47 protein-coding genes and 1 tRNA gene (2 of these 48 cut by a window edge) are annotated in these 57,671 nt (G+C 38.2%); 9 read left to right on the forward strand and 39 right to left on the reverse strand.

What is annotated here, in order from left to right; genetic code table 11:
* On the reverse strand, positions 1-455 hold the 5' end (the start) of the coding sequence (locus J4N46_RS09425) for a fibronectin type III domain-containing protein (protein ID WP_208059086.1). Its footprint begins 1,990 nt before the window's first position; the window shows 455 of its 2,445 coding nt (coding positions 1-455); its start codon is at positions 453-455; its stop codon lies beyond the left edge, outside the window.
* Between the two features lie 126 nt (positions 456-581).
* Positions 582-2,930 (reverse strand): fibronectin type III domain-containing protein, encoded by a 2,349-nt coding sequence (locus J4N46_RS09430; RefSeq protein WP_208059087.1) that lies wholly within the window; start codon positions 2,928-2,930, stop codon positions 582-584.
* 384 nt (positions 2,931-3,314) lie between these two features.
* Between J4N46_RS09430 and dnaK the strand changes: the two genes are divergently transcribed.
* The 4 genes from dnaK (at position 3,315) to J4N46_RS09450 (ending at position 12,964) form a co-directional block, all read left to right on the forward strand.
* Entirely contained in the window at positions 3,315-5,204 is a 1,890-nt protein-coding gene (gene dnaK / locus J4N46_RS09435) for a molecular chaperone DnaK (RefSeq protein WP_009415804.1), read from the forward strand.
* A 341-nt stretch (positions 5,205-5,545) separates the two neighbouring features.
* The gene (locus tag J4N46_RS09440) at positions 5,546-8,728 is read left to right on the forward strand and encodes a hypothetical protein (RefSeq protein ID WP_208059088.1); all 3,183 of its coding nucleotides are present in this window, start codon (positions 5,546-5,548) and stop codon (positions 8,726-8,728) included.
* A 156-nt stretch (positions 8,729-8,884) separates the two neighbouring features.
* A complete protein-coding gene (locus J4N46_RS09445) occupies positions 8,885-10,330 on the forward strand; it encodes an RNA-binding domain-containing protein (RefSeq protein ID WP_208059089.1) in 1,446 nt (481 codons plus the stop codon).
* 216 nt (positions 10,331-10,546) lie between these two features.
* Positions 10,547-12,964, forward strand: a complete 2,418-nt coding sequence (locus tag J4N46_RS09450) for a glycoside hydrolase family 95 protein (protein WP_208059090.1) — start codon at positions 10,547-10,549, stop codon at positions 12,962-12,964.
* Between the two features lie 76 nt (positions 12,965-13,040).
* On the opposite strand, the gene rpsA is transcribed toward J4N46_RS09450, so the two are convergent.
* The 6 genes from rpsA to J4N46_RS09480 all read right to left on the reverse strand — a co-directional run bounded on the left by rpsA (position 13,041) and on the right by J4N46_RS09480 (position 18,064).
* Positions 13,041-14,798, reverse strand: a complete 1,758-nt coding sequence (gene rpsA / locus J4N46_RS09455) for a 30S ribosomal protein S1 (RefSeq protein ID WP_208059091.1) — start codon at positions 14,796-14,798, stop codon at positions 13,041-13,043.
* A gap of 247 nt (positions 14,799-15,045) precedes the next feature.
* Positions 15,046-16,122 (reverse strand): 3-dehydroquinate synthase, encoded by a 1,077-nt coding sequence (gene aroB / locus J4N46_RS09460; RefSeq protein ID WP_208059092.1) that lies wholly within the window; start codon positions 16,120-16,122, stop codon positions 15,046-15,048.
* A gap of 201 nt (positions 16,123-16,323) precedes the next feature.
* Positions 16,324-16,397, reverse strand: a tRNA-Arg gene (locus J4N46_RS09465).
* Positions 16,398-16,484: 87 nt separating this feature from the next.
* Complete coding sequence (locus J4N46_RS09470) at positions 16,485-17,537, reverse strand: branched-chain amino acid aminotransferase (protein ID WP_208059093.1); 1,053 nt, start codon at positions 17,535-17,537, stop codon at positions 16,485-16,487.
* Between the two features lie 24 nt (positions 17,538-17,561).
* Positions 17,562-17,858, reverse strand: a complete 297-nt coding sequence (locus J4N46_RS09475; RefSeq protein WP_208059094.1) for a type II toxin-antitoxin system RelE/ParE family toxin — start codon at positions 17,856-17,858, stop codon at positions 17,562-17,564.
* On the reverse strand, positions 17,834-18,064 hold the full coding sequence (locus tag J4N46_RS09480; protein ID WP_208059095.1) for a hypothetical protein: 231 nt from the start codon (positions 18,062-18,064) through the stop codon (positions 17,834-17,836). The genes J4N46_RS09475 and J4N46_RS09480 overlap by 25 nt, the downstream gene beginning before the upstream one ends.
* A 126-nt stretch (positions 18,065-18,190) precedes the next feature.
* On the opposite strand from J4N46_RS09480, the gene mnmD reads away from it, so the two are divergent.
* Positions 18,191-18,850 (forward strand): tRNA (5-methylaminomethyl-2-thiouridine)(34)-methyltransferase MnmD, encoded by a 660-nt coding sequence (gene mnmD, locus J4N46_RS09485; RefSeq protein WP_208059096.1) that lies wholly within the window; start codon positions 18,191-18,193, stop codon positions 18,848-18,850.
* On the opposite strand, the gene J4N46_RS09490 is transcribed toward mnmD, so the two are convergent.
* Both J4N46_RS09490 and tsaE read right to left on the reverse strand, forming a co-directional pair.
* Positions 18,813-19,850, reverse strand: coding sequence for an o-succinylbenzoate synthase (locus tag J4N46_RS09490; RefSeq protein ID WP_208059097.1), 1,038 nt, complete (start codon positions 19,848-19,850; stop codon positions 18,813-18,815). The two genes, mnmD and J4N46_RS09490, sit on opposite strands and share 38 nt — an antisense overlap.
* The gene (tsaE, locus tag J4N46_RS09495; protein ID WP_208059098.1) at positions 19,850-20,260 is read right to left on the reverse strand and encodes a tRNA (adenosine(37)-N6)-threonylcarbamoyltransferase complex ATPase subunit type 1 TsaE; all 411 of its coding nucleotides are present in this window, start codon (positions 20,258-20,260) and stop codon (positions 19,850-19,852) included. The genes J4N46_RS09490 and tsaE overlap by 1 nt, the downstream gene beginning before the upstream one ends.
* A 215-nt stretch (positions 20,261-20,475) precedes the next feature.
* Between tsaE and J4N46_RS09500 the strand changes: the two genes are divergently transcribed.
* The gene (locus tag J4N46_RS09500) at positions 20,476-22,338 is read left to right on the forward strand and encodes an ABC-F family ATP-binding cassette domain-containing protein (protein ID WP_208059099.1); all 1,863 of its coding nucleotides are present in this window, start codon (positions 20,476-20,478) and stop codon (positions 22,336-22,338) included.
* Positions 22,339-22,400: 62 nt separating this feature from the next.
* On the opposite strand, the gene J4N46_RS09505 is transcribed toward J4N46_RS09500, so the two are convergent.
* The 8 genes from J4N46_RS09505 to J4N46_RS09540 form a co-directional block, all read right to left on the reverse strand.
* Positions 22,401-23,519, reverse strand: coding sequence for a formimidoylglutamase (locus J4N46_RS09505; protein ID WP_208059100.1), 1,119 nt, complete (start codon positions 23,517-23,519; stop codon positions 22,401-22,403).
* Between the two features lie 79 nt (positions 23,520-23,598).
* The gene (gene clpB, locus J4N46_RS09510) at positions 23,599-26,184 is read right to left on the reverse strand and encodes an ATP-dependent chaperone ClpB (RefSeq protein WP_009415793.1); all 2,586 of its coding nucleotides are present in this window, start codon (positions 26,182-26,184) and stop codon (positions 23,599-23,601) included.
* 188 nt (positions 26,185-26,372) lie between these two features.
* On the reverse strand, positions 26,373-27,791 hold the full coding sequence (locus J4N46_RS09515) for a CCA tRNA nucleotidyltransferase (RefSeq protein WP_208059101.1): 1,419 nt from the start codon (positions 27,789-27,791) through the stop codon (positions 26,373-26,375).
* The gene (gene kdsA / locus J4N46_RS09520; RefSeq protein ID WP_009415791.1) at positions 27,791-28,579 is read right to left on the reverse strand and encodes a 3-deoxy-8-phosphooctulonate synthase; all 789 of its coding nucleotides are present in this window, start codon (positions 28,577-28,579) and stop codon (positions 27,791-27,793) included. Before kdsA ends, J4N46_RS09515 begins: the two co-directional genes overlap by 1 nt.
* A gap of 60 nt (positions 28,580-28,639) precedes the next feature.
* Entirely contained in the window at positions 28,640-29,218 is a 579-nt protein-coding gene (locus J4N46_RS09525; protein ID WP_009415790.1) for a MarC family protein, read from the reverse strand.
* A gap of 23 nt (positions 29,219-29,241) precedes the next feature.
* Entirely contained in the window at positions 29,242-29,721 is a 480-nt protein-coding gene (locus tag J4N46_RS09530; RefSeq protein WP_208059102.1) for a DUF2271 domain-containing protein, read from the reverse strand.
* Between the two features lie 7 nt (positions 29,722-29,728).
* Positions 29,729-31,090: an ankyrin repeat domain-containing protein gene (locus J4N46_RS09535; protein WP_208059103.1), complete on the reverse strand. Its 1,362-nt coding sequence runs from the start codon at positions 31,088-31,090 to the stop codon at positions 29,729-29,731.
* 238 nt (positions 31,091-31,328) lie between these two features.
* Entirely contained in the window at positions 31,329-31,784 is a 456-nt protein-coding gene (locus tag J4N46_RS09540) for a methyltransferase family protein (RefSeq protein ID WP_208059104.1), read from the reverse strand.
* 215 nt (positions 31,785-31,999) lie between these two features.
* On the opposite strand from J4N46_RS09540, the gene J4N46_RS09545 reads away from it, so the two are divergent.
* A complete protein-coding gene (locus J4N46_RS09545) occupies positions 32,000-32,920 on the forward strand; it encodes a malate dehydrogenase (RefSeq protein ID WP_208059105.1) in 921 nt (306 codons plus the stop codon).
* Positions 32,921-32,985: 65 nt separating this feature from the next.
* Here the strand turns inward: J4N46_RS09545 and J4N46_RS09550 are convergent, their stop codons facing one another.
* From J4N46_RS09550 to J4N46_RS09570, 5 genes are all read right to left on the reverse strand, one after another.
* Entirely contained in the window at positions 32,986-34,314 is a 1,329-nt protein-coding gene (locus J4N46_RS09550; RefSeq protein WP_208059158.1) for a (Fe-S)-binding protein, read from the reverse strand.
* Positions 34,315-34,329: 15 nt separating this feature from the next.
* On the reverse strand, positions 34,330-35,277 hold the full coding sequence (locus J4N46_RS09555; protein WP_208059106.1) for an MlaD family protein: 948 nt from the start codon (positions 35,275-35,277) through the stop codon (positions 34,330-34,332).
* A 17-nt stretch (positions 35,278-35,294) separates the two neighbouring features.
* The gene (locus J4N46_RS09560) at positions 35,295-36,419 is read right to left on the reverse strand and encodes an N-acetylmuramoyl-L-alanine amidase family protein (RefSeq protein WP_208059107.1); all 1,125 of its coding nucleotides are present in this window, start codon (positions 36,417-36,419) and stop codon (positions 35,295-35,297) included.
* Between the two features lie 73 nt (positions 36,420-36,492).
* Complete coding sequence (ligA, locus tag J4N46_RS09565) at positions 36,493-38,484, reverse strand: NAD-dependent DNA ligase LigA (protein ID WP_208059108.1); 1,992 nt, start codon at positions 38,482-38,484, stop codon at positions 36,493-36,495.
* An 11-nt stretch (positions 38,485-38,495) separates the two neighbouring features.
* On the reverse strand, positions 38,496-39,716 hold the full coding sequence (locus tag J4N46_RS09570; RefSeq protein WP_208059109.1) for an aminotransferase class V-fold PLP-dependent enzyme: 1,221 nt from the start codon (positions 39,714-39,716) through the stop codon (positions 38,496-38,498).
* A gap of 102 nt (positions 39,717-39,818) precedes the next feature.
* Between J4N46_RS09570 and lysA the strand changes: the two genes are divergently transcribed.
* Positions 39,819-41,024 (forward strand): diaminopimelate decarboxylase, encoded by a 1,206-nt coding sequence (gene lysA / locus J4N46_RS09575; protein WP_208059110.1) that lies wholly within the window; start codon positions 39,819-39,821, stop codon positions 41,022-41,024.
* Between the two features lie 99 nt (positions 41,025-41,123).
* Here lysA and J4N46_RS09580 read toward each other — a convergent pair whose 3' ends face one another.
* From J4N46_RS09580 to J4N46_RS09625, 10 genes are all read right to left on the reverse strand, one after another.
* The gene (locus J4N46_RS09580; protein WP_009415779.1) at positions 41,124-41,888 is read right to left on the reverse strand and encodes an ABC transporter ATP-binding protein; all 765 of its coding nucleotides are present in this window, start codon (positions 41,886-41,888) and stop codon (positions 41,124-41,126) included.
* A complete protein-coding gene (gene fabD / locus J4N46_RS09585) occupies positions 41,885-42,766 on the reverse strand; it encodes an ACP S-malonyltransferase (protein ID WP_208059111.1) in 882 nt (293 codons plus the stop codon). Before fabD ends, J4N46_RS09580 begins: the two co-directional genes overlap by 4 nt.
* 77 nt (positions 42,767-42,843) lie before the next feature.
* Complete coding sequence (locus J4N46_RS09590; RefSeq protein ID WP_208059112.1) at positions 42,844-44,103, reverse strand: hypothetical protein; 1,260 nt, start codon at positions 44,101-44,103, stop codon at positions 42,844-42,846.
* Positions 44,100-45,272 (reverse strand): bifunctional phosphopantothenoylcysteine decarboxylase/phosphopantothenate--cysteine ligase CoaBC, encoded by a 1,173-nt coding sequence (gene coaBC, locus J4N46_RS09595; protein WP_208059113.1) that lies wholly within the window; start codon positions 45,270-45,272, stop codon positions 44,100-44,102. The genes J4N46_RS09590 and coaBC overlap by 4 nt, the downstream gene beginning before the upstream one ends.
* A gap of 80 nt (positions 45,273-45,352) precedes the next feature.
* Positions 45,353-45,667, reverse strand: coding sequence for a DNA-directed RNA polymerase subunit omega (locus J4N46_RS09600; protein ID WP_009415775.1), 315 nt, complete (start codon positions 45,665-45,667; stop codon positions 45,353-45,355).
* A gap of 12 nt (positions 45,668-45,679) precedes the next feature.
* Positions 45,680-46,486 (reverse strand): outer membrane protein assembly factor BamD, encoded by an 807-nt coding sequence (locus tag J4N46_RS09605; protein ID WP_009415774.1) that lies wholly within the window; start codon positions 46,484-46,486, stop codon positions 45,680-45,682.
* A 36-nt stretch (positions 46,487-46,522) separates the two neighbouring features.
* Positions 46,523-47,269 (reverse strand): 3-oxoacyl-[acyl-carrier-protein] reductase, encoded by a 747-nt coding sequence (fabG, locus tag J4N46_RS09610; protein WP_009415773.1) that lies wholly within the window; start codon positions 47,267-47,269, stop codon positions 46,523-46,525.
* Positions 47,270-47,310: 41 nt separating this feature from the next.
* Positions 47,311-47,634 (reverse strand): translation initiation factor, encoded by a 324-nt coding sequence (locus J4N46_RS09615; protein ID WP_009415772.1) that lies wholly within the window; start codon positions 47,632-47,634, stop codon positions 47,311-47,313.
* The gene (locus J4N46_RS09620; RefSeq protein ID WP_208059114.1) at positions 47,635-49,137 is read right to left on the reverse strand and encodes a DUF4270 domain-containing protein; all 1,503 of its coding nucleotides are present in this window, start codon (positions 49,135-49,137) and stop codon (positions 47,635-47,637) included.
* An 11-nt stretch (positions 49,138-49,148) separates the two neighbouring features.
* Complete coding sequence (locus tag J4N46_RS09625; RefSeq protein WP_208059115.1) at positions 49,149-49,958, reverse strand: glycogen/starch synthase; 810 nt, start codon at positions 49,956-49,958, stop codon at positions 49,149-49,151.
* Between the two features lie 108 nt (positions 49,959-50,066).
* Here J4N46_RS09625 and panC point away from each other — a divergent pair, with 108 nt between their 5' ends.
* A complete protein-coding gene (gene panC, locus J4N46_RS09630; protein ID WP_208059116.1) occupies positions 50,067-50,909 on the forward strand; it encodes a pantoate--beta-alanine ligase in 843 nt (280 codons plus the stop codon).
* 90 nt (positions 50,910-50,999) lie between these two features.
* Here the strand turns inward: panC and J4N46_RS09635 are convergent, their stop codons facing one another.
* The 6 genes from J4N46_RS09635 to ppk1 form a co-directional block, all read right to left on the reverse strand.
* Entirely contained in the window at positions 51,000-51,629 is a 630-nt protein-coding gene (locus J4N46_RS09635; protein ID WP_208059117.1) for a rhodanese-like domain-containing protein, read from the reverse strand.
* Between the two features lie 74 nt (positions 51,630-51,703).
* Positions 51,704-53,089, reverse strand: coding sequence for a phosphoglucosamine mutase (glmM, locus tag J4N46_RS09640; RefSeq protein ID WP_208059118.1), 1,386 nt, complete (start codon positions 53,087-53,089; stop codon positions 51,704-51,706).
* A gap of 158 nt (positions 53,090-53,247) precedes the next feature.
* Positions 53,248-54,105, reverse strand: a complete 858-nt coding sequence (locus tag J4N46_RS09645; protein ID WP_208059119.1) for a DUF445 domain-containing protein — start codon at positions 54,103-54,105, stop codon at positions 53,248-53,250.
* Between the two features lie 145 nt (positions 54,106-54,250).
* Positions 54,251-54,598 (reverse strand): DUF2853 family protein, encoded by a 348-nt coding sequence (locus J4N46_RS09650; protein ID WP_009415763.1) that lies wholly within the window; start codon positions 54,596-54,598, stop codon positions 54,251-54,253.
* A gap of 38 nt (positions 54,599-54,636) precedes the next feature.
* Complete coding sequence (gene menD, locus J4N46_RS09655) at positions 54,637-56,310, reverse strand: 2-succinyl-5-enolpyruvyl-6-hydroxy-3-cyclohexene-1-carboxylic-acid synthase (protein WP_208059120.1); 1,674 nt, start codon at positions 56,308-56,310, stop codon at positions 54,637-54,639.
* Positions 56,311-57,671, reverse strand: partial view of a polyphosphate kinase 1 gene (ppk1, locus tag J4N46_RS09660; protein WP_208059121.1) — the 3' portion only. 742 nt of this gene lie beyond the right edge of the window; only the last 1,361 of its 2,103 coding nucleotides appear in the window; the start codon falls outside the window, past its right edge; it ends in the stop codon at positions 56,311-56,313.

A 57,671-nucleotide genomic window follows, 5' to 3' on the forward strand; every position in this document is an offset into this window, starting at 1 on the left:
AGCTTTGTTAATGCCTCATTCTTGCGCACATCGGCAGCGGTAAGGGCGTTGCCAGTAGCGTTAAGTTCTTTTACCTTTCCATACACAGTAAAGAGTCCTTTGGTAGCAGTAAAGGTGATAGGCTTCGTAAAATCGGTAATGCGTTTGTCTATCCCTTCGTCAAAAACGCCGTTGTTGTTAGTATCTACCCACACATCGGTAGCGGTAGCGGTGCTGCCCACTGCCGTAAGACTAAGAGTAGTAGCCGAAACATTACCCGTAGCAAACGCCATATAAGGCTGAGCCACATCTATCTTAGGCTTGGGAGACCAGTCGGTAAGGTGTTCAGGTGTCTGTACGGTAGTAGGTGCCTCAGGTTCGTCATTATTGCTTTTAGAGCAACCTACGAAAATTAGCCAATTAGCCAATGTGAAAATTAGCCAATGTGCCGGACGGATGTTTGATAAATTTTTCATTAGATCCTCTCCCCCTACCCCCTCTCGCAAGGAGAGGGGCAAGCCGAAAATGGGAGTACGCGGCGATAAGTTTTTTTTGTGTTAGGGTTTAGACAATTTTGACCGCTAGCGACTAAAAATTCTTCTTTATTTAATTTTCCAATCTTTTCCAAGTAATGTATTCACTATGGCAGGTGTTTTCTGATCCTCACTTAAGTAAATTAGACCTTTACCAGCAGGTAGGCTCTTTATAAAGTTTTCTAAAGGAGTACCTATAAGCCCTTTGCCGCCATAACGGGCAATACCAACCTTTTTAAGAAGGGGATTTTTACTCGCATCTAAGCTGGTTAGCGGGGTGCCTTCCACAAATATTTCCTTAAGATTTCTGTAAGGGCTAATGTCTAAAGAAGGCAGATTGGTGCTACTTACATTTAAGCTTTCAAGATTGGGTTCTTTGCCAATATGCAAGGAAGTAAGCGGATTGTCAGCTATACCCAAAACTTTTAAGGCTTGAGAATCAGGAACCGTTAGGGTGGTGAGCTTGTTTCCGCCTACATAAACTATCTCAAGGGCAGGATTGTGTAATACCACTTTGGAAATTTCATTGTCCGCATTATGACATCTAAAGTCGTTAACCTTTCCGTAAACCCTAAAAGTTTTAGCTTTTACTGTATAAGCAACCTTATCTAAACTAAAATTCTGAGGTATCACATCTATATCTTTATCCCAGTGCCCATTGTTATTAAGGTCTATCCATACCTTTTTTTGCTCATCATAAGAGGCAGTTTTTATAGAAAGTTTTATCGTTTCGCCTATGGGTTTGTCGGTGGTAAGCTCTATATAGTTAGTTTTGTCTAACGCGTCATAAGGGTCTGGTTTTTTGTCGGTTGTAAATTTTTGAGGAGGGTACTGAGCTTGTAGGTTAGCCTTGTTCCATACTTTTACCCATACCTCATAGGAGGTATTTTCTTTAAGGTCGGTAAGGGTGTACTCAAAAATATTGGTTTGTATAGGGCTGCTTTTCTCATCCGTTGTACCTTCTACCTTCCAAAACACTTGGTAGCGAAGTTCTGCCGAAGGAGTTTCTTTGTCCTGAGCCAAGAACCAAGTAATCTTAACCTTGTCATAAGTTAGTTTTTCTATATGTTTAATAGTGCTAGGGGTAGGGGGTACAGCAGGAATTGCAGCGGTAGTTACCTCTTTAGCTTCGTAGTCGGTAGCGTTACCCGCTTCGTCCATTACTTTTACCTTTACAATATAGGTAGTTTTTTCGGTAAGCCCTGTAAGGGTAAGGGCAAGCATATTTTCTTTTACTTCGGAAGTTTTTACTTCGCTGCTGCCTTTTACGTTGTACAACACTTGGTAGCGCAATTTTCCGGCAACGGTTTTATTGTCGGTAGCTGCTGTCCATTTTAGGTTAAGGGTGTTAAAAGTAGCGGTAACCTCGCTAATAGCACCTGCCTTAGGAGCTTCCTTATCGGCAGCTTCAGGAGCTGCTGGGGTGGTAACCTCCTTAGCTTGGTACTCGGCGGTGTTGCCTGCTTCGTCCATTACTTTTACCTTTACTATATAAGTAGTTTTTTCGGTAAGCCCCGTAAGGGTAAGGGCAAGCATATTTTCTTTTACTTCGGAAGTTTTCACTTCGCTGCTGCCTTTTACGTTGTACAACACTTGGTAGCGCAATTTTCCAGTAGCGGTTTTATCATCGGTAGCCGCTGTCCATTTTAGGCTAAGGGTGTTAAAGGCAGTAGCAGTAGCCTCAGTAATAGCACCTGCTTTAGGAGCCTTAGTATCGGCAGGAAGGTCGGGTGTTTCTTTATTGTCTTTTATTTTCAAAGTTTGCCAACCGCGTTGTTTGGCAGCTATTAGCACGGCATCGGTTACGGCATTACCATCGCCTTCTGCCCTGTGCAATACCACTTCAGTAGTACCCGTAGCGGTAGGCAATGATTTTACAAGGTCTAACAAGGCTTTTTCTTCAAGCCAATTGTCGGCAATATTCAGCTTTGTTAATGCCTCATTCTTGCGCACATCGGCAGCGGTAAGGGCGTTGCCAGTAGCGTTAAGTTCTTTTACCTTGCCATACACAGTAAAGAGTCCTTTGGTAGCAGTAAAGGTGATAGGCTTCGTAAAATCGGTAATGCGTTTATCTACTCCCTCGTCAAAAACGCCATTGTTGTTAGTATCTACCCACACATCGGTAGCGGTAGCGGTGCTGCCCACTGCCGTAAGACTAAGAGTAGTAGCCGAAACATTACCCGTAGCAAACGCCATATAAGGCTGAGCCACATCTATCTTAGGCTTGGGAGACCAGTCGGTAAGGTGTTCAGGTGTCTGTACGGTAGCAGGTGCCTCAGGTTCGTCATTATTGCTTTTAGAGCAACCTATGAAAATTAGCAAGAAAATTAGCCAATTTGCCAATTTTAAAATTTGCCAATGCTCAAACCACAAAGGAATAAGCCTATGTGCAACGTGTTTAAATGATACTTTTTTCATAATAATAACAATTTAAATGTTAATAGTTTTTCAGGTGTCAGTCACTTATCCTCCAGCGAACGATGAGCGAAGGATAATTATCCTTTTATTTCACTGCAAAAGTAGTGCGGTTTTGCGAATAAGAGCTTGCGTTTTTTGCCAAAATATATGCAAAATCGGACATTTTTCACTTGAAGGTGAATATGCAAAATCGGACATCTGTCAGCCTATGAGCCCTTATCAGATAAGGAAATGGCAGTGTCACCTCACTATAAAAATAATTTTATCAGAAATAAAAACTGACAATTTGGCAGCAAAATACGTTTGGCACAATCATTGTTTATTAGTATGTCGTAAGCGTAAGGCTTACAAGAGAATGTTGAACAAAAAAAGAAATTATTTAATATGAGTAAGATTATAGGTATAGACTTAGGAACCACCAACTCGTGTGTTTCTGTAATGGAAGGTAAAGACCCCGTAGTAATTACAAATGCTGAAGGCAAACGTACTACCCCATCAGTAGTAGCTTTTGTAGAAGGTGGTGAAATGAAAGTAGGTGACGCTGCTAAACGACAAGCCGTTACCAATCCTCATAAAACTATTTATTCAATAAAACGTTTTATGGGTAACAAATTTTCAGAAGTAGAAAAAGAAATTGCTCGTGTGCCTTACAAAGTTGTAAGAGGCGATAACGATACTCCTCGCGTAGATGTAGATGGTCGTCTTTATACACCACAAGAAATTTCAGCTATGATACTTCAAAAAATGAAGAAAACAGCCGAAGACTTCTTAGGGCAACCCGTAACCCGTGCAGTGATTACAGTACCTGCATACTTCAACGATGCGCAACGCCAAGCTACTAAAGAAGCGGGTGAAATCGCAGGATTGAAAGTAGAACGTATCATCAACGAACCTACCGCAGCTGCTTTGGCTTATGGACTCGACAAAAACCATAACGACCATAAAATCGCAGTATTCGACTTTGGTGGAGGTACACACGATGTTTCTATCTTAGAGCTCGGCGATGGTGTATTTGAAGTGCTATCTACCGATGGTGATACTCACCTTGGTGGTGATGATGTTGATGAAAAAATCATCAACTGGCTAGCTGAAGAGTTCCAAGCTGAAGAAAATATTGACCTTCGCAAAGACCCTATGGCACTACAACGCCTTAAAGAAGCTGCTGAAAAGGCTAAAATTGAACTTTCTTCATCAACAGAAACTGAAATCAATTTGCCTTATATTACAGCTACTGCTTCAGGACCTAAACACTTAGTACGCAAGCTCTCTCGTGCTAAATTTGAACAGCTGATAGATGACTTAGTAAAACGTACTATCGAGCCTTGCCGCAAAGCATTGCAAAACGCTGGTTTGAGTGTGAGTGATATAGACGAAGTTATCTTAGTAGGTGGTTCTACACGTATTCCTGCGGTGCAAGAAGCAGTAGAAAAATTCTTTAACAAAAAACCTAACAAAAGTGTAAACCCCGATGAGGTTGTAGCCATAGGAGCTGCTATACAAGGGGGCGTACTTACAGGCGATGTGAAAGATGTGTTGCTATTAGACGTTACTCCGCTATCATTAGGTATTGAAACTATGGGGGGTGTAATGACCAAACTGATAGATGCCAACACTACTATCCCTACTAAAAAGTCACAAGTATTCTCAACAGCAACCGACAACCAACCTAGTGTTGAAATACACGTGCTACAAGGAGAACGCCCAATGGCAAACGACAACAAAACAATAGGTCGTTTCCACTTAGATAATATTCCACCAGCACCACGTGGAGTGCCACAAATTGAGGTTACCTTCGACATTGATGCCAACGGTATCATCAACGTATCGGCTACCGATAAAGGCACAGGCAAATCGCACAACATCCGTATAGAAGCTTCTTCAGGACTTTCTAAAGAAGACATTGAAAAGATGAAACGCGATGCCGAAGCAAATGCCGAAGCTGACAAAAAAGCAAAAGAAAAAGCTGACAAGTTAAACGAAGCTGACGCTATGATATTCCAAACTGAAAAACAATTGAAAGAGTTTGGCGATAAAATACCAGCTGATAAAAAAGGTGCTATAGAAAGTGCTTTAAGTGAACTTAAAAAAGCTTTTGAAAGCAAAGACTTGAGCGCAATAGAACCTGCTTTAAGCAAGATTAATACAGCTTGGCAACAAGCCTCAGAAGACCTCTACAAAGCGCAACAAGGCGGCGCCACAGAACAACCTAACGCTGGACAACAGCAACAAAGCGGCGACAACGTCCAAGACGTAGACTTTGAAGAAGTAAAATAGTCCGTAGCACGGACAGGCAGATAAAAAAGCCTGCTGAAAAGTTTAAAATAAACTTTTTAAGCAGGCTCTTTATTTTGTGATATTTTATATCTTTTGCAAAATCAAACACAATATAGAATGCGATAGTTAGAGTCAAAAAAGTACTTGATAAAAAAGCAGTTAATCAAACTTAACTTACCGAAAAACTCGATAAAAGTTCAAGTATTATCAATTCCCTATGCCTGCAATAGGAGCAACCAAGCCTCAAAACTCTCTCTCATTTGTACAGATATTGAGAGTAGCCATGAAAAAGTTAGTAAATAATAAGAATAATAAAATAACACTATCTACTAAGACATAAAATGGAAGAACAATTCAATACAACTACAACAGTGCATGAATTCATTGCATATTATCGGAAATTAAGACCCGAAAACTTTTCTGACTCAAAAATTGAATATGAAATTCCTCTAACAGAAGAATTATTTGAAAAACAGCTCGGAATACTATCTACTAAAAAGATGCAGAGCAATTTTGAGAATTTCATCGTGAGATGTGCTGAAAGATTACTTACCCCCAATATCAAACCTCAAACGGGACCTGATGGAGGTGGTGATGGAAAGGTGGATGCTGAAACCTACGAAGTAACAACTGATATTTCAGACAAATGGTATGTAGCTGATGGTGGTGCATCAGAAAAAGAGAAATGGGCTTTTGCTATTAGTTGTAAGAAACAGTGGAAACCAAAAGTTACAACAGATATAGAAAAGATAGCAAATACCAAACGAGGATATACGAGAGCTCTTTTTTTCTCTAATCAATTCATAAAGTCTAGTACGAGAGCTGATGTTGAAAAAGATTTATCAGATAAATTCAATATTGAAGTTTCAATTTTTGATGCACTTTGGTGTACAAATGCAGTCTTTCATCATGGATGCAAAGATATAGCCTTAGAGTGTTTGAATTTTTCCGATGAGTACAGAAAGAAAACGGAAATAATAGGAGAGATAGACAAATATAGACTAGATCGACTATATGAAATCGAAAATAGTATTTTATTGCGTCAAATAAATGGTGTCGATACAAGCTATATAGATGAATTGCAAGAGGCTTGTATTCTTAGCAGAGGTTTAGAGCGTCCACGTATTGAAACTGAAGGCCGTTTTAATCGGGCTTTACGTGAGTGTGAACGCTATGGAACTCCTCAACAAAAGTTCAATATAATCTATGATCATGCTTGGACTAGTTTATTTTGGTTTGAGGATATTGATACAATGTACAAAGATTTTTTGATACTTAAAGAATTTGTAAATAAAAGCTGTTCTGTTATCCGAATAGAGAAGATGACAAACATACTAACTAATTTGATTAATGCAGAGCGAGCAGGGCTAATTGATTCAAAAAAGGTAGAACCGGAAATTAAGTATATAAAAGAACTGTGTAACACATTAGAAAAGAGAGGAGATAAGCCCTCTAGCCTCTTATTTTTACGTTTGTATATCGCCGAGCAAAGGTTAATAAGTCGTTTATTAGCTAAAGAACCAATAAATGAGGAGATTGATGCAATCAGACCGCTATTATTAGAAGCCCCTTCTCATCTTGAAATTAGCTTTGAAGCTCAATATCAAATAATCACAAATTTAAACAAGGTGATTGATGATAATCCAAAATATGAAGACTTTGTTGATGAACTTACGTCAATAGTAAGGAAAACAAACTCAGAGCAAGCTGCTGCAAGAATAGAAATGGATCGTGCCATGGCTTTAATGGAAAAAAAAAGGTTTAAACAAGCAATTCGTCATTTCAGTTTTTGCATACGTCCCTTTGAAAAACAAGAATGTATGGAGGAGCTAATCAAAACTTCTGGCATGATGGGTATTGCATTGTATGAGATCGGTTTACCTTTTAGTGCGATGGCTTACCTAGTAAAATCAGCTTCCATGTTGCTTAAAACTTTTTACACTTCTGGCAATATACCACATCTTTTAATGACAATGTTGCAGAAACTTTGTGAGATTGAGTTAATGCTTGGGAGGTTTGTTATGTATTTAAACTGGTATGAACTAATGATGATCGTTTCCCATAATGGACAGTTTTCAGAAGAGGAAAATTTTAAGGAGACTAATATGCTTCATGATGGAGCTTGGGCATGTCATTTTGCTGCATCTGATTTGGAAAACCGAGTAATGAGTTTTCTTCCAGATATACTAGAAAGAATGGAAATGTTTCAATCTTCAGAATATTTAAAGTTTTACCTAGGATATGCAGATGAATTAGATGAAGAAGTTAGAAATATTTTTACTCAAGATGGCTGGCAGGATAAAATGCTTAATCAACCCGTATTCGAGCAGTTCTTATGTGATTTGAATATTTCTACTAACGGACAAGCAAAATTGCAAACAACCGTAAATAATTGTACCCTATATGTTACTTATAAAAACAGTTGTCAAAACCAAATTGTTGCGGAAATATTCTTAGGGGCAATCGAGTCAATGCTAGCAACAATGGAAATATTCGAAGTATTAACCATAACTCCCAAAGTATATATTGAAATTACTGAAACAACGGGCAAGTCAGAATTAAGACTATTAGAAAGATCAAATCAATATGAGCTCTGTATTAATTTGAATTATAGTGACAAGGATTTGTGGGAATGTATTTCTATGTTTATAGCATCTTTCTTTAGTCGAAATTCTATGTCAAAAGAAGATTTAACGAAAATACTCCAGAATAAACAAGATGGTGAGAAACTTATGGATAGAGTTAGCAACCTATTGCAAGTAAAGCAGTCCATATCTAATGTCCTTGGAAATACATTTAAGAATAAAATAGAGGATTGGAAAAAAGAAAAAGATAAATCTTATACTTTGCGTAGAACCTCTTTCGAATATAACCCTAAAAATTACAGTAATAAGAGACAACAAAATTTATCTTTCCATAGTATTAATACTGGAATGGATATATGGGAAGGTGCTGGTTGGAGTGGTTGTGGATTTGTATTTAATCAACTTGAATTTAAACCTCCAATATTTGGGCTTGCCTTTGAGAATTTAGAGCGTGGGAAGCAAATTATTGCTGAGTGGAGGGCTAAATCGGAAAAAGGAGAACCTTCCGTAATCATCTATATTATCAGAGGTGTTGATAAAGACAATCCAACATCGTATCGAGTATGTGTAGCTCCAGATGTAAAAAAAGAAGGAATTATAGAAGATCGCTATTTTGCCTCTATGTGTCGAAGACACACTATGACACCTCAAACAAATTGGAATCTTGATACTTTTGAACGTTTATATAAACAATTTGGTGGTTGTTGGTTTACAGCATTTCAAATAGATAACAATAAGCAGCTACTAATGCCCGAAAATTTTAAAGATGTGTTTAAGTTTACGACTATCGAATTCCGAAATGCTTGGGAAATAGGACTAGATGATATGGCAACATTAGCATTAAATCCTGATGATGTGCCTTTTATACCAGAAGGCAAAAAAGATATAGCACCTGTATTAGAAGTAATGGATATGTTTCGAAAGTTAAGGGCTAATTAGACATGAAAGATGACTTATAAAAGCAAAGTGCTTGATGATTCTATTATAGCTTTGTATATAAACGGTTTTAGTATTTTATAAGCAAATTTAAAAATGTTGTCAAAAAGAAAAAAGTAAAGGTATAACCAATATTGCATATTGCAAATAACAAAATATATGATAACGAAAAAGGAAGTGCTACAAATGCTTTCCAATACCGAGAGCTACAATATCGAGAGAACAGAATCAACTGCCAATACAGATAAGTTTTGTCAGGCCATATGCGCTTTCTCAAATGATATTTCGGGAAGCGCTAAAAATGGCTATCTCATTATCGGAGCCAAGGACAATGGTGAATTGTCAGGCTTGCAGGTTGATGATAAACTCTTATTACAAATTGCTAATATTCGCACCGATGGTAATATTCTACCCCAACCCATTATGACGGTCGAAAAGTTTAGTTTTGATCAGGGCGATGTATTAGTAGCCGAAGTGCAACCCTCAGAATTTCCTCCAATACGTTATCGTGGTCGTATTTGGGTACGTGTGGGGCCTCGAAAAAGCACAGCAACAGAGGCTGAAGAAAAAATACTTACCGAAAGGCGACTCTCTAATGTCCATACGTTCGATGCTATGCCTTGTTTAGGCACAAATATTAATGATTTGGATGTATCTATCATCCGGAAGGAATTCTTACCCAAGGCTGTAACAGAAGCTATTCTTGATGAAGACAAACGAGATATTACAAAGCAACTTGCTTCTCTTGGTTTATATGATTTACGTTATAACTGCCCAACCAATGGGGCTATAGTCCTATTTGGAAAGAATCCTGAGCGTTATATACACGGCGCATATATTCAATATGTACGCTTCAAAGGTAAAGATCGGACAGGCGATATTCTCAACGAGCATAAGTTTAGCGGTAATCTTTGTAAAATACTACCTAAAATTGATGCTTTTGTCGAAACAAGCATTTCGCAAAAACGTCCTATTCCTGTAAGTGTACTTCGTGAAGAAACAGTTTCCAAGTACCCTTATTGGGCTACCCGAGAATTATTGATGAATGCCATAATGCATAGGGATTATGAGGGAAATGCTCCTATTCAGTTTTATGAATATGATAACCGTATCGAAATTCAAAATCCAGGCGGATTATATGGCAAAGTCAGTCCTGATAATTTTCCTAACGTAAGCGACTATCGCAATCCTTTTATTGCTGAAGCTATGAAAGTTTTAGGCTATGTAAACCGATTCAGTCGTGGGGTGTATCGAGTACAGAAAGAATTGGAAGAAAATGGTAATACACAAGCCTCTTTTGATTTTTCTTTGATTACAGCTTTTCGGGTAGTTGAAAGTGTTTCTCAAAAGTATTTTGAGGAAGGATTTGGATCGGAAACACCCAAGAAACACCCAATAGCTACCCAAGAAACTACCCAAGAAACTACCCAAGAAAAAATATTAGCAGCTATTCAGGCAAAACCAGAAATCACTCAAAAGGAGTTAGCTCAATTTATCGGTATTACTCTTGATGGAATTAAATACCATATTAAAAATATGACCAAATCGGGAATTATTAAGCACGAAGGCTCTACAAAATCAGGTAAATGGATAATAATCAAATAGAATACAAAAATAATATAACTGATTTTAGCAATCAAATTTGTACCATAAAATTATATTTCATAACCAGTTATTTTTGAAGAAGTAAAATAGCAAAGAGTCTCTGCAAACATATCATAAAAACACCCTCAGCAATGGGGGTGTTTTTGTATATTATAAAAATAATTATTATATTTGCAAGGTTTTAAGAAAATTAGGTTTAAAAAACAACTTCATATTATGAAACTGTATTTATTATCATTATTAGGTTTGTATTGTACTGCAATAATAGCACAACCTCAGGACGTATCGGTAGTATTTCATAACCCTGCAACTCATTTTACTGAAAGTGCGCCAATAGGCAACGGGCGTATAGGAGCTATGCTATATGGAGGCACCTCTACCGATCGTATTGTGCTCAATGAGATTTCACTATGGTCGGGCGGAGCTCAAGAATCTGATGAGCCACAGGCATATGAGTATCTCCCGCATATACAACAATTGTTATTACAACGCAAAAATATAGAAGCAGAAGCTCTGTTGCAAAAACATTTTATTGCTAAAGGCGAAGGGTCTTGCCGAGGTAATGGAGCTAATTGTAGCTATGGTTGTTACCAAATCTTTGGTGATTTGCTTATCAAGTGGAAAGATACTTTGCCTGTGCAAAACTATAGCCGCATTTTGCGCTTAGACGAGGCAACAGCTGTTACTACCTATCAGCGCAATGGCAATACAATTACCCAAACGGCTTTTGCAGACTTTAAAAACGATATTATATGGGTAAAAATCAGTGCTCAAAAGCCTTTTGAGGTAGCTGTCAGCTTTACCCGCAAAGAAAACGCAACACTAAGCTACCTCCCCGACCGTATCATCCTGACGGGAGTACTTCCTAATAAAGAGCAGCAGGGAATGCATTTTGCTGGTATTGTAGCCCTCGAAAGCGATGGCAAGATGCAGAAAGACGAAGCTGCTATAACAGTACAAAACGCTCGCGAACTCGTATTAAAAGTGAGTATGAGTACCAACTACAACTACACCAATAGCGGACTGACTGCTGTGTCCCCTTTAGAGACCGCTAAAGCTTATCTACAAACAGCAAATACTGATTTTGAAAGTGCTTTAGCCAAAAGCAAAAGTGCTTATCAAGAGCTCTTCAACCGCAATCGTTGGTATGCCAAAGCCAATGCCGATACACAATCACTTAGTACGCTCCAACGATTAGAAAACTTCAGTAAAGGCAAAAAAGATGCCTTACTACCTATTTTGTATTACAATTTCGGACGTTATTTGTTAATTTGCTCTTCTCGTGAAGGACTTTTACCAGCAAACTTACAAGGATTATGGGCTGAAGAATACCAAACCCCTTGGAATGGCGATTATCACCTGAATATTAATTTGCAAATGAACTATTGGCTGGCTGAAATTAGTAATTTATCAAACCTTACAGAGCCTTTGCATCGTTTTACTAAAAACTTGATGCCCAACGGACGTAAAACAGCCAAGTCCTATTACAAGGCTGAAGGTTGGGTAACACACGTAATATCCAATCCTTGGTTTTTTACCTCCCCTGGTGAGTCTGCTGTATGGGGGTCTACCCTCACAGGAGGTGCTTGGTTATGTCAGCATATATGGCAACACTATCTATTTACCCACGACCTCGATTTCTTAAAAAACTACTACCCAGTGATGAAAGAAGCTACAGCTTTCTTCCAAAGTTTTCTCATCAAAGACCCTATCACAGGTTATTGGGTAACAGCACCATCCAATTCACCTGAAAATGCTTATTTATTTCCTATTGATAGTGGCAAAAAAGTAGCAGCCCATACCTGTATAGCCCCTACTATGGATATGCAAATAGTACGTGAGTTGCTTAATAATAGTATTAAGGCTGCAACCATTCTAAAAGTTGATGACGAAAAGATAACAGAATGGAAAAAAATTGTTGAAAATACCCCCCCTAATCGTATAGGAAAAAAAGGTGATTTGAATGAATGGTTAGATGATTGGCAAGATGCCGAGCCTACACATAGGCATGTATCACATCTCTACGGGCTTTATCCTTACGATGAAATTACCCCTTGGGACACTCCTAAGCTAGCCAAAGCAGCCAAAAAAACACTCAAAATAAGAGGAAATGAAGGTACAGGGTGGTCAAGTGCTTGGAAAATCAACTTTTGGGCACGCTTGCAAAACGGAAAACAAGCATTATTGCTATTGCACCAACTCCTAAAACCCGTTTCACCTCAAAAGCTTAATGGAGAAGCAGGTGGTACCTACCCAAATTTATTTTGTGCCCATCCACCTTTTCAAATAGATGGCAATCTTGGTGGTGCTGCAGGTATAGCCGAAATGCTTCTGCAAAGTCACGGTACTGATAATACCATCCGTTTCTTACCAGCACTCCCACACCACCCCGACTGGGAAAATGGAACTATTAGCGGAATGAAAGCACGCAATGGTTTTCAAGTTAGTTTTTCTTGGGAAAAACACCAGCTACAGCAGGCTACTATTACCTCATTGCAAGGTGCCAAATGTCATCTATTACTCCCTGCAGGCAAAGCCCTTTATCACAACAATAAATGCCTGATAAAAGCCCGTAAAAAAGCTCAAAAAGTAAGTTTTGATACAGAAGTTAGTGCAAGCTATTATATTAAATAGCTTGCACTAAAAAAAGTCGTCACTTCCCAGCAACGACTTTCCTTCATTAAAACAAAAAATTATGAAAAAAACTAAATTACTTCTCTTTTTCCATCTTGTCTTTCAATTCTTGAAGCGCTTCAATATCACCCAAAGTTGATTTTTCAACTTGTGAGCTTACAACATTAGCAGCCTCTTTAGCTATTTTCTCTTCTTCTTCTCTGAAAACAGCTGTGTGAGATACTACTACACGTTTGAATTCTTTATTGAACTCTATTACCTTAAACTCTGCAGTATCTCCTTTGCCTAATTTCTTACCATCTTCTTTTTCTAAATGACGAGTAGGAACAAACGCCAAGATATCTTCGTTAAAAGGTACTGTCGCTCCTTTGTCTACTATTTTCGAGATAGTACCTGTGTGAATAGTACCTACTGCAAACTCAGTTTCATACTTATCCCAAGGGTTAGGCATTGTTTGTTTATGCCCCAATGATAATTTGTGTCCTTCAGCATCAAGCTCAAGTACTATTACCTCTATCTTATCACCCGTATTTACTATTTCTGAAGGTTGTTTCACCTTCTTAGTCCAAGAAAGGTCGGTGATGTGAATTAATCCATCAATACCCTCTTCCAATTCTACAAACACACCAAAGTTAGTAAAGTTACGTACTGTACCAGTGTGTTTAGAACCTACAGGATATTTCTCTGTGATGTTAATCCAAGGGTCAGGAGTAAGTTGTTTAATACCCAATGACATCTTGCGCTCATTGCGATCAAGAGTCAATACTACAGCTTCCACTTCGTCACCCAATTTCACAAAATCTTGTGCTGAACGCAAGTGAGTACTCCACGACATTTCCGAAACGTGTATCAATCCTTCTACACCATCAGCAATTTCTACAAAAGCACCATAGTCAGCAATAACCACTACTTTACCTTTCACTTTATCACCTACTTTTAGGTCATCAGCAAGCGCATCCCAAGGATGACGACTAAGCTGTTTCAAGCCCAATTGAATACGTGATTTGTTATCATCAAAGTCAAGGATTACCACATTTAGCTTTTGGTCTACAGCAACCACTTCTGATGGGTGGCTGATACGTGCCCAAGAAAGGTCTGTAATATGTATCAATCCATCTACGCCACCAAGGTCAACGAATACCCCATACGAAGTGATGTTCTTAACAACACCCTCAAGTACTTGCCCTTTTTCAAGCTGACTGATAATCTCTTTTTTCTGTTCTTCAATGTCAGCCTCAATAAGTGCTTTGTGTGAAACCACCACGTTTTTAAATTCGTGATTTACTTTCACAATCTTGAACTCCATTGTTTTATTTACAAATTGTTCGTAGTCGCGGATAGGCTTCACATCTATTTGTGAACCAGGCAAGAATGCTTCGATGCCAAATACATCTACTATCATACCACCTTTGGTACGGCTCTTCACAAATCCATTTACAATCTCACCATTTTCAAATGCAAGGTTGATACGATCCCAAGCCTTAAGCGTACGTGCTTTGCGGTGTGAAAGCACCAATTGTCCGTTGCGATCTTCGCGTACGTCAATAAGCACCTCTACTTTATCCCCTACTTTTAAGTTCGGATTGTAACGAAACTCATTTAGTGATATTACACCTTCTGATTTCGCATTAATGTCAATAATCGCTTCCCTGTCAGTAATACGAGTTACAACACCCTCTACTACTTCATTGTCTTGCGTATCAACAAAGTTGTTTTTAACCAATTCTTCAAAATTTTTCAATTGGTCTTCTTGAATACTGTCAATACCCTCTTGGTATCTGTTCCAATCAAAGTTCGCCAAGAACTCCTCTTGTGTTTGTGTGTTTTCAGCCATTTGCTGATTTAAAATTTGTATTTCCTGCCAAAAAACAGTGTGCTATCTTATTTTCAAAAGGATTGTTTTTCAGCGGAAAGTGTGAAACATATTTCTTTTAAAGCACACTTCACCCTTTAAAAATTTCGGCAATATTACAATTTTTTTTCCAATTAACAAAACAAAAAAATATAATTATTTTCTTTTATTACACTATACATTTGATTTACAATAATTTATAAGTGTAAAAAATAAACCACATTACCCACTAATTAGCGTAATACGCAAAAGCCTCTACTATCTCATCCAAAGATACCTCACAGTCTATTTTAGGAGTCCCAACACACTCCAAGAGCACAAATTGCACCTTTCCGTGCGAATTTTTCTTGTCAAATCGCATCAAATCACAAATAGCAGCAATTTCCTCTGCAGTAAAAACCTCTTTGCTAAAATATTCACCCAATACACGCTTTATGGCATCACACTGCTCCTGCGAAAATCCCAATCGCTTCACCGACAAAAAGCTCGCCAGCACCATCCCTATCGCTATTGTTTCACCGTGTAATAACCTACGCCTATGAGTGTTATCAAGACAATATGACTCTATAGCGTGTCCCAATGTATGACCGTAGTTCAGTATCTTGCGCACCCCCTTCTCTGTAGGATCTTCCATTACCACCTCGTTTTTTATCACCACCGATTCGTAAATAAGACCATCCAAATCACTCAGTGTCAAAGATTTCAAATCACACATCCGTTGCCAGTAATTTTCCGATGCTATAAGCCCGTGTTTAAACATTTCAGCCATACCACTGCGAAGCTCATCTGCAGGAAGGGTTGCCAAAAACTCAGTAGCAATAACCACCCCCTTAGGATTATTAATCACCCCCACCAAGTTTTTAAGCGTTCCCAAGTCTACCCCTGTTTTGCCCCCTACCGAAGCATCTACCATAGCCAGCAAACTTGTAGGAACATTGATAAACGCAATACCACGCATATAAGTTGAAGCCACAAAGCCCCCCAAATCCGTTACCACACCACCTCCTATATTTATCAGCAAACTCTTTCTATCAGCCCCCAATTCTGCAAGCACCTGCCACACTTGGTAGCAAGTTTCTAAGTTTTTATGAGGTTCACCAGCCTCTATTTCAATTATTTCTATAGGAATATCTGTAGCGAGTTGCGGCAAGAAAGTAGGCACACAACATTCGTGTGTATGCGTATCCGAAAGTATAAAAATCTTTGACGGACGCACCTCCTCCAAGTAACGATTTATAAATACATAACCTTCAGTATTAAAATACACCTTATATCCTTGTGCTTCAATAGGCTGTTCAATACTCATATTTTATTTATTTTAAAATATTTAACTATAAACAATACTTCAGAGCTTCACATACCTCCAAAATCAGCTTTTATAAAAAATAACGCAAAAAATATTACCTTATAAGAAGTTACTTACCTTGTCGTTTTAAGATAATTACAAATAAGATCTTTATAAAAAAACAAAAGGTAACGCCTTATGTGTAAGTGCGTTACCTTTCTGTGACCTCGACAGGATTCAAACCTGTAACCTTCTGAGCCGTAATCAGATGCGCTATTCAGTTGCGCCACGAGGCCAAGTGCTTTATGTTTTACGGGTGCAAAGGTACAACCTTTTTTGAAACCTGCAAATTTTTTAGCAACTTTTTTTCATTTTTTTTTTCATCATTTCACTTGCACACGCCAGCCAAATGGGTCTTCTCCCCTGTTATACTGAATGTTAAGTATCGTTTCTTTTATTTTATCTGCATACAATTCTGTTGGGCGATTCACACTATAATCCTTACCTTTATACCCAAATCCCGATATAGGACTAATCACTGCTGCCGTTCCACAACCAAAAGCTTCCTTAAATTCCCCACTTTCAGCAGCAGCTATAAGCTCACTTACCTTTACAGGGCGTACTTCCACTTTTATACCCAATTTTTCAGCTACAGCTATAACACTCTTTCGGGTAACACCGTCCAAAATACGTTCACTTGTAGGGCAAGTTACCAATGTATCCCCAAAACGGAACCACAAGTTCATTGTTCCTGCCTCTTCCAAATACTCGTGCGTAGCATCATCAGTCCACATCACCTGCTGATAACCCTCATTAGCAGCCTCACGGGTAGGATAAAACTGACCTGCATAGTTACCCGCTGCCTTTGCAAAACCAAAACCTCCATTCGCTGCACGGCTGTAGTAATCAGCAATCTTCACCTTTATATCACCTGTATAATACGCCTGTACAGGGCTTGTTATTATCATAAATAAGTAGTCTTTCGCTGGTGCAGCTTGTACACCTGGTGTAGTTGCTATCATAAACGGACGCAAATAAAGCGCATTGCCAAAGCCCGGACGCACCCACTCACTATCAAGAGCTACAAGCGTGCGAAGTGCCTCGTCAAACCATTCTTCAGGAAAAGCAGGCATCGCCAAGCGCTCACAAGATTTATTTATACGCTTATAATTCTCCTGCGGACGAAACAAAAACACCTGTCCTTTATCATCTTTATACGCTTTCATTCCCTCAAATACTGCCTGACCGTAATGAAATACACTAGTCGATGGGTCTAACGTAAGAGCTCCATAAGGCTTTATAGTAGGATTTTGCCAACTCCCATCCTTATATTCACATATGAACATATGGTCAGAAAACGTTTTACCAAAACTTAACTTTGAAAAGTCTACCTCTTTTATACGACTTTCCTTAATCTTTTCAATCTTTAAATCCATATTGTTTTAGTTTTTTTAATATCTTCATTTATCGTTATAGTGCCCCAATAGCTGAAGTACTATAATTGTTTTTATATTTTCATATACTTGATAAACAACCCTATCTTTTTTAGAAAGTTCTCTACTCCAAACCTCCTCATTGGGGTAGTTTCTTAACTTTTCTGGCAAAGCAAAACCATTGATATTCATTGGTGTATAAGCCAATTCCAAAAAAATCCTTTCCAGCCGCTCTTTTACAGCCTTTGTCCCCGATTTTTTAATCTTATCTAATTGTTCTACAGCTCTTTTAGTAAGTTCTATTGTGTAGGTAGGTGTTCCCATATATTAAAAGGATTTATTTTGGTGGTCTTATGAGTTTTAAATTCTGTGCATCCTTCTTCTATAAGAGCGTCTAAATACATTTCTTCTTGCTCCTTTTTCACTTCCGCCTCCTCTCTCCCTTTTGTTTGAAAAAGAGACTCCACAGCAACTTCCTCATCAATACAAGCATTATTTACCAATACCCCCGTATCATAATTATTTATCATTGTCTTCATTGTTGCTCTAAATTTTCGTCAAAGATACAAATTATTTCCTAACTTTGTGCCCTAAAATACAAAAAACTTTTTAACATCTTTTACAATCAGCTAACTATTAAAGGGTTAATAATTATAATGACACACACACTTATTCAAACCTCCGATGGCTCTACAAGCCTCTATAACCCACAACTCAACGAAACCTACCACTCCGTACACGGCGCTCTACAAGAAACTATGCACGTCTTTATCAAAAATGGGCTCTATCTATTCTCAAAACAACCCATCTCCATACTCGAAATAGGCTTCGGAACAGGACTCAATGCCCTTGTTACCTTCGCTCAGCACACTTCTTTAGGGCAAACCATCCATTACGAAACCGTAGAAGCCTACCCCCTCACTTGGCAAGAAGCCTCACAAATGAACTACCCACAACTCATCGATAACTCTCTTTCATCTATCTTCCAGCAAATGCACAGCTGTAGCTGGAATGAAACAATACAATTATCCCCCACCTTTAGCTTCAAAAAGCGACTCCAACACTTCCAACAAATTAACGACACCCCCACTTTCAACCTCATCTATTTCGATGCCTTCGGAGCACAAGTACAACCCGAACTATGGAACGAAGATATCTTCAAAAAAATGTACAACGCCCTGAAAAACAATGGTATATTAGTTACCTATGCCGCTAAAGGTAGCGTGCGCCGCGCCTTGGCAGCCGCAGGATTCACTGTAGAACGACTTCCAGGACCTCCTATGAAAAGGGAAATGTTACGGGCTCAGAAAAATTAACACTCAATAAACCTCCCTCTACTGCCAACGGAAACGCTATATTATTAGTGTACAAGCTCCCCGTACCCAATCCCTGAGGCATTGTATTCCCCAAAGTATAAGTCCATTGCGCAATAGCATTCAGCCCAATATTACTCTCAAGCGCACTGGTTACCCACCATCCCACCTTATGAGCCTCAGCAAGCGAAATCCACTCCTCACTACCCCTATACCCCCCTATCAACGAAGGTTTTAAAATAATATATTGCGGCTTTATTTCCTTCACAAGCCGCTTTTTTTGTTCCAAATCAAAAACTCCTATCAGCTCCTCATCAAGAGCAATAGGCAAAGGCGAAGTCTCACAAAGGCGCGCCATTGCCGCCCACTGCCCTGCCTTAATGGGCTGTTCTATAGAGTGCAATCCCAAATCCGCCAAACGTGCCAACACATCCACAGCTGCCTCAGGAGCAAAAGCTCCATTAGCGTCCACCCTTATTTCTATATCCTCTACCGAAAATTCACGCCGTAAAGCCTTTAGGAGCAAATACTCCTCCTCAAAGTCTATCGCACCTATTTTCATCTTAATACACCCAAAACCCTGCGAAATCTTATCCTTTATCTGCGCTTTCATATACTCAGGCGTCCCCATCCAAATAAGCCCATTGATACCAATAGAAGCTCTACCCATCGTAAAATCCGAAGGAAATAACTCGTACCACCGCAGCGCACGAAGCCCTCTAAAAGCCTGTTCCACACCAAATTGTATTGATGGAAAAGCCCTAAGTGTACTCAGCAATGCCGTTTCGCCCAAATCAATATGGGCACACACCCATTGCAATTGCGTTTCGTAATCAGGTACATCGTCCACGCTCAAGCTACGCAAAATTCCACATTCACCTATCCCTCTTTTGCCTCCATCCTCAACAATCAAAAAATAAGTTTCTTTTGTAGTAAGCACCCCACGCGAAGTCCCCGAAGGACGCTTAAATTCCAATATGTGTTTTCTGTAATAAGCCCTCATTATGCCGAATAATTAATAACGTTCAACTTCCGCGTTTGTTTATCAATAGCTGTAATTTCCACAATAGTATAAGCATCAGGCAAATACTTTGCCACCCGTTCAGCCCATTCTATAAAACACCAGTCCCCCGAATAAAGATACTCCTCAAAGCCAATATCAAAAGCCTCTTCTTCATTCTTAAGACGATAAAAATCAAAGTGATAAACACAACCCTCAGGTATTTCATACGGATTTACAAGGCTAAAAGTAGGGCTACTCACATTGTCATTACTCCCCAAAGCCCGCACCAATGCCTTGATAAGAGTCGTTTTGCCAAACCCCATAGCCCCCCTAAAAATCACTACTTTATGCTTAAGCAGCCTAATCACCTCTGCGGCTACTTTATCTATTTCTTCTAATGTATAAACCATATTTTATTTTTTTATAATTAGTCAGTTACGCTCGTTTACTTTCTTCCATAATTACCTCCACCTACCTAGCTCTGTGCATTCACTATTATTAACTTCCACTCCCACATTACTCACCGAAGGTTAAGCGAACAATAATAACTTTACAACCACAAAGGTACAAAAAAATCATAATTATTTACTACCTTTGCACCAAATTACTTACTATCAAATTTATAATGAACTTACTATCAGTAGAAAACATATCCAAAGCCTTCGGCGAACGCATTATCCTACAAAACATTTCTTTTGGTATCAACAAAGACCAAAAAATCGCCTTCATCGCCAAAAACGGAACTGGAAAAACAACTCTCCTAAATATTATGGCAGGCAAAGACCTCCCCGATAGCGGACAAGTGGTATTCAGAAAAGGAATACACATCGGTTTTCTATCTCAAAATCCTTATTTTGATGAAGAACTAACCGTAGAAGAAACCATTTTCGCTACTGATAACCCTATTTTACGCCTGATACAAACCTACGAGCACGCTTTGCAACATCCCGAAAACGAAGATGCCTACCAAAAAGCCTTCGAACAAATGGAATTACACAATGCGTGGGACTTCGAAACTCAATACAAACAAATCCTTTTCAAGCTAAAGTTAGATAATCTACAGCTAAAAGTCAAAAACCTTTCTGGCGGACAAAAAAAACGCCTCGCCTTAGCCAACGTTCTCATCAGCAAACCCGACCTCCTTATTTTAGACGAACCCACTAACCACCTCGACCTTGAAATGATTGAGTGGCTCGAACAATATTTTGCCAAAGAAAACCTTACCCTCTTTATCGTTACCCACGACCGCTATTTCTTAGAACGCGTCTGCAACGAAATATTAGAATTAGACGGCGGAGAGCTCTTTAGCTACAAAGGAAACTATTCCTATTTCTTAGAAAAAAAAGAACAACGCCTCACCCAAGAACAAGCCTCAGTTGAAAAAGCTAAGAATCTATACACCAAAGAACTCGATTGGATGCGCCGCCAGCCCAAAGCACGCACCACCAAATCAAAATCTCGTATAGACGATTTTTACAAAATTAAAGAACAAGCTCACAAACGCCGAAAAGAACACTCCGTACAACTCGAAATCAATATGGAACGCTTAGGAAGCAAAACTGTCGAGTTTCACAACGTAAGCAAAGCTTTCGGGCAGCTACAAGTGCTCAACAAATTCAGCTACAACTTCCTGCGAGGCGAGCGCGTAGGTATTATAGGAAAAAATGGCACAGGCAAATCCACCTTCCTCAATCTACTTACAGGAGCAATTCCCCCCGATAGTGGTAAAATAATCGTAGGTGATACCATCAAATTCGGTTATTACACCCAAGAAGGTATAGAAGTAATACAAGGACAAAAAGTAATAGAAGTAATACAAAAATACGGCGACTACATCCCTTTGCTCAAAGGACGTACCCTTTCAGCAGCACAATTGTTAGAACGCTTCCTATTCGACCGCAAAAAACAATACGACTATGTCGAAAAACTCAGCGGAGGCGAACTCAAGCGGCTCTACCTATGCACGGTACTTATCCAAAACCCCAATTTCTTAATCTTAGACGAGCCCACCAACGACCTCGACATCGTTACGCTAAACGTACTAGAAGATTTCTTATTAGATTACCCAGGTTGCTTAGTAGTCGTATCGCACGACCGCTATTTTATGGATAAAATAGTCGATCACCTTTTTGTATTCAAAGGCAAGGGCGAAGTAGAAGATTTCCCAGGCAACTACACCGATTACCGCGTGTATGAAGAAAGCACCCCGCCGGCAGACGAAACCCCTAAAAAAGAAACAACCAAAAATACGTGGCGTAAAGACGGAATGAAAGGGCTTTCTTTCAACGAACAGAAAGAATACAATCGGTTAGAAAAAGAGATTGCCACCTTAGAAGAAAAAAAAGCAGCTATCGAAGCCGCTTTTGCTGCTGGCAATCTCACCCCCGATGAGATACAAAGCCAGTCTGTAGCCTTACAAGAAACCCTAATGTTTATTGAAGAAAAAACAGAACGTTGGTTTGAATTAACAGAAAAACTTACCAACTAAAAAAACGATGAGCCAATCTGCAAATTAGCAAATTGGCTCATCGTTTTTTAACAACAATCACATTAAATCGATTTGCGGTAAGAGCGCCACCAGCGTTCAGGAATAATACCCTTTGTTGCTTCTTCATAATCCTGATGCAAGCAAGGTATAAGCCCCGAAGGAACGTGATTTTGTGGCGAAGAATACTTATCACCACCAGGTTTCATCCACCAGCGTTCCGTTTGTGTACTCCTAAAGAACTCTATTTGTATATCATCTATAGGAACTATATATTTTGTGTAATTCTCATCAGTAATTACAGGTAATTCCTTGATGCGAAAATTAAATCCTTCATAAAAGTACCATACCATTTGGGCTAATAGCTGATAAGCCAAATTAGTAGATGGAATATTAAAAATACCTGCAATTTGCACATTGCTACTAATGCCAGCATAACGTGTAATCGTACATATCTCTCTACTATTAAACCCATTTACATACCCTATAGAACCAATGTCTCTTGCCTGCACCGAAGTCATATCAATACTCACAATGTCGGCATCACGCATCGCAGGTTCTATGATGCGTAAATCGCCAGTAATATTACCCAAACGGTGTGCCTCAAAACACATCTTTTCAAGCAAATCCAACTCTTCTTGGGCTACGTAATATGATTGATAACCTATATTAGTAAAATCGAGCAGATTAACAGGAGGTTCTGAGATGAGTTTGCTCATATACGAATCCTCTATAAAAAGCTCCTCATTATTACCAAAGTCAAATTTGGCATCTACACTCACCATATTCACCATTTGCTCAAGGCTATCAAAGGCACGATACATTGCATAGGTAAGTTCTTGTACCCCACCAATTAGCAGCGGTATAACTCCTTGCTTAATAAGTTCTGCCGAGATTTCTTGTATCTTTTTATAAGCCTCCTCGTCAAAATCACTTATTTTCAGGTTCCCCAAATCAGCAATTTCCATATTCCAATTCCCCAAAAAAAGAGCATAAAGCTGCTTGCGGAAATCCTCAAACGATTGTTCTGGTGTTTCTATACAGAAAAGAGCAATTTTTACCTCTTTAAGGCTGGGCAATCCTGTAGAATACAAGTGTTTATTTATCTGGAAGCCTATTTGTTGCGGCTTGTAATCTTCTAAAGCAAGCCCAGCTTCAATAGGGTCTAAATAGTTTAGCGGCATCTTTGGTTATCTATTATCGTTATCAAGCTGCAAATATAGTGAATTATTAGTATAGTAGCAAATATAATTTCTACTACTTCTAATTTTCAAACACCAGCTTACCGTCTGCCACTAATAGTTTTATAACGCTATCTTTGTGAACACTACCACCAAGTATTTCTTTAGAAAGACGATTAAGCACTTCCTTCTGAATGATACGTTTCACAGGACGAGCACCAAACTGAGGGTCAAAGCCTTTTTGTGCCAAATAATCTACTGCTTCATCGGTAGCTTGTATTGTGATACCTTCTTTGGCTACCATCTTGATAACCGCATCGAGTTGCAAACGTACAATACTACGGATATTGTTAGCGTTGAGCGGTGTAAACATTATGATATCGTCTATACGGTTCAAAAACTCAGGGCGTACCGTCTGTTTAAGCAGTTGTAACACTTCGTTTTTAGAGGTTTCTATAGCGCGCTCTGTATCATTAGCGTATTTTTCAAATGCCTCCTGAATAAGATGACTACCCATATTAGAGGTCATAATGATAATGGTATTTTTGAAGTCGGCAGTACGACCTTTATTGTCGGTTAAGCGTCCTTCGTCTAATACCTGCAAGAGAATATTAAAAGTATCGGGGTGTGCCTTCTCAATCTCATCTAATAGGATAACAGAATAAGGACGGCGACGTACGGCTTCAGTTAGCTGACCACCTTCATCATAACCTACATATCCTGGAGGCGCACCTACCAATCGGCTCACTGCGTGTTTCTCTTGGTACTCACTCATATCAATACGCGTCATTGCGTTTTCATCGTCAAAGAGGTATTCAGCCAACGCTTTGGCAAGCTCAGTTTTACCAACCCCAGTAGTACCTAAGAAAAGGAATGAACCTATAGGGCGACGAGGGTCTTGCAAGCCTGCGCGGCTACGGCGTATGGCATCTGATACTGCTTCTATAGCTTCTTCTTGTCCTACTACGCGTTTGTGCAATTCGCTTTCAAGTTTCAATAACTTCTCGCGTTCGCCTTGTAGCATTTTTGATACCGGGATGCCTGTCCATTTAGCTACTACCTCAGCTATATCTTCAGCTGTTACCTCTTCTTTTACTAAGGTATTGCCTTCATTCTTGTTGTCTAAATTCTCTTGCAAGGTAGCCAATTTAGCTTCAGCTTCTTTTATTTTGCCGTAGCGCAATTCAGCCACTTTACCATAATCACCTTCACGTTCAGCTTTGCTTGCTTCCAGTTTGTATTGCTCAATAGCCTCTTTGGTAGCTTGTACCTCGTCAATCACACTCTTTTCGCCTTGCCATTTAGCATAGATAGCGTTGCGTTCTTCCTTAAGGTTTGCTAACTCTTCGTGAAGTGTTTTCAGCTTAACCTCATCATTTTCGCGCTTAATAGCCTCAATCTCTATTTCAAGCTGCATTATCTTGCGGTCGAGCACATCTAACTCTTCAGGTTTAGAGTTGATTTCCATACGCAATTTAGCCGCTGCTTCGTCCATTAGGTCGATAGCTTTATCAGGCAAAAAACGATTGGTGATATAACGTTCAGAAAGTTCTACTGCTGCAATAATAGCCTCATCTTTGATACGCACCTTGTGGTGAGTTTCGTATTTTTCTTTGATACCACGAAGGATTGAAATAGCACTCTCAGTATCTGGCTCTTCTACCATTACCTTCTGGAAACGGCGTTCAAGAGCCTTGTCTTTTTCAAAGTATTTTTGATACTCATCAAGGGTAGTAGCCCCGATAGCGCGTAGCTCACCACGAGCCAATGCAGGTTTTAAGATATTGGCAGCGTCCATAGCACCTTCGCCACCACCAGCCCCTACAAGGGTGTGGATTTCGTCAATAAACAAGATGATGCTACCATCAGAAGTTGTAACTTCCTTCACTACCGATTTGAGTCGTTCTTCAAATTCACCTTTGTATTTAGCTCCTGCGATAAGGGCACCCATATCAAGCGAGTAAATTACCTTATCTTTAAGGTTCTCAGGCACATCGCCTTTTACGATACGGTGTGCCAAACCTTCAGCAATAGCGGTTTTACCCACCCCTGGTTCACCCACCAGCATAGGGTTGTTTTTGGTTCTACGCGAAAGGATTTGTAGCACGCGGCGTATTTCCTCATCACGACCAATTACAGGGTCGAGCTTGCCACTATCCGCCAGCTGATTGAGGTTTTTAGCGTATTTGTTGAGCGAGTTGTAAGTATCTTCAGCTGATGCAGAGGTTACTCGTTCGCCTTTGCGCAACTCTTGAATGGCTTTTTCTATTTCTTTTTCGTTTACCCCTTGGTCTTTGAGGGCTTGCGCTATCTTGCTATTACTTTTGAAGATAGCCAAAAGCAAGTGCTCTAACGATACGTATTCATCATTCCACTTTTTAGCGATGTTAACCGCTTCGTTGAGCATTGTGTTGGCTTCGCGTGAAAGCCCCATACTACCCCCCGATACCTTTGGAAAAGACTGTAAGGCAGCTTCTAAGTTTTTGCTGAGCTGTTCGCGATTGATGTTCAGTTTTTTAAAGAGGAAAGGCAATACGTTTTCGTCTACTTGCTCTATAGCTTTAAAGAAGTGCTCGCATTGCAATTCCTGATGCCCGTATTGTTGGGCAATTTGCTGAGCGGTTTGTACCGCTTCTTGCGCTTTGATTGTAAATGTATTGAAGTTCATATTATTTTCTATTTTTAGTGTTAAACATTTTCGTATAACCTAAAGACAACTTCTATACCAATCTTTAAAATATGCCATTTTGACAGCATTTTATAAAATAAGATTCTCAAAAAAAAGAGCTTGTTCCTTATTTTCATAAGGTAACAAGCTCCGTAGTTCAATAAATAACACTGACATTTTGTCAGTTATTATTTAGCTGAAAGTCCCATCTTCTTTGCTTTTTCCAGCATAAAGGTTTTGGCAGCTTCATATTCATTGGGTATTTTTCCTTCTAATATCGCTTCTTTTATTGCTTCTTTCAGTACCCCTATAGGGCGTGAAGGGGGCAACCCAAATAGCTCCATAATTTCTTCCCCACTAATAGGAGGCTGAAAGTTACGAATATGGTCTTTTTCTTCTACTTCTACTACTTTTTGTCGTACCAATTGGAAGTTTTCGTGATAACGTTGGTATTTTTTAGGGTTTTTAGTTGTAATATCAGCTTCACAGAGGGTCATCAGGTCTTCAAACTCTTCCCCTGCATCAAATACTAAGCGGCGTACTGCCGAATCGGTAACGATATCTTCAGCTATAATGATGGGGCGCGAACTCATCTTCACCATCTTTTGCACATATTTCATCTTGTCGTTTAGGGGCATACGCAAACGTTTAAAAAGATGATACACCATTTTACTACCCAAAAACTCGTGCCCGTGAAACGTCCAACCTACTTTTTTGTCAAAACGTTTTGTAGGTGCTTTGCCTATATCGTGCAGAAGAGCTGCCCAACGCAGCCACAAATTATCGGTATGTTCTGCAATATTATCTACTACCTCCAGCGTATGCCAAAAGTTATCCTTATGCCTTTGTCCGTCCTGCTCCTCTACTCCTTGTAACGCAATCAGTTCTGGTAATATATAATGTAGTAGTCCTGTTTGGTATAAGAGTTTGAAGCCTATAGAGGGTTTAGGTGAAGCAAGAATCTTATTCAGTTCGTCTACAATACGTTCTTGAGAAATAATTTTCAGTCGGTCTTTTTGTTCTGTTATAGCTTGTAGTGAATGCTCCTCAATAGTAAAATTGAGCTGAGTGGCAAACCTAATAGCACGCATCATTCGCAGCGGGTCATCAGAATAAGTAATCACAGGGTCTAAGGGGGTGCGAATAATTTTATTCTGCAAGTCCAGAAGCCCGTTAAAAGGGTCTATAAGAACTCCATAGTTAGCTTTATTTAAAGAAAAAGCCATTGCGTTGATTGTAAAATCGCGTCTATTTTGGTCGTCTTGTAAGGTACCACATTCTACATATGGCTTGCGCGAGTGTTGGGAGTAACTTTCACGTCTTGCGCCTACAAATTCAATATCAAGCGTTTCAGCTTTTATCATCGCTGTTCCGAAGTTCTTAAATACCGACACTTTGGGCGTTCCTGCCAAACGCTTGGCTACATTTTCGGCTAAGGAAATTCCACTACCTACGGATACTATATCAATATCTTTTGGTAGTTTTTTCTGAAGTAAATAATCACGTACAAAGCCCCCAATCACATAAGTTTCTAATGATAGCTGATCGGCTACGTTGCTAATAAGCTGAAAAATAGGATTTGAGAGCGCTTCGGTATAATTGTTCATTAAAAATTATTAATTGTTTCACGAATAGCCACCAATCTGGTAAGTAGCCCCTCTAATAAGTCTAAGTGCAGCATATTAGCCCCATCACTTTTGGCAGTAGCGGGGTCAAAATGCGTTTCTATAAACAATCCGTCTACATTATTTACTACCGCAGCTCGTGCAATAGTTTCTATCATATCAGGTCTGCCCCCTGTAACACCTGTTTGTTGGTTGGGCTGTTGCAATGAGTGGGTAACATCCATCACCACGGGTGCAAAATGGCGCATTGTAGGTATTCCTCTAAAATCTACAATCAAATCTTGATAGCCAAACATTGTACCTCTATCGGTAATTAGTGCTTTTTTATTACCACTATCTATAACTTTCTGTACGGCGTGTTGCATACTTTCGGGACTCATAAATTGTCCTTTCTTAAGATTCACAATTTTTCCTGTTTTGGCAGCAGCTACTACCAAATCGGTTTGGCGTACTAAAAAAGCAGGTATTTGCAACATATCTACATATTCGGCAGCCATAGAGGCATCGCTCACCTCGTGAATATCGGTAACTGTAGGCACAGAGAAGGTTTCGCCTACTTTTCGCAATATTTTTAGGGCTTTTTCATCGCCTATTCCTGTAAATGAATCTATACGGCTGCGATTGGCTTTTTTAAAACTTCCTTTAAAAGTGTAGGGAATATTTAGCTTATCTGTAATATTTACAATTCGTTCGGCAATCCTCAGTGCCATTTCTTCTCCTTCAATAGCACAAGGTCCTGCTAATAGAAAGAAATTATCTTCTTTATTCATTTTTATTAGTCGTTAGTCGTTAGATTGTTGTGTTATATTATTAGGGTAATTATTATTTTTTTAACCATTAATCATTATTTTGATATTAGTTGCAAACAACTTCACTGCTATCGCCAACAATATAACTCCGAAAAACTTATGTATTACGGTAATGCCCTGTTTTCCAAGTATTTTTTCAATTTTCACTGACGATTTAAGTCCTATGTATACAATAATAATATTAATGAGAATGGCAATGATGATATTCTCTACGTGATATTCGGCGCGGAGTGAAAGCACTGTGGTAAGAGCTCCTGCACCTGCTACCACCGGAAAAGCCAAAGGCACTATCGATGCCGATTCAGGTGTAACATCTTTATAAAGTGTAATACCCAAAATCATCTCTAAGGCAAGAAAGAAAAGTACAAAAGCACCCGCTACTGCAAACGATTCGACAGTAACACCAAAAAGATTTAGTAGTTCTTTTCCTATAAACAAGAACACAATGAGCAATACGCCAGCTACTATTGCTGTCTTTTCTGATTCTATTCGTCCCGCTTTTTTTCGCAAATTAATAATCAAAGGAATACTCCCCAAAATATCAATTACCGCAAATAACACCATTGTTGCTGAAACAATCTCTTTAAAATCAATATTCATAATTATTTAGTTTTTTATATGTCTTACTGAGCTAATCGCACGTACCTAATATAGCCTTTTCCTTCTACTTTTGTGTTTAGATTGGCTGTAGTAAGTTCTATTTCGGCATCTTGTGCATAATAATTGGCATCTTCTACTGCTGTTTCAAATCGGATTTTGTAGCCTTTGTTGAACTTATCGTCTGTTAAGCTAATTACTTTTACTGTACGTTCGCCTGCACCAATGGTAGCTCCTGTAATTCCATCGATGGTTTTGCGCTTGCCGTAGAATTTCCACCATTGGGGAAGTTCGCTATACCACTCTGGGTCATCGCCAATCACTTGTAATGTTTGCTCGTATTTTCCTTCGGGATTGATGAGCGAAGCTACTATGTAAGCCCCTTCGCCTTTATAATTAGTGAGCTGAATTAAACACTTGTATTTTTTAGTTTCTACCTGAGCTACAAAGCCTACTGCAAGTAGTACTACTACTGCTAAGGCTATTATTAAAGAACTTTTTTTCATACTTTTACTATTTTAAGAAATCTATATTTTTATCGTGTAATTTTTCATTTTCTTTTGCTAAGTCATAGGCAGTTTCGCCCAAATCGGTTGTAATTGTCTTATCAGCACCTTTACTCAACAAAAATTGTAAGATATCAGTATCTTCGGCTATCATTGCGGCAATTTGCAAAGGGGTAACTCCTTCTTTATTCTTTACATTGATGGGCAAACCAAGTTCTGCTATAAGCTCTAATATTTTTTTATCGCCTCTTTTTACCGCGTGATGATAGAGTGTATTTCCTTCATTATCTACTACTGAAGCATCGGCTTTTAAATCTAACAACAAACGTACTACCTCAGCCCTGTTATTATCTACTGCCAGCGTAAGTGCCGAATAACCATCGCTATTCACGGCATTGATATTCTGTGATTTTTCAGCTAATAGTTTTACTACCTCTGCACTATTGAGTGCTGCGGCATTCATCAGTGGTGTTCTGCCTCCTTTTTCAGCATTTACTTGATTAGGGTCATTTCCTTTCTCTAATAGGTAATTGATTACTGCCACATCGCTGTTTTTGCCTGCAACTACATACAAAGGTGTGAGCCCATTAGCATTTTTTTGGTTGGGGTTGAGCCCTAACTGCTCTAAATAGATATAAAAATCTACTTTATTAGTAAAACGTTTTGCACCACGAGCAGCGGCAAAGAAAGCGTTTTCACCTTTTTTATTTACGGCTTTTACATCAATACCTTTTTTTATCAGCTCGTCAATCACTTTTTTATTACCTTTAGTAGCGGCGTAATAAATGGCGTTATTGCCGTTGTTATCTACTGCCTCAAGCTTCAGCCCTTTTTTAACAAAGTAATTAGCGGCTTTAAGGTCGGTAAGGTTAGGCAACAACAATAGCAAAGCCGAAGCTCCTTCGTTATTGGTATCGGTTATAGAGGCTCCGTTTTTCAGCAATAGGTCGTAAATAGCTTTGTTTGACTGCCCGCCTACTGCTGCAAAAAGTAAGGGCGTAAGTTGGTGTGATTCTTTGATGTTTACCTTTGCTCCTTTGCTAAGTAAATATTTCATCACGGGCACATTGTTTTGGTAGGCAGCCCAAAAGAGATAGGTGCGCTTGTCGTGAGTGAGTTTATCTACTCCATTTCCTTCAATATCAATGAGATATTGTATTGTTTTTTGAGGTGCATTGTTCATTATTGCCAAAGTGGTAGCATCAAATGCACGGTCGTTGAGTGCTGTAGGGTTATTTTTTTCATTAATATCTTTGGCTACTTGTTGTGGTGAGGGGTTGGCTTTCCAATATTCATTGGTTAAAAAGGCATTTTGTGCCCAGCTTGCTGATGAAGCTATGATTCCCAGTGAAAACAAAATTTTTCTCATAAGATTATCTATTTAGAATTGTAGGCGCAAAGGTACAAAATAATTATTAATGTTTTAATGATTAATGATTAATTTTCGGTGTGAGCCGCACAGGTTTTTATCTTTCGTCACATACTCAGCTGCGCCAGCTCGCCGACTTTCCTTCGGTGCGAGCCGCACAGGCTTTTATCTTTCGTTCAACCTTCGCTTATCCTTCGCTCATAAATTGCTAACTTTGTTGTAGAGGGGAATGACGAATTTACAGCCATCGGCGTACTTTTAGGCTATAGTTTTCGTATTCTTTGCCAAATTTCAATTTTAGTACACGTTCTTCTGGAATGATTTGAAAGTGTGTCATATAGGCTATGAATAGCGGTATTCCTATCCAAGCTAGAAGATAAGTGAGCCATATAGCCCAAGCTATCAAACAGCAAGCCAAGCCTACGTACATTGGGTTACGGCTGAGCTGATATACACCTTTTGAAACAAAATGAGTAACTTGCGAGGGGGTGAGAGGATTGATAGTAGTACGAGCTTTATGAAAACTCCAAACACCTGCGAATGCAATGCCTATACCTATCCCTGCAACGGCTATAGCCACTAGGGGCATACGAGGCAATGCTAAAAATGGTAATAAACGAGTAATCCCCCACATTATCAAGGCGCAAATAATCCATACTGCAGCTGGTGGGAGTTTGAGTTCTAAATTCTTCATTTTCTATTATTTTAAGGCAAAGGTAGTGATATTTTGATAATTAGCAAATATCGTTAAAGAACTCCAAAAATTTTGTTTTGTAAGACGAGATTAACGAAAATCAAAAAATTATAAAAAATATTTGCAAGATTCAATAAATATTAGTACATTTGTGCGATAAAATAACCATCAGAAAGGACTTAATTAACTTCCTTCTGACCTAAATTATAGATTATATGAAAGTTACAGTTGTAGGTGCAGGTGCCGTAGGAGCGAGCTGCGCCGAGTATGTTGCAATTAAAAACTTTGCTTCAGAAGTTGTTCTAATTGACATCAAAGAAGGATTTGCCGAAGGAAAAGCTATGGACTTGATGCAAACTGCATCTCTTAATGGCTTTGACACTCGTATCGTGGGCGTTACTAACGATTATTCTAAAACGGCAGGTAGTGATGTTGCAGTAATCACTTCGGGGATACCACGCAAACCTGGTATGACACGCGAGGAACTGATTGGTACTAATGCTAACATTGTAAAATCGGTGGTAGAACAGCTTGTAAAATACTCACCCAACGTAATCGTGATTGTGGTGAGTAACCCTATGGACACTATGGCTTACTTGGTGCACAAAGCTACCAACTTACCTAAAAACCGTATCATTGGTATGGGTGGGGCTCTTGATAGTGCTCGTTTTAGATACCGCCTTGCCGAAGCACTTAACTGCCCTATCTCGGACGTTGATGGTATGGTAATTGCTGCTCACAGCGATAGTGGTATGCTTCCTCTTACTCGCCTTGCAAGTTATCGTGGTGTACCTGTATCGGAATTCCTAAGTGCTGAACGCTTGGCACAAGTAGCTGATGATACTAAGGTGGGTGGTGCTACGCTTACTAAACTTTTGGGTACTTCAGCTTGGTATGCTCCTGGTGCTGCTGTATCTGCTCTCGTACAAGCTATTGCTTGCGACCAAAAGAAACTCTTCCCTTGCTCTGTATTACTTGAAGGTGAATACGGTGAAAAAGATGTATGCGTAGGAGTACCTGTACTGATAGGTAAAAACGGAGTAGAAAAAATCGTGGAATTAAAACTAAACGATGCTGAAAAAGCTAAATTTGCTGAAAGTACTGCTGCAGTACGCGAAGTGAATAAAGCACTTTAATAAGTCTACAAGAAAAAAGAGGCTGCCTCGTGTGAGACAGCCTCTCTTTTTTGTATAATAATAAACTATGCTTTATTATCAGCCCATTGTAATCTATCTGCTTGGCTATAAGCCCAAGGGGCTCCATTGTTTTCTATATTATTCATCATCATATTCAGTTCATTGGGTGCTCCCGACTGTTCCATCACAACATATTGGCGCATATCCATAATTATCTCCAACGGATTAATACTCACGGGGCAAGCCTCTACGCAAGCATTGCAAGTAGTGCAAGCCCATAGCTCTTCGGCAGTAATATAATCACCTAAAAGTGTTTTGCCATCGGCTTCAAACTTTCCTTTATGACGGTCTATATTTCTACCTACTTCCTCTATTCTATCACGAGTTTTCATCATAATTGCACGAGGTGAGAGTTTTTTGCCTGTAAGATTGGCTGGGCATTCATCGGTACAACGCCCACATTCGGTACAAGTGTAGGCACTTAGTAGTTGTACCCAAGTGAGGTCGGTAACATCTTGTATACCAAATTTTTCGGGAGGAGTGGTGCTTTCAGGAGTAGTTGCAAAAGGGTCGGCTTCGGGGTTTAGCATTAGTTTTACCTCATTGGTAATAGCTTCATTTACCTTAAAAGCTCCCATAGAGCGCAAAGATGCAAAATAAGTATTAGGAAAGGCTAATAATATATGCAGATGTTTGGAGTAATACAAATAATTCAAAAAACACAAAATACCAATAATGTGTAGCCACCAACAAGTACGTTCTATAATAATAAGAGTACCTACGGAAAAGCTCTCTATCAAAGGTATCAATATTTTGCTAATAGGAAAATAGCCTGCTTGCAGATAATGAGGTGCGTTTAGTGCTTGCAGTTGTGCATCGGCAGCGTTCATCAGCAAAAAAAGAAGCATTATTGTAGTTTCGGCATAAAGAATGAAATTTGCATCTTTCTTAGCCGAGCCTTTTAATTCAGTTTTTTGAAAGCGAGATATTTTCAGCAGATTACGCCTTACCCAAAAGGTAATAATGGCAACAATTACCAAAAGAGCTAATACTTCAAAACTACCAATGACAATGTTATAGAAAGTACCTAAAACGGCAAAGATTCTGTGTGTTCCTACAATACCATCAATTACAATCTCCAGCAGCTCTATATTTATAATAAAGAAACCTACATAAACTATAATATGCAGTATTGCAGCCACAGGGCGTACTGTCATTTTGCGTTGCCCCAAAGCAATACGCAACATATTCTTGAGGCGTTGTTTCTTATTATCTTGTACATTTATAGGTTTACCTAAACGAATGTTACGGATGAGCTTCTTACAATTATAAATAAAAAAACCTCCTCCTATACAGAGAAGTACTACAAATACTATGTTAGGAATGAGGTTCATCAAATTATAAATAAGTTATTTTGCTTTTTGTTCGTCCTGAGGTTCGTATGTTTTAGCTTTTTTGCCAAATACGGAAAAATGTACATAGCGTTTTGGATTCAGACGAAAGTCTTCTAACAAGAGTTCTAATTGTTTAGCCGATTTATCTAAATCTTTATAAAGTGCTTCGTCTTTTAGTAGTTTGCCTATTGTTCCGTTGCCACTTTCTACGCTTGCTAAAAGAGTATTGAGGTTAGCAAGTGTTTTTTGAGCGTCGGCTATTGTTTTATTAAGTTCTGTTGCTGATAATTCGCTTGATAGTTTAGCAAGTTCTGCTGTCATCTTATTGGCATTTTGCAAAGTAGCTTGCAAGTTTGCCTGATTGGCTATCAGCATATTGTTAAGTGTTACAGAAGCTTTATTGAGATTGCGCATTGTAGCACTAAGCTCGGCAATAGCACCTTTAAGTTCTGAAGTGGTTTGTACATCTAAAATTTTATTTACACCTGTAAGGGTGGTATCAGCTTGATTTAATAAGCGATTTAGCTTTTCTTGGGTAGGCTTAATAGATGAAGAAATTGATGCCAGCATATCTTCTTGTATGCGAGCCTGAAATTCGCCTTCCGATTCAATAACAGGAGCATTGTCAAAAGCAGGAAGTATTTGTAATCCTGCACCTCCTAATAGGCTATTATACAGTTCGGCTACACTATTTTTAGAGAATTTGTATTTATCTGCACACTGCATAGTAACCTTTATTTTTCCTGTTTCTTGTTCCAAATCAACAGATTCTACATTCCCTACTTTCACACCATTTACTGTTATTTGAGTACCTGCTTTCAATCCTCCCGAATGAGGAAAGTAGGCATAATAAGTATTAGTACTTTCAAATAAAGCTCCTTTAGCTATCTTTAGCCCTATAAAAAATACTATTGCAACTGCAGCAATAAAGATAAGTAATTTTAAAACTCGTGATTTTTTCATTTGTTTCTTTTTTAAGTTTATTTTTCTAACTGTTTAGCTTTTTCAACAGTAATGCGTTTGCCTTCCAAAAAAGCACATATGTAAGCATCTTTGTAACCTTTTTTTTTTGCAGTATTCAGTAAATCAAGGGCTACTTTATGTTTGTTTGTATTACCGTAATAATAAACCCATACATTACCATCTTTTACCATTGATATAGGCGATAAACCACTAAAGTTAAAAGCCTTAGGCTCCACCTGCTTAGGGCTTGATGATATTTGTATTTTATAAATAGGAGTGCTATTACTTTTTGTACTACTTGTTTTAGGAGGTGTAGGACGATGTTTGCGCCCAGTACCTTGTACTGATATTATATCATCTGATGATACACCTGTACTTTGTCCTCGTACCCATTTTTTATAAGTAACAATAGCATTGGCTATATTTTCAGCAAACTCTTCTTGTCCTTTAGCAGAAAGCAAAAACTTGCGCTCCTCGTTATTTGTTAAGAAAGCAGTTTCTATAAGTACGCTTGGCATATAGGTTTGGTGCAGAACGATAAACCCTGCTTGTCGTACCCCTCTATTGGTACGCTTCATCACCCCAGTAAGCTGATTTTGTATTATCTTAGCAAGCTGAATACTCTGTTCCAAGAACTCTTCTTGCATAATAGAGAGTCCTATAATAGATTCGGGAGAATTGATATTGTATTGGGCGTATTTTTTCTTGTAGTTATCTTCCAAATAAATCACAGAGTTTTCGGCTTTTGCTACCTCAAAGTTCTGTTCATTTGCATTGAGCCCCAGCACATAGGTTTCAGCACCATCCACTTGTGTTTCGTGTGCATTGCAGTGCACTGATACAAATACATCTGCTTTATTTTTATTGGCTATATCACCGCGCTCATACAAATCTATAAGTTCATCGGTTTTACGAGTGTAAATCACCTTAATATCAGGATAAGCCTCCAATTTTTTACCTACAAGTAACACTATTTTTAGTACTATGTCTTTTTCATAGATAGTTTTATCTACTACTTTGCCAGGGTCTTTACCTCCGTGTCCTGCGTCTAAAACTACTTTAAATACCGGTGTTTTCTGAGCATAACCAACAGAAAACATCACCAAAAATAGCTGAAAAAGAATACAACGTAAAACAGACATTCCTATAATTTTTTCTCTAAATTTGGGCAAAGGTACGTGTTTTAGTTTAATGCACCAAACTTCTATTATTATTTTAACTGATTATTAACGATTGGAACGCTACTTCATCTATAATTTTCACACCCAAACTCTCGGCTTTTTCACGCTTGCTGGGTCCCATTTTATCACCAGCAATCACGTAATCGGTTTTAGAAGATATTGAAGAACCTACTTTGCCACCGTGTTGCTCTATGAGTGCTTTTAGCTCGTCACGCGAATACAAACTAAATACCCCCGATACCACAAACGTCTTACCTTTAAGTGTATCCGTTTGCCCTGCAGTAGCTTCTGCCGATAATTCAAACTGCAAGCCGTATTCCTTCAGCCTATTAATAAGTTCTTTATTGTATTCTTCCTGAAAAAAGTTCACTACACTCGTAGCTATTTGGTTACCTATTTCATCTACCTCTACGAGTTGTTCCACTGTAGTATTTTCAAGAGCTGTTATATTTTTGTAATGCCGTGCCAATTTCTTAGCTACCGTTTCGCCTACATAACGAATACCCAAAGCAAATAGCACCCTTTCAAACGGCACTTCTTTAGATTTTTCAATTCCCTTTACAATATTTTCAGCACTCTTCTTCGCCATACGTTCTAAAGGCAATAACTTTTCTACCGTTATTTCATAAAGGTCGGCGTAGTTCTCTATAACGCCTGAACGGAAGAGCAGTTCTACCGTCTCCTCGCCCAAACCTTCTATATCCATAGCCTTACGCGATATAAAATGCTGTATCTTTCCCGTAATTTGAGGCGGACAGTGGTAGGTATTGGGGCAGTAATGCTGAGCCTCCCCTTCATTGCGCACCAATTCGGTATCACATTCGGGGCAATGTGTAATATAACTAACAGGTACTGCATCGGGTTCTCGCTTGTCTAAATTCACTCCCACAATTTTAGGAATGATTTCTCCTCCTTTTTCTACATATACCCAATCACCTATGTGAATATCCAATTTTTCAATTTGGTCGGCATTGTGTAATGAAGCACGTTTTACGATAGTACCTGCTAAAAGTACAGGTTTCAAATTAGCTACAGGAGTAATCGCCCCCGTGCGCCCCACTTGGTATGAGATACTCTCCAGCTGCGTATCTACTTGTTCTGCCTTGTATTTATAAGCCATTGCCCAGCGCGGCGATTTAGAGGTATAGCCTAACTCCTGTTGTTGCGCTACGTTATTCACTTTTATCACTACCCCATCGGTTTCATAAGGAAGTGTGTGGCGTTTGGTATCCCATTCATTGATGAAATCCATCACCTCTTGAGTAGAATGACATAAGCGCGAGTAATTAGGCACTTTGAATCCCCACTCTCTAGCTTTCTCTAAACTTTCAAATTGGGTAGCAATACCTGTGTCACCCACCAAAAAATACAACAAACAATCCAAGCCACGTTTTGCTACCTCAGCAGTATCTTGTAATTTCAAACTACCACTAGCCGTATTACGCGGATTCATAAAAGGATCTTCACCCGCAGCTACACGTTCTTGATTTAGCCTTTCAAAAGCCTTTTTAGGCATTACTATTTCACCCCGTATATAAAAACGCTGTGGATAATCTCCTCGCAACTGTAATGGTACTGAACCAATGGTACGTACATTAGCCGTAATATCATCTCCTTGAATACCATCTCCTCGTGTAGTAGCTTGCTTCAGCTTGCCGTCTTCATAAAGTAAGTCTATAGAAGCCCCATCATATTTCAGTTCGCAAGTAAAACTAATATCATCAGTACCTAATGTTTTGATAATTCGCTGCTCCCATTCCTCTATATCTTCTTTAGAATAAGAGTTATCCAACGAATACATTCTATATTCGTGTACTACTGTAGGAAAATTCTTAGTAATGCTTCCTCCTACACGCACAGTAGGCGAGTTTTCATCATAAAATTCGGGGTGCGCCTGCTCCAAAGCCTGTAATTCTTTCAGTTTTTGGTCAAATTCGTAATCCGAAATTGTAGGCGTATCAAGCACGTAATAGTTATAATTATGCTGGTTTAGCTCATCGCGTAATTGTTGTATTTTTTCTTTCATATCTGTCAATTTTAAGACAACATTTTTTGGGCTTTTTTTACACCTTCCACAAAAGTATCTATTTCATCAAAGGTATTGTAAACAGCAAAACTTGCGCGTATGGTACCAGGTATATGGTAAAAATCCATAATAGGTTGCGCACAATGGTGCCCCGTACGTACCGCTATCCCCATTTTATCCAAAATAGTCCCTACATCATAAGGGTGTATACCTTTCAGGTTAAACGATATCACTGCCGTACGTTTCTCTAAATCAGGATTACCATAAAGGATAATTCCCTCTATAGTTTGTAGTTTTTCAATAGCATATGCTAGTAATTTATGCTCATAAGCAGCCATATCTGCCAGCCCCAGTGAGTGCATATAGTCTATAGCAGCTCCAAAGGCAATACCCCCACAAATATTAGGTGTTCCAGCTTCAAATTTATAAGGCAAATCAGCGTAAGTACTCTTTTCAAAACATACCTCTTTTATCATTTCGCCCCCCCCTTGATAAGGCGGAAGTGCCAAAAGTAATGCTTCCTTACCATAAAGCATTCCTATACCCGTAGGCGCATACATTTTGTGCCCCGATACGGCATAAAAATCAACATCAAGGGCTTGCACATCTATTTGAAGGTGAGGTGCAGCTTGTGCCCCATCTACAATTACTACAGCTCCTCGCTGGTGAGCCAACTCTATAATTTCCTTTACAGGATGTATGTTCCCCAAAGCATTCGATACGTGTTGCACACAAACTATTTTAGTACGTTCAGTAAGCAAACGGCTATATGCCTCTAAATCCAAAATGCCATACTCGTTCATTGGGATTACTTTCAGGATAGCCCCACTACGTTGGCAAGCCAACTGCCAAGGAACAATGTTACTATGGTGTTCTGAAGCCGAGACAATTACCTCATCGCCAGCCTGCATTAGAGCACCATAGCCACTGGCTACCAAGTTGATAGCGTGTGTAGTACCCGCTGTAAAAAGTATTTCGGAAGATTTTTGTGCATTAAAGTGTTTTTGTAGCTTTTGTCGTGCTTGCTCATACAAATCGGTAGCTTCTTGGCTAAGAGTATGTACTCCTCTGTGTATGTTAGCATTCTCATACGAATAGTATTGCACTATCCTATCTACCACTTGCACAGGAGTTTGCGAGGTAGCTCCATTATCAAAATAAATAAGAGGTTGTTTATTTATGAGGCGCTTCAATATAGGAAAATCAGCGCGTATTTCGTTTATCGTTTTCATACTGATTTATCAGTTTAAATCTATTTCCAACTGCAAAGAAAAGGTTTTTTTTTGAGTATAGCAAATTTTTCTTACTTTTGTGGCATAATAAATTAATTTTCAATGAAAATAGAAGACTTACAATCCATAGCCAAAACTTTTAGTAGTCCCGTATATGTGTATGATGCTGATAAAATCAGCAGCCAATACCAGCGCCTTACTAACGCTTTTGCCAATGTACCTCATTTGCGTATCAACTACGCTATGAAAGCCCTCTCCAATCTATCAATTTTAAAGCTAATGAAAAAATTAGGAGCTGGGCTCGATACTGTTTCCATTCAGGAGGTTCAATTGGGCTTACGAGCAGGCTTTGCCCCCTCACAAATCATCTTCACTCCCAATGGTGTTTCTATGAATGAAATAGAAGAGGCTATGCAATTGGGCGTACAGCTAAACATTGATAACCTTTCTTTTTTGGAACAGTTTGGCAGTAAGCACCCCGAAGTACCCGTTTGTATCCGTATCAATCCTCACGTAATGGCAGGGGGTAATGCTAATATTTCGGTAGGTCATATTGATAGTAAATTTGGTATCAGTATCCACCAAATACCTCATATTCTTCGTATTGTAGAGAATACCAAAATGCACATCAACGGTATCCATATGCATACAGGTAGTGATATTTTAGATATTGATGTATTCCTTTATGCTGCTGAAATTCTGTTTGAAACCGCTAAACATTTCAAAGATTTACAATTTATTGATTTTGGTAGTGGTTTCAAAGTGCCCTACAAGGAAGGCGATATACAAACCAATATTGAAGAACTGGGCGAACGCCTAAGTAGCCGTTTTTTAGAATTTTGTAAAGAATACGGGCGAGACCTTACTTTAGCTTTTGAACCAGGTAAATTTCTCGTAAGCCAAGCTGGATACTTTTTAGTGAAAGTAAATGTCATCAAGCAAACTACCTCTACTGTATTTGCAGCTGTTGATTCTGGCTTTAATCACCTCATCCGCCCTATGTTTTACGGGGCTACTCATTACATTGAAAACATATCCAACCCACAAGGGCGCAAGCGTTTTTATTCGGTAGTGGGTTATGTTTGCGAAACCGACACTTTTGCCTCAAATAAGCAAATAGCCGAAATTACAGAAGGTGATATTTTATGCTTTCACAATGCAGGGGCTTATTGCTACACTATGGCAAGCAATTACAATTCTCGTTTGCGCCCTGCAGAGGTACTATGGATTAACAATGAAGCAAAGTTAATTCGCAAAGCCGAGAGTTTTGATGATTTACTACGAAATCAAATCGAAATTGATGTTTAAAAGGATAAAAGACAATTGCGCCACACACTTTGGCAAACTTTAAGAGTTTGCCAAAGTTAATTACTCTGATAATCAATCACTTTTATTCACATTGTATTTTTAATTTTCTTTTATCATTGCTTCTCGCACTTTTTTAAAGAGCTCTGAAGAGTATACAAAGTCGGTAACAGCTTCGTTATCTGTTCTAAATATCGTATCTTTAGAACCTTCCCATTCTTTATAACCATTCTTCAAGAATACAATTTTAGCCCCAATCTCCATCACCGAGTTCATATCGTGCGTATTGATAACCGTTGTAATATTGAATTCTTGGGTAATTTCTTGTATAAGATTGTCTATTACTATAGAAGTTTTAGGATCAAGACCAGAGTTAGGCTCATCACAAAACAAATAGTGCGGATTATTCACTATAGCCCGTGCTATTGCTACCCGCTTCTGCATACCCCCTGAAATTTCAGAAGGTAATTTGTGCTCTGCATTCACCAAATTTACTCGGCTAAGTACTACATCAGCACGTTCACGAATTTCACTATCGGTTTGTTCTGTAAACATCTTTAGCGGAAACATCACGTTTTCAAGTACAGTCATCGAGTCAAACAAAGCACTCCCTTGAAATACCATTCCCATTTTTTGGCGCAAGGCAATACGTTCTTTACGTTTCATATCGGCATAGCGAACACCATCGTAAATGATGTCGCCGCTATCGGGTTTGAAAAGTCCTAATAAAGACTTCAGGAAGACTGTTTTTCCTGAGCCACTTTGTCCTATAATCAAATTTGTTTTCCCCTTCTCAAATGTGGTAGAAATACCCTTAAGCACCTCTACTCCATCAAATGATTTACGTAAATTTTCTACTTGTATCATATTTCTGCTGAAGCCACTACTGTCTCTTTATTGATTTTCTTTACCAATCCTTGTAACACTTTACCAGGACCTACTTCTATGAATTCTGTAGCACCATCGGCAATCATCTGTTGCACACTTTGCGTCCATTTTACAGACGCTGTAAGCTGATTGATAAGGTTCTTTTTGATGTCGTTTTCATTGCTAACCGCTGTGGTAGTCACATTCTGATATACAGGGCAATAAGGCTTGCTAAAACGCGTTTGCTCTATAGCAGCTGCCAATTCCTCTTCGGCTGGTTTCATCAAAACTGAATGAAACGCTCCTCCTACAGGCAAAATAAGGGCACGTTTCGCTCCTGCTTCTTTCATTTTCTCACAAGCCGCTTCTACTGCTTTTATCTCTCCCGAAATCACCAACTGACCAGGACAGTTGTAATTGGCTGGGGTTACGATCCCTTCTACAGAAGCGCAAAGTTCTTCTACCTTGCTATCTTCCAAGCCCAATACCGCTGCCATCGTACCAGGTTTTAGCTCGCAAGCCTTTTGCATAGCGGCTGCTCGTTTAGCTACCAACTGCAACCCATCTTCAAAAGTAAGTGTACCATTAGCCACCAAAGCAGAAAACTCACCCAATGAGTGCCCAGCAACCATTTGGGGAGCAAAAGATTTACCAAGTACTTTACTCAAGATAACAGAGTGCAGAAATATGGCAGGCTGGGTTACTTTAGTTTGTTTAAGACCTTCATCGCTACCAGCAAACATTTCTTCGGTAATAGCAAAACCTAATATATTATTAGCAGCTTCAAAAAGTGCTTTTGCTTCTGCTGATTTTTCATATAAATCGAGCCCCATTCCTACAAATTGGGCTCCTTGTCCAGGAAAAATATATGCTTTCATTATTTTATTTTTATTCTATTATTAATCACTCAAGTTACAAAGATACTTCTTTTTCAGAAAATTACCAAATAAACTACCTATTTTTTCATCGTACTATAAAAATAACGTACCTCGTATTGTTTTTTATTCTTTCTGTAGTAAGTTGTTGTTAGTACGGCTTTTTTAGAGGAAAAATCAAGCATTGCAATACCCCCTTCATCTACTACCGATTTTCGCTCTATAGCAGTATCATAGGTATAAACTGTTCTATCTACTTCATCCCATTTATCAGCCTTAGCGTTGTACTCATAGGTGGCTGCGATAGTTCTATTACCCTCATTATCATACTGATAGGTAGCTTTTACTTTTTCTTTTGCTTCCTCGTTATAGGTTATGGCGTGCTCTAATAGGTTACCATCTTCATCGTATTTGTAATTTTGTGCTTCTACTTGTTCAAAGCCTCCTTTATTTGTATTCCATTGGCGCTTTATATAACTTTCTATACGGTAATTTTCGTTATATTTTTCTTCAGCTAAAAAGAAGTCGTCCCATTTTTGTTCTTTTTCATTCCATCTTTGCTTCAATGAAGTTATTTTTTTAGGTGATATGCTCATTTTCTGGCAATTTCGTTCTTTAGGTTGCCATTTTCCACCTAATAACTCATAATAAACTGAATAATCTCCTACAATACTGTCTTTTCCATATTCGTATTTTGCGTTATCTGTCCATTTTCCGTTTTCCCAAAGTGCTTTTACTTCTCCTTGTACTATAGTGTCGTTTTTATATATTGTTGTTATTTTTTCTTCGGGCTGCCAATCTTTTGCTTTTTGCGCTCTGTTATAAGTAATACGCTCTATTTTGTTTCCTTTTTCATTTTCTAAATAGGTTTCCTTACTATTGGGTTGCCAACGGCTCCCTTCAGGACAGTTATAAACAATATAATAATAGTAATTACCTTTTTTATAGAGCTCTTCTTTGCGTTCTTTCACCCATTTATTTTTAAATGAGGTATAAACAGAAGTAGTTTTCTTGTCTTTGCCAAATTTATAGGTTTCTTTTTGGTATTTTTCCCACTTTTCATCAGATTTTCGTCCGTCATAGGTCTCATATAAGATATTTCGTCCGTCTTTATCGTATTTAAACACACTTTTTCTTATATAAGGGTTCATTGTCATTACAGTATTTTCTTTTATGAGTGTACGTTTTGCCTCATCGTAATGTTGCTTGTTTATATAAACGCCCTCTATACCACCTTCATCTGTTGCCCATAATTGGGTTTGAAGGCTATCTAAATGCATACGTTGTGCTTGTACCAAAAAAGTACTACACAGGGTCAATAATAAGAGATAGATTTTCATAAGCTCATACATTTTTGTAAAATATCTTTAGCTACCGCTTCTTTGTGTTTCAGCGGAAACTCTTGTAGTTGCTGGGCAGTGATAAAAGTGATTTTATTAGTATCAGTGCCAAAACCTGCACCTTTATCTCGCAGTGAGTTGAGTACTATGGCATCTAAATTTTTCTTTTGGAGTTTGAGCTGCGCATTTTCTACTTCGTTTTCGGTTTCTAATGCAAAGCCTATGAGTTTTTGGGTAGTTTTGAGTTTACCCAAAGAAGCAAGTATATCTATAGTAGGAATCAAAGTGAGAGTGAGTTTATCACCTTTCTTTTTAATTTTCTGGGCAGCTACTTCAGCAGGGGTATAGTCAGCCACAGCTGCAGCAAGTATAGCCATATCACAAGTTTCAAATTGGGCTACTGCAGCTTCATACATCTGTTGAGCACTTACTACCCTATGCAGATGAATCTTATTATCAATATTTTTTTCGGCTGAAGGTCCCAATACCAAATGTACCTCAGCACCTTGTCTTACAGCCTCGTTAGCAATCGCAATACCCATTTTTCCTGTAGAAAAGTTCCCAATAAAACGCACAGGGTCTATAGCTTGATAGGTAGGTCCTGCGGTAATAAGTATTTTTCTGTCTTTCAGAGGAAGTGTTTCTTGTAAGGCTGTTTCTATAGAAGCAACTATATCTTCAGGTTCAGCCATACGCCCCTGCCCTACCAGTCCGCTGGCAAGCTCGCCATAAGTAGCAGGAATAATATGATTGCCAAAGCGTTCTAATTTAATAAGATTTTCGGTAACAGTGGGGTGGGCATACATATCTAAATCCATAGCAGGAGCCACCCATACAGGTTTCTTTGCCGAAAAATAAGTAGCCAATAAGAGGTTATCACACTGTCCTGATGCCATTTTGGCAATAGTATTAGCTGTAGCAGGAGCAATGAGGAGTAAGTCTGCCCACTGAGCCAAAGCCACGTGGCTATTCCACTGACCATCAATAGTAGCAAAGTCGCTAAGTACAGGTTCTTTAGAGAGCGTACTAAGAGTAAGAGGGGTAACGAAATCTTTTGCTTTTTCGGTAAGGATAACGCGTACATTATGCCCTTTTTTCACTAATAATCGCACCAATTGAGGAGTTTTATAAGCAGCTATACCGCCTGTAATGCCTAAGAGAATCTTCATCAGCCAAAAATTTTAGTAAAAAAGGCTTTAAACCATAAGGATAGCTTACAGTTTAAAGCCTTCATATGCAATATACCAATTTATTCAGTTTCACGATAGTATACTTTACCGTCCAACCACTCTTTTACTGCTATGGCTTGTGGTTTAGGTAAACGTTCATAAAAACGAGATACTTCTATTTGTTCTTTATTTTCAAATACCTCATCTAAGTTGTCATTATTAGTAGCAAAAGCCTCTAATTTTTCTACCAATTCTTTTTTGATTTCGGCATTTATTTGGTTAGCCCTTTTAGCTATAATCGAAATAGCTTCGTAAATATTTTGAGTAGGGGCTTCAATAGCAGCCTTGTTGTAAGTAATGGTAGAGGTAGGTGCGTCTATTCGTTTAAAATCCATAGTGAATAATAATTATTTTTCTTGTGTTATACTTTTTAATGAACTATTTACTTTGGCAAGCATTGTATTAGCATCTTTTTTGAATTTTGTATCAGGATATGCTTTCATTAAGGTTTCATAAGCCTCTTTAGCTACCTGTAGGCGCTCTTCTTTTTTGTGTTCTACACTATTTATAGCCCACTCATAAGCCGAGTGCAAACGTGTGTAAAGAGCCTCTTCCCTAAATACACTACCAGGGTTATTGAGCAAGAAGTTATCAAGTGATTTCATCGCTGCCTGATAGTCACGTATCAAATCGTATTGCTTTGCTATCTCAAATTCTTTTTTCTGAAGGCGAGTTAGCAAGTCCAATGTCAGTTCATTAGCCTCTTTAGCATACTCAGAGTTACCGTATTTATCTAAAAAAAGCTGTAACTTCTCTAATGCCTGATTGGTATAGGTTTGATCTACACTATATTTAGGAGATTCCATATACAACGATTTAGCTTCTAAAAAGGCAGCTTCTAAAGCCTTATCACTGCGAGGATACAATTTTTGTAATCGCTCAAAAGGATAAGTAGCCAGTGTGTACTGTCCCAACTGGTAATAAGCATCGCCTTGCAAGAAATAGATACGTTCGCCTTCAGGGCGACCCGCGTAATCGGCAGCTACCAATTCAAACAAACGCAGTGCTTTTTTGTATCGCTTTGCTTTGTATTGTTTCTCAGCCTCAGCATATCTTACAGCAGGGTCTGACGATTTGATAGCTTTTTGATATTCATTACAAGAGCTAAGCAATACCCCCAAAACACCGATAATTATATAATTCTTCATTAACATTTTGCAAAAGTAAATAGTTTTTTTGATATAACCAAATTATGTAAGCATTCCACCATCTACATTTAGTACCTGCCCTGTAATATAAGCAGATAAATCGGAAGCTAAAAACACACACGCATTGGCTACATCTTCAGGCTGTCCCCCTCGTTTTAGCGGAATACTATCACGCCAGCCTTGTACTACTTTTTCGTCTAATACAGCTGTCATTTCAGTTTCTATAAAACCTGGTGCTATAGCATTGCAGCGTATGTTGCGAGAACCAAGCTCTAATGCAATAGATTTGGTAAAACCTATGATACCCGCCTTTGAAGCCGCATAATTACTTTGCCCAGCATTACCCTTTATGCCTACTACGCTACTCATATTGATAATCGAGCCTTTGCGCTGTTTCAACATTATGCGTTGCACAGCCTTTGTCATATTAAATACCGACTTCAAATTCACTTCTATCACCTTATCAAAATCTTCTTCCGAAATACGCATCAGCAAATTGTCTTTGGTGATACCAGCGTTGTTCACCAATATATCAACACCACCAAATTCAGCTATTACCGCATCTACAAACTCTTGAGATTGTGTAAAATTTGAAGCATCGCTCTGGTAACCTTTTACTTTTACCCCTTTAGCAGCGAGTTCTGTTTCTAATTTTTTAGCAGCCTCTACCGATGAGCTGTATGAAAAAGCTATATTTGCCCCTTGTGCAGCAAATACTTCAGCTATACCCCGCCCTATACCACGACTTGCTCCCGTGATAATTGCTGTTTTTCCTTCTAATAATCTCATTTTTATTATATTATCAATTATTAATTTGTTTATTGATTAGTTTATCCTCCCACTCGTTTCACTTTAAAGCCTTTTGCTTTTAAGTAATCCATAATCTTATCACGATAATCTCCTTGTATGATAATCGTTTCATCTTTAGTGCTCCCCCCTACCCCTAAATGAATCTTTAGCTCTTTGGCTAAAATTTTAAAATCATTATCAGCACCGTTATAGCCTTCTATAATAGTTACGGGCTTCCCTTTACGCTTTTCATACTTACAAAGCAGCGGTTCGTCTTGCAACCATACATTAGAAGATTCTTCTTGAGGTTCTTCCTCTTCTATATGGTCGGGAAAAAGCGCTTTTAGCTGACTTCTAATATCCATCTACTTTACTTTTGTATAATGAATAATAAGTTTTGCATCGGTAATTACAGTGCCAAGAGGTGTTACAACACTTGTTTGAGGTACTTTACCTATTTGGCTACCTTGTTTATACGCCAATGAATTTGTATTTTTCACATTAGAAGCTACTGCAATAGCCAATGGTTCATTCACAGCATTATTATTATTGATAAGGTTCATTAAATGATTCGTAATCCTTACTCTATAATATGCCCCTTTATTATTCTCTTTGTGTAATTTGCTCAAGTGAACAAGTTCAGAATACGCTGATGTTTGTCCGTTAGCAGTAGGGTCAAAATTGTAATCAATAAGTGTAGTACCCGATGCAGCTTTGTATATAAATAAACGTTCAGGTTCTTTTTTATAAGTAACACTTTGGTCTACTGAAAGAATAATACTTGCATCGGTAATCATCATTTTTTCATTTTTCATTCGGGCAATATCACCTGCCGCAATAGTGAGGCTAATTGTGCTACCCATAGCCCCTCCTAAATAGAATTTATTAGGAGCATTTAGCTGGCTACCAGATTGATTTATCAAGTTCATTGCTACACCTTTTAGTGGCATATCAAAGCGTTTTTTGCTAAGTGCTGTAGTACCACTATAGGTATAAACTACTTCTATTTTGGCAGCACTCAAATCCATTAGCATCATTACCTCGTCCGATAAGTCGTTAAGGCTAATAGCAATACCTTTAAAGTATCTTTTAAATCTTTCTGAAGAAGAGAGCTCAGTACTACCTTCTTTGTCTATAATTTTTTGTTGGAAGAATGAAGCGTCCAACGGCACTCGCAAACCAGGTGCTTGTATGTCATACTGTTTAGTAGTAGTGCTCAGTGTTTTAGCATCAAACTGATAACGCACCATAGGTTTGTTATCTATAGTTATTGCTGCGTTGGTTGCAGGAGTGATAACATTGCCTATGTGGCTACTCACATCACTATCATTACTATAATATACCTTAGATTTCAAGTCGGTATCGATATCACTAAGGTAGTAGTTAAGTTCATTTACAGCTACTTTAAATGAGGCATTTTTATTGCCATAGATAGAGTCTAACTGATATTCAGTATCTTTTTGGTAATTAGGTTCTTTTAGTAAGCTATTAGGAGTATAAAAAGGGAGGTACAGATAAGCCTCTGTTACTGTTTCACGTTCGTTTTTGTTAGTTCTTACCTCGTCTGCTTGTGAAGTTGCCCCAAAAGTAGGGTTAGCAGCCGATAAATCCACCTGAGCCACAATAGTAACTGATTTAGTACCAAAAGGAACTTGGGTGTATTTACCTAACAAATAGCCTCCCAATCCATTAGTTTGTACCGCAGTTTGGTTTATTTGTTCTACCGAAATAGTAGGGGTAAATACATTTGTTAGATAATTAGGTTCTTTGAGAAGTGCATTATCTAATTCATTAAATGAATTGTCAGAACAAGCACCTAAAGACATAAGTGCTATGGCTAAAAATAGTAATTTATAAATTTTATTCATTCAGTTATTTCTTATTTCTTTAATATTTTGGTATAAAAAGTACGGTATGACTCTTGAAAATTTTCTTTATCGCTGTTGTAAAGTACAGGTTTTCGCAAGTTTTTAAGGTATGTTTGGAAATCCTCAGGTATTTGCTCACTCACCACAATCACACCATCAGAATGCTTGATAGCGATACGCATCAGGTTGTGATAAGTAGGATTCTTTAAAGGTTCTATTGTTTTTTTGCTAATACCATCAAAAGCTACTTTATTGATAAGAGTGTTATCTAAGCTACCCTCAAAATCAGGATCGGTAACTGAGGTAATAATCTTACTTTCAGAAAAAATGGGTTCATCTTTGTAATAAGTACGCAAATATAGCGGCAAAAGCGTTGATACCCAGCCGTGTATATGAATAACATCGGGTAGCCAATTCAGTTTCTTAACAGTCTCTACAATCCCTTTTGCAAAGAAAATACAACGCTCGTCATTATCGGGATACATATTACCTTCTTCATCAAAAAGTGTGCCTGTACGATGAAAATAGTCATCATTATCAATAAAATATACCTGAATACGCTCTTTGGGGATAGAGGCGACTTTGATAATAAGCGGTACATCTATATCATTGATAACTATATTGATACCTGATAGCCTGATTACCTCGTGCAACTGGTGTCTACGCTCGTTTATATTGCCAAATTTAGGCATAAAAATGCGTATTTGCCCCCCATTAGCATTTACCATTCTCGGTGCTTCAAACGACAAATTAGCTAACTCACTATAAGGCGAATACGGCAAAACCTCTGATGAAACGTACAGCACTTTTTTATCTTTCATAAAAGTATTTTTATGTTTTAAAATCGCTTAGAAAGCACAAAAGTACAAAAAAATATGTACATATCCACAAAAAATATATAAGTTTGCACCCAAAAACTTTTTATACCTATGATTTATACACAACAAAAAGCACTGCATTTAGCTATAGAAACCCTTAAAAATCAAGGGAAAACGATAGGTTTAGTACCTACTATGGGCGCACTTCACAAGGGGCATTTATCGCTGATAAAAAAAGCAATTGAAGAGAATGACACAGTTGTAGTAAGTATTTTTGTGAACCCTACACAGTTTAACAATCCTACTGATTTGCAACGATACCCACGCACTTTAGATGCCGATACGGCACTCATTGCTACCGTTGATAAAAATGTAATTGTTTTTGCACCCGAAGTAACTGACATTTACGGAAATGATGTTGCTGCTCAGCATTTTGATTTTGGCAATTTAGACAAGGTAATGGAAGGTGCTTCCCGTCCAGGACACTTCGATGGCGTAGGCACTATTGTTAAGAAGTTGTTTGAAATTGTAATGCCTACTCGTGCTTATTTTGGCGAAAAGGATTACCAACAGCTGCTTATCATCAAAAAAATGGTACAACAAACAGGCTTGCCTGTTACGATTGTTCCTTGTCCTATAGTGCGCAATGAAGAAGGTTTAGCTCTTAGTTCGCGCAATGCTTTATTAAGTCCTGCAATGAGAGAACGTGCTACTTTTATCTATCGCACTTTATTGGCTGCTAAAGAGCGTTTTGCTACAGATAGCCCTACAGCGGTAGAAGCGTGGGTAAATGATATTTTTGCTAAAGAAACTGATTTTCAGTTGGAATACTTTACAATTACAGATGCCGATACCCTATTACATATCACTCAGAAAGAAGAAGGTAAAAACTACCGTGCTTTTATAGTAGTACACGCCGAAGGGGTAAGATTAATTGATAATATTAGTCTTTAATGATTAGTTGTTAGTCTTTAGTGTTTAGTCGTTGGTATATACCACAATCTAACGACTAAAGGCTAAGGACTAACGACTATTATTTAAGTTCTAATCAGCTAATTGTTTGGTTATTATAAATATATTTTCTTTTTGTACACCTATTACTTCGTGTTCTACTTCTACAGGTATTTGATAAGTATCGAGGTCTTTAAGTATTATTTCTTCACCATTGATAAGGAAACGAACCTCCCCTTTTACCATAATAAGGGTTGCAGGCACATCGGTAGTATGTTTTTTGAGGATTGCACCTTCGCCTAAGGCTACAGCTACTTGCCTAATACTCTTACCATCTTTTACAAAATAGGTAGTTTGCCTATCGTTGCGAAAGGTAAGTTCATCGGCTAAATTCACTTTCTGCAATGATTGTATATGAGCTGCTGTTTTGCCATTTACGGCAGCAATTCCGTTTTTCTTCAAAATATCTTGTGCTTTGCCTGCACGAATACCACGCCTACAGAAAAGTACTATATTTTCTTTACCTTTGAGCTGGTTGAGCTGCTTTTCAAGCTGTTCCAAGGGAATATTGATAGCACCTTCTACTGTACCATTAGCAAATTCTTCGGGAGTACGTACATCTACAAAAGTTACATTTTTAGCATTAATACGTTCAGCTAATGTTTGTGCTTTCACTCCCACTATTGCCAATAATAGCAATAGCAACGTAATTGAATATTTCATATTATTTAAAATTCTCCAATAATTTGTTATATATCTTCCTTTTATTTTAATGTAAAATTTCAAAACTAAACTTATTAGCTAATAGCTTTCATTTCTTCTATAAAGCGCAAGGCAAGTTCATCAGCTTCTGCTTGTGTTTTAGCCTCAGTATAAATACGTATGATAGGCTCGGTATTAGATTTTCGCAAGTGTACCCAGCTATGTGGAAAATCTATTTTAAGTCCATCAATAGTAGTTGTTTTTTCATAGGCATATTTTTCTTGCATCACTTGTAGGACATGCTCGGGGTCAAGCCCTTGTGTAAGCTCTATTTTGTTCTTGCTCATATAGTACGAAGGATAGGTTTTGCGCAAGGCACTTACTGTAGTATTAGTTTCAGTAAGCAATGCCAAAAAGAGTGCTACACCTACTAAACCATCACGCCCATAATGCAACTCAGGATAGATAATTCCTCCATTACCTTCACCACCAATGATAGCGTCTACTTTTTTCATTTTAGCTACCACATTCACTTCGCCTACAGCAGCTGCTGCATAAGGCACATTGTATTTTTCAGCTAAATCACGCAAAGCTCGCGATGAAGATAAATTAGACACTACCGCGCCTCGCTGCTTGCTAAGTATATAATCAGCACAAGCTACCAAAGTATATTCCTCGCCAAACATTTCACCTTCTTCGGTAATAATAGCCAACCGATCCACATCGGGGTCTACAACAATACCCAAATCAGCTTTTTCGGCAACTACTTTCTGGCATATATCGGTGAGGTGTTCTTTAAGAGGTTCTGGATTATGAGGAAAATGCCCTGTAGGCTCGCAGTACAAAGGCACTACTTCAGCCCCTAATCGCTCTAAAAGCATTGGGATAGCAATTCCGCCGGTAGAATTAACGGCATCAACTACTATCTTAAACTTCTTAGTGCGAATCGCTTCGATTGTTGAAAGCGGTAATAGCGAAAGTGCCGCATCTATATGGCGTTGTATGTAACTATCGTTATAGCTTAGTTTTCCCAACTCATCTACCTCAGCAAATACAATCTCATTGCTTTCAGCTATTTGTAATATCTCCTCTCCTTCTTCTGCATTGAGGAACTCACCCAAATGATTTAGCAATTTAAGAGCATTCCATTGTTTAGGATTATGGCTTGCTGTAATAATAATGCCCCCATCAGCTTGTTCCACAGTTACCGCTACTTCTACCGTAGGGGTTGTACTCAAACCAACATCCAATACATTAATACCCAACCCTATAAGTGTATTTTGCACTAAGTTCTGTACCATTTCGCCCGATAAACGCGCATCACGTCCTATTACTACTTTTATGTTTTTTTTACTGCGATGGTTTTTAAGCCAAGTGCCATAAGCTGCCGCAAATTTAACAGCATCGATAGGAGTTAGATTTTCATCGGGAATACCTCCTATAGTTCCACGAATTCCTGAAATAGATTTTATTAATGACATTTTGTATTGATTTCTATATTATTGCTGCAAAGGTAATGCTTTTTTTTAAATTAAGCTATAAGGTTTTCAAAGTTTTTTGAAGGAAAATTTGAGGCTAAAAGCCATCATTTGGTATTCTGTTCGCTTTTGTTTTTGTAAAAATCAGGTGTAAATAGCCATTACAAGAATTGGGTGAACGTGTAAATTAGCAGCCCCACCAAACCTCCTACTAAAGTACCGTTAATACGAATAAACTGTAGGTCTTTACCCACTTCCAATTCCAATTTTTCACTAAGAGCTCTCCCCTCCCAATTAGTAATAGTTGAACTAATAAGAGTACTTACTTCTGTTCTATTTTTAAGCACAAATTGATAAGCCATTTTCTGAACCCATTTATTCATTTTGTGTTGCAATGCTTCATTAGTTTTTAATTGATGTATGAGCTTTTCAACTGTATTATTTAGCTCTGTAGGGTCGTTAGCGAGAGTTATAATGTAGTTATTAAGCCCTTCGGTTACTTTTTTAGCAATAGTTTGTGCTATAAAAGTAGGGATTATTGGTGGAAATTGACTAATAATATGGGTTTCTATCGTATTTTTATGGTTATCTACCAATTTTTTTAGCAATTGTGAAGCATTATCAGTAATAAAGCTCTTATTTTTATCATTAGAGAGCCAATTGATAAGAAAAGATGCTATATTAATATTAGTAATATAAGGACGTATTTGCTGGGGTGTTAAGAAGTTATCAACAACAAATACTCCGAGGTTATCCCCTATGTCTTTTTTTCGCTGTTCAATGAGGTTTGTATGCGGAATATTAATATTTAAAGGTTTTCTAAAAAGAGCCGTTACAGCAAACCAGTCGGCAAGTGCTCCAACCATAGCGGCTTCGGTAAATGCTTTTATATAGCCTAAAAATGAAAGTTGAGGGTGCGATTTTAGTAAAAATACCACTGTTATATAAATACATAACATCAGCAGTAATAAGCCTGTAGCAATATTCTTATGATGTTGTAACTTCTTCTGTTTGTTCATATTATTTTGTATTGAATGGGCAAATGTACAAAATAAAAATCAGATAAATAAAAAGTTAGAAAAGGTTTAGTGCAAAGAACAAGAAAAATACAAAAATAATAAGCTGCTCAAAAAATGAACAGCTTATTGTTGTTTTCCTTTAAAATTATTTATTGTAAACGCTTTCTTTTTTGAAGTGTTTAGCTAATAAATAATATACCACCGCACGATGTTTGTTTCTGTTAGACCTACCGTATTTTTCAATAACAGCATCAATAGCTTTGTCTAATTCAGGACTATCGGTTAGACCTAATTTCTTAATCAAGAAGTTTTGTTTCACACGGTCTAATTCAGTTTGGTCAGAGCCTGATACTTTTGAAGCGTCATCGTTATAAATTGAGGGACCTAAACCTACAGTTACCTTAGTTAGGAACTCAACATCAGGGTTTGCCTCACCACATTTTTCTTTTAAATCTTGGGTGTAGACAGCAATTAAATCATCACGTTTGCTCATATTTTTATAATGTTTTACGTTTTATGGGGTAAAAGTAATCATTTTTTTAGAAACTCAAAATATTTTAACAAAACTTTATCGTTTAGAGTTCTTTCGGTGGTAAGTTCTAATAGTTTAGGTTTCTCAGTATTTTGGTAGAAAGATTGCAGATTATTTTGTAATTCTTCTATATTAGTAGCTTTTTGATAAGAAATATCAAACATCTTGCAAAAATGTTCCGCAGTTAAATTATGAGGGGTTTCAAAATAATATTCAAAATTAGGGTCGGTTTTATCACCTGGTAATATCCTGAATATTCCGCCTCCTTGATTGTTGATAAGAATGATGCGGAAGTAGGGTGGAATGTATTTATTCCACAAAGCATTGCTGTCATACAAAAAACTCAAATCGCCAGTAATGAGCAATGTAGGTTTTTGGCTACCTACAGCTGCTCCTATAGCCGTAGAAGTACTGCCATCAATACCACTAGTACCTCGATTGCAGTAAACGCGCCACGAAGGCTGCGAAGGCATTAGCTGGGCATAACGTATGGCAGAGCTGTTACTTATCTGTACTACATAATCATTCGGAATGCTTGCAAACACTTCAGCATATACTTTGAAATCTGAAAAAGGCGTTTCGGCTAAATATGTATAGTGTTTTTGGGTGATTTGTTGTTGCACTTCAAGCCATTGTTGTTGATACGTAGAGGGGACTTGCAAAAGCTGTTGTGTAGCTTGGGCAAAGAACTGATTGACAGTAATAGGGAATGAATGAGTAAGGCAATAATAAGAATCATATGCCTTGTACAAATCTATATTGTAATGGTATTGTGGCTGATAAGTACGCAAAAATTGCTTTATTTTCTTAGAAACTACCAATCCACCAAAAGTAAGCAACAAATCGGGTTGTAGAGCTTCTTTCAGCGAAGGGTCTTTCTCGGTATAAGTAAGCAATTTATCTATATAAGGCACAAAATTAGGATGGTAAAGGTTGGACGTTGTTTCAGTAAGTACCAACACTGATGGGTCATTAGCAAGATGCTCTACAATAGCTTTTTCTATACTATTAGGTGCTAATACACCTACTAATACCATTTTTTTAGAGGACTGATTCCAACGAGTTATAAAATCATTATATGCCTGCTCATTTATATGAGGGGTAATAGTTTCTGAAGGGACATTCTCAAAGGGAAATAACTCTTCAGTAGTGAGGTAAAGTGGCTCTTCAAAAGGGGCATTAATATGTACCGGAGCTTGCTGTTCTACAGCCGTATTCAGTGCTTTATTAAGCTCATAGAAGTTACTTTTATCACTATAAGTTTCATCAGAAAGATTAGCATTATAAACAGTATGGTTTGCTAATACATTTGCCTGACGAATAGTTTGCCCATCGCCTATATCTATTTTGTGTGAAGGGCGATCAGCCGAGATAACTACAAGCGGAATGTTACTATAAAAAGCCTCAGCTACAGCAGGATAGTAGTTCAACAACGCCGATCCAGAAGTGCATACTACTGCCACTGGTGTATTTAATTGTTGGGCTAGTCCTAAAGCAAAAAATGCAGCACTGCGCTCATCTACTATACTATAACAAGTGAAATAAGTATTATTAGCAAAACCTATTGTTAAAGGAGCATTACGCGAACCTGGTGATATTACTATGTGCTTTATCTCTTTAGCCTTACAAGCTTCAATAATGTGTTGTGCGAGTTTAATCTGCGGTCTTTTCATTTATTCAGTAACTTTATTTTTTGCAAGGTAGTAATCGTAAAGAGCTACTTGCGAGCGTAATAGCGGCTTGTTGTTATGTTTGTAAGTATTGTTTTGAGCCTGATTGATAATACGAGCTTTCACATTATCAGCCCAGCTAATTTCAAAAGTATCTATAAGCTCTTGTTTTATATTTTCATCGTAAATAGGGCAGCCTACTTCCACACGAAAAGAAATATTGCGAGTCATCCAGTCGGCTGATGATATATATACTTTAGGATTACCATCATTGGCGAAAATAAACAAACGAGGGTGCTCTAAGAATTTATCAACAATACTAATAACTTCTATATTTTCACTCATTCCTTCAATACCAGGTACTAAGCAGCAAATACCACGTACTATCATTTGTATTTTCACTCCTGCCCTACTCGCCTCATAAAGTTTATCTATCATCTTATAGTTGGTGATATTATTCATTTTCAGCTTTATATAGGCTTTTTTACCAGCTTTAGCATTCTTAATTTCATCGTCTATAAGTTGTTTTAAATTCTTTTTGGTATAGTGTGGCGATACGATAAGGTGCTTGTATTTCTGTATATTATAGTTTGTTTCAAGAAAATTAAACACTTTATTCACTTCTTTGAGTATATCCTGATTGGCAGTAAAAAGCGTATAATCGGTATATACTTTGGCAGTACTTTCGTTGAAGTTTCCCGTACTGATAAAGCCGTAACGCTTGATGTCCTTACCTTCTTTTCGCTCTATAACGCATATTTTGGTATGCACTTTTAGTCCGCGTACTCCAAAAATAAGCTTTACCCCTTCAGTTTTTAGCTGTTCGGCATATTTAATATTAGATTGTTCATCAAAACGAGCTTGTAATTCTATTTGTACAGTTACTTTCTTACCATTTTTCACCGCATTGATGAGTGAATTAACCACTTGCGAATTTTTCGCCAAGCGGTAAATGGTTATCTTCACCGATTTCACCTTAGGATCAAGGGCAGCTTCACGCAAAAACCACACAATATTAGAAAAAGTGTGATAGGGAGTAAATTGCAAATAATCTTTTTCTGCTATTTTTTTCAAAAGACTTCCCTCTTGAGTAAGCCCTTTTACAGGTAGGGGATGTATGGGAGCATAGGTAAGGTCGGTACGCCCCATACTAGGAAAATTCATATAATCGCGCCTATTATGATACCTACCACCAGGGATAATACTATCACTGCTAACAATTCCCATCTTGTCAAAAAGAAATTGCAGGGTGTCATCAGCTATCATTTTGTCGTACACAAAGCGTACTGGAGTACCTTTACGCCTATCTTCTACCCCTGTAGAGATTTTCTCTATAAAGCTTTTGCTAAGGTCGTCATCTATAT

Source organism: Capnocytophaga bilenii (genome assembly GCF_017565765.1).
Taxonomy (GTDB): Bacteria; Bacteroidota; Bacteroidia; order Flavobacteriales; family Flavobacteriaceae; genus Capnocytophaga; species Capnocytophaga bilenii.

Excerpts from the sequence above, each read along its gene's own strand:
- J4N46_RS09430 (WP_208059087.1), bottom strand. The coding sequence starts at position 2,930 with ATGAAAAAAGTATCATTTAAACACGTTGCACATAGGCTTATTCCTTTG.
- dnaK (WP_009415804.1), top strand. The coding sequence starts at position 3,315 with ATGAGTAAGATTATAGGTATAGACTTAGGAACCACCAACTCGTGTGTT.
- J4N46_RS09440 (WP_208059088.1), top strand. The coding sequence starts at position 5,546 with ATGGAAGAACAATTCAATACAACTACAACAGTGCATGAATTCATTGCA.
- J4N46_RS09445 (WP_208059089.1), top strand. The coding sequence starts at position 8,885 with ATGATAACGAAAAAGGAAGTGCTACAAATGCTTTCCAATACCGAGAGC.
- J4N46_RS09450 (WP_208059090.1), top strand. The coding sequence starts at position 10,547 with ATGAAACTGTATTTATTATCATTATTAGGTTTGTATTGTACTGCAATA.
- rpsA (WP_208059091.1), bottom strand. The coding sequence starts at position 14,798 with ATGGCTGAAAACACACAAACACAAGAGGAGTTCTTGGCGAACTTTGAT.
- aroB (WP_208059092.1), bottom strand. The coding sequence starts at position 16,122 with ATGAGTATTGAACAGCCTATTGAAGCACAAGGATATAAGGTGTATTTT.
- J4N46_RS09470 (WP_208059093.1), bottom strand. The coding sequence starts at position 17,537 with ATGGATTTAAAGATTGAAAAGATTAAGGAAAGTCGTATAAAAGAGGTA.
- J4N46_RS09475 (WP_208059094.1), bottom strand. The coding sequence starts at position 17,858 with ATGGGAACACCTACCTACACAATAGAACTTACTAAAAGAGCTGTAGAA.
- J4N46_RS09480 (WP_208059095.1), bottom strand. The coding sequence starts at position 18,064 with ATGATAAATAATTATGATACGGGGGTATTGGTAAATAATGCTTGTATT.
- mnmD (WP_208059096.1), top strand. The coding sequence starts at position 18,191 with ATGACACACACACTTATTCAAACCTCCGATGGCTCTACAAGCCTCTAT.
- J4N46_RS09490 (WP_208059097.1), bottom strand. The coding sequence starts at position 19,850 with ATGAGGGCTTATTACAGAAAACACATATTGGAATTTAAGCGTCCTTCG.
- tsaE (WP_208059098.1), bottom strand. The coding sequence starts at position 20,260 with ATGGTTTATACATTAGAAGAAATAGATAAAGTAGCCGCAGAGGTGATT.
- J4N46_RS09500 (WP_208059099.1), top strand. The coding sequence starts at position 20,476 with ATGAACTTACTATCAGTAGAAAACATATCCAAAGCCTTCGGCGAACGC.
- J4N46_RS09505 (WP_208059100.1), bottom strand. The coding sequence starts at position 23,519 with ATGCCGCTAAACTATTTAGACCCTATTGAAGCTGGGCTTGCTTTAGAA.
- clpB (WP_009415793.1), bottom strand. The coding sequence starts at position 26,184 with ATGAACTTCAATACATTTACAATCAAAGCGCAAGAAGCGGTACAAACC.
- J4N46_RS09515 (WP_208059101.1), bottom strand. The coding sequence starts at position 27,791 with ATGAACAATTATACCGAAGCGCTCTCAAATCCTATTTTTCAGCTTATT.
- kdsA (WP_009415791.1), bottom strand. The coding sequence starts at position 28,579 with ATGAATAAAGAAGATAATTTCTTTCTATTAGCAGGACCTTGTGCTATT.
- J4N46_RS09525 (WP_009415790.1), bottom strand. The coding sequence starts at position 29,218 with ATGAATATTGATTTTAAAGAGATTGTTTCAGCAACAATGGTGTTATTT.
- J4N46_RS09530 (WP_208059102.1), bottom strand. The coding sequence starts at position 29,721 with ATGAAAAAAAGTTCTTTAATAATAGCCTTAGCAGTAGTAGTACTACTT.
- J4N46_RS09535 (WP_208059103.1), bottom strand. The coding sequence starts at position 31,090 with ATGAGAAAAATTTTGTTTTCACTGGGAATCATAGCTTCATCAGCAAGC.
- J4N46_RS09540 (WP_208059104.1), bottom strand. The coding sequence starts at position 31,784 with ATGAAGAATTTAGAACTCAAACTCCCACCAGCTGCAGTATGGATTATT.
- J4N46_RS09545 (WP_208059105.1), top strand. The coding sequence starts at position 32,000 with ATGAAAGTTACAGTTGTAGGTGCAGGTGCCGTAGGAGCGAGCTGCGCC.
- J4N46_RS09550 (WP_208059158.1), bottom strand. The coding sequence starts at position 34,314 with ATGAACCTCATTCCTAACATAGTATTTGTAGTACTTCTCTGTATAGGA.
- J4N46_RS09555 (WP_208059106.1), bottom strand. The coding sequence starts at position 35,277 with ATGAAAAAATCACGAGTTTTAAAATTACTTATCTTTATTGCTGCAGTT.
- J4N46_RS09560 (WP_208059107.1), bottom strand. The coding sequence starts at position 36,419 with ATGTCTGTTTTACGTTGTATTCTTTTTCAGCTATTTTTGGTGATGTTT.
- ligA (WP_208059108.1), bottom strand. The coding sequence starts at position 38,484 with ATGAAAGAAAAAATACAACAATTACGCGATGAGCTAAACCAGCATAAT.
- J4N46_RS09570 (WP_208059109.1), bottom strand. The coding sequence starts at position 39,716 with ATGAAAACGATAAACGAAATACGCGCTGATTTTCCTATATTGAAGCGC.
- lysA (WP_208059110.1), top strand. The coding sequence starts at position 39,819 with ATGAAAATAGAAGACTTACAATCCATAGCCAAAACTTTTAGTAGTCCC.
- J4N46_RS09580 (WP_009415779.1), bottom strand. The coding sequence starts at position 41,888 with ATGATACAAGTAGAAAATTTACGTAAATCATTTGATGGAGTAGAGGTG.
- fabD (WP_208059111.1), bottom strand. The coding sequence starts at position 42,766 with ATGAAAGCATATATTTTTCCTGGACAAGGAGCCCAATTTGTAGGAATG.
- J4N46_RS09590 (WP_208059112.1), bottom strand. The coding sequence starts at position 44,103 with ATGAAAATCTATCTCTTATTATTGACCCTGTGTAGTACTTTTTTGGTA.
- coaBC (WP_208059113.1), bottom strand. The coding sequence starts at position 45,272 with ATGAAGATTCTCTTAGGCATTACAGGCGGTATAGCTGCTTATAAAACT.
- J4N46_RS09600 (WP_009415775.1), bottom strand. The coding sequence starts at position 45,667 with ATGGATTTTAAACGAATAGACGCACCTACCTCTACCATTACTTACAAC.
- J4N46_RS09605 (WP_009415774.1), bottom strand. The coding sequence starts at position 46,486 with ATGTTAATGAAGAATTATATAATTATCGGTGTTTTGGGGGTATTGCTT.
- fabG (WP_009415773.1), bottom strand. The coding sequence starts at position 47,269 with ATGAGATTATTAGAAGGAAAAACAGCAATTATCACGGGAGCAAGTCGT.
- J4N46_RS09615 (WP_009415772.1), bottom strand. The coding sequence starts at position 47,634 with ATGGATATTAGAAGTCAGCTAAAAGCGCTTTTTCCCGACCATATAGAA.
- J4N46_RS09620 (WP_208059114.1), bottom strand. The coding sequence starts at position 49,137 with ATGAATAAAATTTATAAATTACTATTTTTAGCCATAGCACTTATGTCT.
- J4N46_RS09625 (WP_208059115.1), bottom strand. The coding sequence starts at position 49,958 with ATGAAAGATAAAAAAGTGCTGTACGTTTCATCAGAGGTTTTGCCGTAT.
- panC (WP_208059116.1), top strand. The coding sequence starts at position 50,067 with ATGATTTATACACAACAAAAAGCACTGCATTTAGCTATAGAAACCCTT.
- J4N46_RS09635 (WP_208059117.1), bottom strand. The coding sequence starts at position 51,629 with ATGAAATATTCAATTACGTTGCTATTGCTATTATTGGCAATAGTGGGA.
- glmM (WP_208059118.1), bottom strand. The coding sequence starts at position 53,089 with ATGTCATTAATAAAATCTATTTCAGGAATTCGTGGAACTATAGGAGGT.
- J4N46_RS09645 (WP_208059119.1), bottom strand. The coding sequence starts at position 54,105 with ATGAACAAACAGAAGAAGTTACAACATCATAAGAATATTGCTACAGGC.
- J4N46_RS09650 (WP_009415763.1), bottom strand. The coding sequence starts at position 54,598 with ATGAGCAAACGTGATGATTTAATTGCTGTCTACACCCAAGATTTAAAA.
- menD (WP_208059120.1), bottom strand. The coding sequence starts at position 56,310 with ATGAAAAGACCGCAGATTAAACTCGCACAACACATTATTGAAGCTTGT.